Source organism: Pseudomonas sp. DVZ6 (assembly GCF_024259445.1).
Classification (GTDB): Bacteria; Pseudomonadota; Gammaproteobacteria; order Pseudomonadales; family Pseudomonadaceae; genus Aquipseudomonas; species Aquipseudomonas peradeniyensis.
In genome coordinates this window covers 1-56,849 of record NZ_JANCLM010000005.1, presented here as the reverse complement: position 1 = coordinate 56,849, position 56,849 = coordinate 1, and the positions used below count along the sequence as shown (strand labels likewise).

Sequence of the window (56,849 nt, the reverse complement as noted above, 5' to 3'; positions counted from 1 at the left end):
TCGGTGCGCGACGGCGAGCGGTTGATCGAAGGCGGGCGCATGGGACCTGGGGAGGTGCTGGGGCTGGAGGGGCTGGTGGACGACGAGGCGTCTCCGGTCGAGTTCCGCGCCCTGAGCAGCTGCATGCTCTATCGCATCGACAAGGAACAGGTACGCGGTTGCCTGACCGAGAGCGGGGATGTGAAGTCGGCGCTGACCAAGCTGCAGCGGTTCCGCCGACAGAAGCGCGAGTCACTGCTGCTGCAGAAGCCGGCGGTGGTGAAGAAAGGTGGGTTCCTGAGTTGGTTGCATAAATGAGCCTATCGCGGGGCAAGCCCGCTCCCACGTTCCTGGCTGCCCCAAGGGTTATCCAGCCTGTACAGCGTGGGAGCGGGCTTGCCCCGCGATAGCGATTACAACACCACCCGCAGACACTGCCCCGCGTGATACAGCGAGAACCCCGACTCGTAGAACGCCGTGCGCAGCGACGGCGCGCTCACCGGCCTCATCGGCGAGAACGGAATCGGCAGGCTGTCCGGATCATCCTTGAGCAGAAACTCGGCAAACGCCCGGCCGATCACCGTGCCGGTGGTGTTGCCGCGCCCGTTGTAGCCGGTCACCGCCACCAGCCCCGGCGCCGGTTCGAACAGGCGCATCAGGTGGTCCGGGGTGAAGTCGATGCAACCGGTCCAGTGCATCTCCCACTCGACCTTGCCCAGCGCCGGGTAGTAGTGGCTCTGGATACGGTCGGCCCAGCTGCGCACGAACCACGCCGGCTTGTTGTCGACCCGGCCGAGGCTGCCGAGCAGCAGGCGGCCCTGGTCGTCGCGGCGGATGCTGCTGAGCACGGTGCGGGTGTCCCACGAGCCCTGGCCATGGGGCAGGACCTTGTCGGCGGCGGCGCCGTGCAGGGGCTTGGAGGCGACCTGGTAGTAATAGCCGCGGAAGAAGTGCTTCTGCAGGTTGCTCCAGTCGCCTTCGGTGTAGGCGCCAGTGGAAATCACCACCTTGTCGGCGCGCACCGCGCCGCGCGCAGTCTTCACTCGCCAGGCATCGCCGTCGCGCTCCAGCCCTTCGACCGAGGACTGCTGGAACAGCTTGCCGCCCAGCCGGTTCACGGCGGCGGCCAGGCCTTGTGTATAGCCCATGGGGTTGATGGTGCCAGCGCGGCGGTCGAGCAGCGCGGCGGAAATCTTGTCGGTACCGCAGTATTCCTGGCATTGCGCGCCGGTCAGCAGCTCGACGTCGGCGCCGCGCCGGGTCCATTGCTGGTGGCGGGCCTCGAGGTCGGCGATGCCGGTGGCGTTGTGCGCCATGTGCAGGGTGCCCTGGTGCCGGGCCTGGCAGTCGATCCCCAACCGCTCGATCATGGCGAACACTTCACCCGGGGCCTCGCCGAGCACCTTGTTCAGGCGGCTGCCCTGCTTGTGGCCGAGGGTGGCCTCGACGTCGTCGGGGCGGATCCAGGTGCCGGCGTTGACCAGGCCGACGTTGCGCCCCGAGCCGCCGTGGCCGATCTTCCAGGCCTCCAGCAGGATCACCGACTTGCCCTGCTCCAGCAGGTGGATCGCCGCAGACAGGCCGGTGATGCCGCCGCCGATCACACAGACATCGGCCTTGTGCTCGCCGGCCAGGGCATGAGCGGCGACGGTCGGCTGGGTGACGTGTTCCCACAGGCATTCTTGACGCAGTTCGGACATGGCCCGGCTCCAGCGATATTATTCTTGTTGCAGTTGAAAGCAGCGTGAAGCGGCCTTCGTGGGAGCGGGCTTGCCCCGCGATGGCGTCGTCTGATCGTACGCTATCGCGGGGCAAGCCCGCTCCCACGAGGTTCAATCGAAGACGATGCCCTGCGCCAGCGGCAACTCACGCGAATAGTTCACGGTATTGGTCTGCCGGCGCATGTAACCCTTCCAGGCATCCGACCCGGACTCACGCCCGCCCCCGGTCTCTTTCTCACCCCCGAACGCCCCGCCGATCTCCGCCCCGCTGGTGCCAATGTTGACGTTGGCGATGCCGCAATCGCTGCCCGAAGCGCTCTGGAAGCGCTCGGCCTCGCGAATGTCGGTGGTGAAGATGCACGACGACAGGCCTTGCGGCACCTCGTTGTTCAGGCGCAGGGCCTCTTCGAAGTCGTCGTAGGCCAGCACGTAGAGGATCGGCGCGAAGGTCTCATGGCGCACCACGTCGCTCTGGGCCGGCATCTCGGCAATGGCCGGCGACACGTAGTAGGCGTTCGGATACTGCTCGGCCAGCTGGCGCTCGCCACCGAACACCTGGCCGCCCTCGTCGCGGGCCTTGGCCAGCGCGCCCTGCATGGCATCGAACGACTGCTTGTCGATCAGCGGGCCGACCAGGTTGTCCTTGCGCGGGTCGCCGATGCGCACCTTGCCGTAGGCGGCTTTGACCCGGGCGACCACTTCGTCCTTGATTGAACGGTGGACGATCAGGCGGCGCAGGGTGGTGCAGCGCTGGCCGGCGGTGCCGACCGCCGAGAACAGGATACCGCGCACGGCCAGGTCGAGGTCGGCGCTCGGGGCCAGGATCATGGCGTTGTTGCCGCCCAGCTCGAGGATGCTGCGCCCGAATCGCGCGGCGACCCGCGGGCCGACTTCACGGCCCATGCGGGTGCTGCCGGTGGCGCTGACCAGCGGCACACGTGGGTCGTCGACCAGGGCTTCGCCTGCTTCGCGGCCACCGATCACCAGTTGCGCCAGGCCAGCCGGCGCATCGCCGAAGGCTTTCACGGCCTTGTCGAACAGTGCCTGGCAGGCCAGGGCGGTCAGCGGAGTCTTCTCGGACGGTTTCCACACCACGGCGTTACCGGCCACCAGCGCCAGCGCGGTGTTCCACGCCCATACCGCCACCGGGAAGTTGAAGGCGCTGATCACCCCCACTACACCCAGCGGGTGCCAGGTTTCACGCATGTGGTGGCCCGGGCGCTCGGAGGCGATGGTCAGGCCGTACAGCTGGCGCGACAGGCCGACGGCGAAGTCGCAGATGTCGATCATTTCCTGCACTTCGCCCAGGCCTTCCTGGGTGATCTTGCCGGCTTCGATTGAGACCAATTCACCGAGGTCGGCCTTGTGCTCGCGCAGCACCTCGCCAAACAGGCGCACCAGTTCGCCGCGACGCGGGGCCGGCACGCTGCGCCAGGTTTCGAAGGCCTGTTGCGCCTGGTCGATGCGGGCAATGGTGTCGGCCTTGCCGAGCAGCTTCACCGAAGCGATGCGGCTGCCGTCGATCGGGGTATGAACAGGGTAGTCACCCTGGGTGTGAGCCGCGGCGGCAACGCCAAGACGCTCGAGCAGTGCAGCAACCATTGTGCTTCTCCTTTCATCGGGTGAAGGGGTGGAAAAGGATGTGGGTCAGTATTAATCCGATTACACAGGTGCAACAAACGACCTTTATTCCGCATATCATTCCGCCAGGTAATGATTTCAGCCGCCGAGACCGCTTATGTCCAAACGCCTGGTTCCGTCCATGACCGCCCTGCAGTGCTTCGAGGCCGCAGCCCGCCACCTGAGCTTCACCCGTGCCGCCGAGGAGCTGCACCTGACCCAGAGCGCGGTGAGCAAGCAGGTGGCGCAGCTCGAGGAGATGCTGCGCCACCACTTGTTCCTGCGCATCCGCCGACGCCTGCAACTGACCCCCGCCGGCAGCCTGTACCTGGCCGAGGTGAACAAGATCCTCACCCAGGTGGACATGTCCAGCCGCTATGTCCTGAGCTATGGCTCGCAGACCGAAGTATTGAAGGTAGCCACTCAACCGAGTTTCGGCGTGCGCTGGCTGATTCCGCACCTCAAGGGCTTCGGCAAGCGCCACCCGAATATCCACCTGGATATCCGCAACGAAATGGAGCCGTTCGCCCTGTTGCAGGGGTCGGCCGACGTGGTGTTCTTCTATGGCCAGGGTACCTGGCCCGGGGCGACCTGCGTCGAGCTGTTCGGCGAAGAGGTGGTGCCGGTGTGCGCGCCGGAGCTGTTGCAAGGGCGCACACTGCCTGACGCGGGTGCGGTGGCGGAGCTGGTATTGCTGCAGAGCACCTCGCGCCCGGAGGCCTGGCACGCGTGGTTCCTGGAGCAAGGGCTGCACACCGACAACAGCTACCACGGGCCGCGCTTCGACACCTTCTACATGGCCTTGAGCGCGGCGCAGGCTGGGTGCGGGGTGGCGCTGGTGCCGCGTTACCTGGTGGCCCGGGAGCTGGCCGAGGGCAGCCTGGTGCTGGCCTGGGACCATGCAATGAAGAGCAATGGCGCGCATTACCTGGCGTATGCCGAGCATGCGGCGGAGGTGCCGAAGGTGCGGGCGTTGGTGGAGTGGGTTCGGGAACAACTGCAGGCTTGAGATCGCCGGGGCCGCTTTGCGGCCCTTTCGCGGCACAAGGCCGCTCCTACATGGGAACGCGCTCGCCTGTAGGAGCGGCCTTGTGCCGCGAAAGGGCTGCAAAGCAGCCCCATGGCCCTCAAGGTCGATCAAAAAAGGAATGAAACCCGCACTTTTTTTCGCTTGTACGCCGGCTCCATTCCCAGTTTTCATGTAAGTGTCCTCCACTCACCCAGGAAGCTTGCGATGCCCGCCCATGATTTCGTCAGCCCCGACAGCATCCGCGCGCAGTTCTCTGCCGCCATGTCGCTCATGTACAAGCAGGAAGTCCCCCTGTACGGCACGCTGCTCGAGCTGGTGAGTGAGACCAACCAGCAGGTCATGGCCGCACAGCCCAAGGTGGCCGAGGCCTTGCGCTGGACCGGCGAGATCGAACGCCTCGACCAGGAGCGCCACGGCGCCATCCGCGTGGGCACCGCCGAGGAACTGGCCACCATCGCACGCCTGTTCGCGGTGATGGGCATGCAGCCGGTCGGCTACTACGACCTGAGCTCGGCTGGCGTACCGGTGCACTCCACCGCATTTCGCGCCGTGCACGAACAGTCGCTGCACATCAGCCCGTTCCGCGTGTTCACCTCGCTGCTGCGCCTGGAGCTGATCGACAACCCGCAACTGCGCGCACTGGCCCAGGGCATCCTGGAGAAACGGCAGATCTTCACCCCCCGCGTACTCGAACTGATCGCCCAATGCGAACGCGACGGCGGCCTGGGCGCGAGCGATGCCGAGACCTTCGTCCAGGAGGCGCTGCACACCTTCCGCTGGCACCAGGACGCCACGGTCAGCGCCGAGCAGTACCAACAGTTGCACGACCAGCACCGGCTGATTGCCGACGTAGTGGCATTCAAAGGCCCGCATATCAACCACCTGACCCCGCGCACCCTGGACATCGACGCGATCCAGCTCGGCATGCCGGCCAAGGGCATCCCGCCCAAAGCCGTGATCGAAGGGCCGCCCACCCGGCGCCAGCCGATCCTGCTGCGCCAGACCAGCTTCAAGGCCCTGCAGGAAAAGGTCGCCTTCAGCGATGCCCAGGGCAGCCACACGGCGCGCTTCGGCGAGATCGAACAGCGCGGCGCGGCGCTGACGCCCAAGGGGCGCCAGCTGTACGACCGTCTTCTGGATGCGACCCGCGCAGCCCTGGGCGGCGCGCCGGCGGAGGCCAATGCCGAGCGATATATGGCGCTGCTCGCGGAGCACTTCGCCGAGTTTCCGGATGACCTGGGGCAGATGCGCGAGCAGGGGCTGGCGTACTTCCGCTACTTCGCCACCGAGAAAGGCCTGGCCGAGCGTGGGCAACAGGATCGCCCGACCACCCTGCAGGGGTTGATCGACGCCGGGCACGTGCATTTCGAGGCGCTGGTGTACGAGGATTTCCTGCCGGTGAGCGCGGCGGGGATCTTCCAGTCCAACCTGGGGGATGATGGGCAGGCCGACTATGGCAGCAACGCCAACCGCGAAGCCTTCGAGCAGGCGCTGGGGTTGCAGGTGCAGGATGAGCTGGCGCTGTATGCGCAGAGCGAGCGCAGGTCGTTGCAGGCGTGTGCGCAGGCGTTGGGTCTGGGGACTCTGTAGGGTTTGAAACTGCTGGGGCCGCTTCGCGGCCCTTTCGCGGCACAAGGCCGCTCCTACATGGGAACGCGCTCGCCTGTAGGAGCGGCCTTGTGCCGCGAACGGGCTGCAAGGCAGCCCCAGTGCACTACCGGTGGGTACGGAACCGATCCACTTCCTGGCGCAACTGCCCCGCCAGCCCTTCCAGCTCGCGGGCCGTCATGGCCAGTTCATTGGCCACATCGCGCTGCTCGCTGTTGGCCTGGGCGATGCTCTGCAGGTTGCGGCTGAGCACCGTCGCGGTGCTGCTCTGCTCCTGGGTCGCGGTGCTGATCACGGCGAACTGCTCGCCCGCCACCCTGCTCTGCTCGTCGATCCGGGCCAGGGCCTCGGCCACTTTGTCATTGCGCGCCAGGCCTTCCTGCATCAGCTGGTTGCCCTGCTCCAGGGTGCTGATGGCATGGCCGGTCTGCTGCTGGATGCTGGCGATCATGCCCGAGATCTCGTCGGTGGCCTGGCGGGTACGCGCGGCCAGGCCACGGACCTCGTCGGCAACCACGGCGAATCCACGGCCCTGCTCGCCGGCACGCGCCGCCTCGATGGCAGCGTTCAGCGCCAGCAGGTTGGTCTGCTCGGCGATCGAGGTGATCACCCCGACAATCCCGCCGATCTCCTGCGAGCGGGCGCCCAGGGTGTCCATTACACTGGCGGTTCCGCCCAAGGCCTCGGCGATCTGCCGCAGGGAAACCGAGGCTTCGTCCATGGCACTGCGGCCGATACGGGTCTGCTGGGCATTGTCGCGGGCCATGCGCTCGGTGCCGGCCATGTTGTCGGCGATGTTCATCGAGGTGGCGCTGAACTCTTCCACCGCGCCGGCCATGCTGGTGATCTCGCCGGACTGCTGGTCCATGCCCTCGCAGGCGCCGGACGACAGGCCCGACAGCGAACGGGCGCGGCCACTGACCTGGTCTGAGGCGGTGCGGATATGCTCGACCATGGTCGCCAGCGCCTCGCCCATCTGGTTGAAACTGCGGGCCAGCTGGCCGATTTCATCCTGGCTGGTGACGCTCAGCCGGGCATTCAGGTCGCCGGCGCCGAGGGCTTCGGCCTGGCGCACCAGGTCGCCCAGCGGGCGCAGCTTGCGCCGCAGCAGCCAGAGGGTGGCGGCCACGGCCAGCAGCATCGCCAGCACGCTGCCGATGGCCAGGCGCAGGCCGACGCTCCAGGTCACTTCGCGGATCTCGCCCTCGGGCATGCTTGCCACCACGGTCCACGGGCCTTCGGCGAACGGCTCGGTGACGCTGAACAACGGCTCGCCGGCACCAGCCCAGAACTGCCCTACTCCCGGCTTGATCGGCTTGATCGCCTTGACCGCCTGGGCCGCCGCCTCGCCATCACGCACCTCGGCCGGCGGCACCAGCCACTTGCCCTGCTCGTCCAGCAACGCCAGCGAACCGGTCTGGCCGATGCGGAAGCGCTTGAGGTTGGCGAACTGGGCGTTCTGCGCGTCGGTGTAGTCGAAACCGACGAACAGCACCGCGATCACCCTGCCACCGCCGTCACGCACCGGCACATAGCGGGTCATGTAGTTGCGCTCGAACAGCACGGCGCGGCCGACGTAGGTCTGCCCGGCCATCAGCTTGGCGTAGGCCGGATGCTGGCGATCGAGCTGGGTGCCGATGGCGCGGCTGCCGTCCTGCTTGGTCAGGCTGGTGCTGATGCGCACGAAGTCGTCGCCGCTGCGCACGAACAGGGTCGCCACCCCGGCGGTCATCTGCTGGAACTCGTCGACCTGGCGGAAATCGTTGTTCAGCAGGTGGTCGCCCAGGTACAGCGCCGGTGTCGCGGCACCGGCGACGTTGACCGTCTCACCGGCGCGCAACGCCAGCCCCGAGGCGAATCGGCGCTCGAACAGGCCGCTCAGGCGCTGGGTGTTGTCCTTGAGCGAGCCGTGGAAGGTGTCGAGCTGGTCGGCCAGCAGGCGCGCCTCGCTGGCCAGGTGCGCCTGGCGGGTGGTGAGGTTGGCGTCGTCCAGCGAACGCAGGGCGAACAGGGTACTGCCGGTGATCACCAGCGCCAGCACGATGGCGAGGGCAATCCCGAGCTGCGAGGCGATTCGGGCACGCGGTTGAGACATGGCAAGGCTCCTGGCAAGAGGCCGGGATCGTCCTGATCACGCTGACCGCCCGCTGCATATCGACGGGGAATCGCGTCCTCTTCCGGGACGCTGGTGCAAGTTGATCGGCGTCTGTAGGAAATACTTGAGTGCCGGACCGGGATATTCGCAAACGTTTTCTTGCGACAGGGCCCTGTCGCTCTGCTTAGGTGATTACCCAGCGCTTTGGGTTGCACTGTCGCCCGGGGAACAGAGTTGCAGGCATCATCAGCGTGGGAGCGGGCTTGCCCCGCGATGGTCCTCAGCCTTGCGCCGACAGCACCTGCACCGCCGGCAGGTCCATCGCCGCCGCCTCCTCCTGCAGGAATACACTCAACCTGCGCAACCGCTCCCCGCCCGGCCGGGTCCGCGGCCACACCAGGTAGTAGTCCATGCCACTGGCCACCGCGGTCGGCCAGGGCAGGCTCAGCCGGCGCTGGGCCACGTCCTCGGCCACCATCAGCAGGTCGCCCATGGAGATCCCATAGCCCCGTGCCGCGGCGATCATGCCCAACTCCAGGGTGTCGAACACCTGCCCGCCCTTGAGCGAGACTTTGTCGGTCAGCCCCATGCGCGCCAGCCAGGCACGCCAGTCGCGCTTGTCCGGCGTGGGGTGCAGCAGTTCGATGCCCGCCAGGCGCCGCTCGTCCCAAGGCGCGTCGTCGAGCAGGTCCGGCGCGCCCACCGGGATCAGCAACTCGGAGAACAACCGGCGCACCTCCCAGTCCGCCGGGAAGCTGCCATCGCTGAGCAGCACCGCGCAGTCGAATGGCTCCTGGTTGAAGTCGACATGATCGACATCCATCCAGGCGCTGGTCAGCTGCACCTCGTTGCCCGGCTGCAGGTGGCGAAAACGGCTCAGGCGCGCCAGCAGCCAGCGCATGGTCAGGGTCGAGGGCGCCTTCATGCGCAGGATGTCGTCCTCGCCGCGCAAGGCGTCGCAGGCCCGCTCCAACGAGGCGAAGCCGTCGCGCACTCCCGGCAGCAGCATGCGTGCGGCCTCGGTCAGTTGCAGGCTGCGCCCGCTGCGCACGAACAGGCGGCAGGCGAAATGCTCCTCGAGGGTGCGGATATGCCGGCTGACCGCGCTCTGGGTGATCGACAGTTCTTCCCCGGCACGGGTAAAAGAGCTCAGCCGGGCGGCGGCTTCGAATGCGCGCAGCGCATAGAGCGGAGGCAGTTGGCGGGTCATGGCGCACCTGTCAGGCGGGGCGTAGGTCGGATGCACAGGATCATACATGCATGAGTCATACTCATGTCAGTGATCGCATTTATCCTTTTGTGCAAAGCTGACCGAGGCCTCAGAATCGACGGCTCGCTTCCCCGAATCATCCAGAAGGACCGCCCCCATGCATGTTGCGCCCACCACTGAACTCAAGGCTTTGCTGCGCCTGGCCGGGCCGCTGATCGCCTCGCAGTTGGCGCACATGCTGATGGTGCTCACCGACACCCTGATGATGGCCCGCATCAGTCCCCAGGCCCTGGCCGGTGGCGGCCTGGGCGCGGCGAGCTACTCGTTCGTGTCGATCTTCTGCCTGGGCGTGATCGCCGCGGTCGGCACGCTGGTGGCGATCCGCAAGGGCGCCAACGACACCGAGGGCGTCACCCGTTTGGCCCAGAGCGGCCTGTGGCTGGCCTGGGGCCTGGCGCTGGTCTCGGCGCTGGTGATGTGGAACCTCAAGCCGGTGCTGCTGCTGTTCGGCCAGAAGCCGGAGAACGTCGATTCTGCGATGCAGCTGCTCACCCTGCTGCCGCTCGCCCTCCCCGGCTACATGACCTTCATGGCCCTGCGCGGCTTCACCAGCGCCCTGGGCCACTCGACCCCGGTGATGGTCATCAGCCTGGTGGGCACGGTGGCCAACTACCTGCTCAACCATGCGCTGATCGAGGGCATGTTCGGCCTGCCCAAGCTCGGGCTGATGGGTATCGGCCTGGTCACCGCGGTGGTGACCCTGGGCATGGCCATCGCCCTCGCGCTTTATATTCGCTGGCACAAGGCCTATGCCGCCTACCCGCTGCGCAAGGGCCTGTCGCGCCCTTCCCTGCCGGCGCTGCGCGAGTTGTGGCGACTGGGGCTGCCGATCGGCGGCACCTATATGGTCGAAGTGGGCCTGTTCGCCTTCGCCGCCCTGTGCATGGGCGTGCTGGGCAGCACGGAACTGGCGGCGCACCAGATCGCCCTGCAGATCGTCTCGACCGCGTTCATGGTACCGACCGGCCTTTCTTATGCGGTGACCATGCGCGTCGGTCTCTACTATGGTGCCGGCAACCTGTTGGCGGCGCGCAGCGCCGGGCGCGTGGGGATCAGTTTCGGCGCCTCGCTGATGTTCGCCTTCGCCGCACTGTTCTGGTTGCTGCCGGACGCCCTGGTCGGGCTGTTCATCGACCGTAACGACCCGGCCTTCGCGGCGATCTTCATGCTGGCGGTACAGTTGGTGATGGTGGCGGCGTGGTTCGAGCTGTTCGACGGCGTGCAGACCATCGCCATGGGTTCTATCCGTGGCTTGAAGGACGCCAAGACCACGTTCCTGATCGGCCTGGTGTGCTACTGGCTGGTGGGCGCGCCGAGCGCGTGGCTGTTTGCTTTCAACCTCGGCGGCGGCGCGCAGGGTATCTGGTGGGGGCTGGCACTGGGCCTGGCCTGCGCGGCGGTGGCGCTGACGTTTGGCTTTGAGTGGCGGATGAAGCGGTTGCTGGGCAAGGCCGAGCGGGCGCGGGGGGCGGCGGTGTCGGCGTGAGGGGTTTGGGGATCGCGTAATGGCGGACAGGTGCCTGGCGATGGTCTTGCAGCGCCCTTGAGACCGAGCGCCGCCCGCGCGGCGCATCGCGGGACAAGCCCGCTCCTACATTTATTGCAACGTGCCTAACCTGTCAGGCCATGGTTGCCCGCCTTGGTGCATGTCTTGAGGCAGGTGAAGCGGCAGTGGTGTCCACATTGAAATTGCGTCGTAAAAACAAGGCGGACCAGGTAATGGCACAGGATTGACTGGCCCGAAACAGATGTAGGAGCGGCCTTGTGCCGCGATGCGCCGCGCGGGCGGCGCTCGATTTCATAGGCGCTGCAACTCTGTCGTCGAACACTTTCAAGCCAAAACATATCTAAAACTGTACTACTGTACCGCCAAAAACATCACTCCCTGCCTACCATTTCCCCACCAACACCACAAAATCGCACCAAACCAGTGCGCACCAGTACAGTTCCCTCAATAACCAGTGCAACAGTCCCTTCCAACAGTTAACTGCCCCCTCACAATACACCTGAACTGTACCTACTGTTCTGGACGAGAGAAGAGGAAGATGGGCACCAGTTAAATCACTCCCTAATGCCGCCACAAGCGGAAGGATGACACATCATGGAACGTACCCTCAGTTCCGGTCTGGTTTTCGAAAACGCCCAAGCTTCCAACGCCGCCCTGCCGCTGCGCGTCCTGTCCACCCTGGTACTGTGGCAGCGCCGCATGGCCAGCCGCCGCCAGCTGGCGCGCCTGGACTCCCGCCTGTTGGCCGACGCCGGCATCAGCGAGTCGCAGCGCTACGAAGAGCTGAGCAAGCCTTTCTGGCGCTAAGCGCCGGCCGCCGGCCCAGGCCGGCACCGCGAATTCACAAGAACCCGTTGCAGGAAACTGCGACGGTTTTTTTGTTTTAAGCCCGGGCTAGAGCGGCCGCACAACAGAACAACACAGTTTTAATAAATGACAAATGGACAGGTACAGTTACGATTTGTGATCTTTTCTCGAACCAAACGCCCGAACCAGCGCGTGTTACGCTTGTCCTACACGCCTGGCAGAGAAAAGTACCGTGACGAGCCAAGCGAGCGTCCGATAAGCAGAACTATCCAGACCCAGTGCAGGAGTCCCCGACCATGTCCCGTTATCACCTGTTTGGCGCCGCCTTGCTGCTGTCGCTCGCCGGCGCAGCCAATGCCACCAGCTTCGTCGTCACCACCGACGCCGTGGTGGGCGCGGTAGCCGCCTCCACCGACGCCACCTCCGACATCTCCTCCTCGTTCCGCGACGACAAGATCGTCAAGGCCGCCCGTGACGATGCCGCCAGCTTCGTCGGCAGCGACGGTGCCATCCGCGGCGCCAAGCTGGAGAGCGCGTTCGTGCACATTCGCCAGCAACTGCCGGAGCTGCAGGCCAGCGACGCGCAGCTGGCCCGCGCCATCCTCGCCATCTGAGCCCCGCACTGCCCGGATTCACTGGCCCGGCCAGTGGATCCGGGGTAGCCTTCGCAGCCCGAGACCATCGCCGCCAGACCGCCCATGCGTTACCTGTTGCCTTCACTGTTCGCCCTGGCCTGCATCAGCAGCGCCCAAGCCATGGATACCACTACCCAGAGCCTGGTCATCAGCGGCTACGTCACCAGCCAGGTCAGCGCCGCGCCGTTCGACCGCAAGCTGGTCGCCGCCGCCCGTGACGACGCCGCCGCGTTCGTCGCCAGCGACGGCCGGATCCGTGGCGCGCGCCTGCAGGCGGCGCTGGACATGCTGCACCAGAACGTCGCCCGGCACTCTGTCGGCGACCGTGAACTGGCCGAAGCGATTCTCGTCCAATAACTACATTCGACTCCCCTGTATTTCCGGAGATGCTCCATGCGTAAACCGCTGATCGCCGCCACCCTCGGCATGCTGCTGCTCGCCGACCTGGCCCAGGCCCACACCCTGGTGGCCACCAGCAACATCATCGTCCGCGCCTTCGGCCGTTCGATCGATTTCACCTCCGATACCACCACCTCGATCCGCGACTCGAAAGTGGTGCGTGAAGCCCACGACGACGCCGCCAGCTTCGTCGCCAGCAACGGCGACATCCGCGGCGCCCAGCTCGAAGCCGCCTTCGACACCCTGCGTGCCCGTGTTCCCGAGGCCCGTGACGCCAGCGACCAGGTGCTGGCCGAAGCCATCCTCGCCCTGTGAAACGCGTGCGTGCCTGGCTGCTGGGCTGCGCCCTGACGCTGCTCGGCACGCCCGCCCTGGCCGACCTGCAGCTGGTGCTGCAGCGCGACGGCCTCGACCCTGCGCAACAGCAGGCGACCCAGACGTTGCTCGACGAAGCCATGGCCAAGCTGCCACCGCGCTTCAAGCAACAACTGGACCGGCAGATCCTGGTCGGCTGGACCGAGCGCATGCCCGAGGACGCCTACGGCCAGGCCTCCCCGGTGGCCAGCCTGGACCTCAACCGGCGCCTGCTGCCGGGCCTGGTCGACGGCAGCGCCGCCCGCGAGAAGACCAACCGTCCCCACGGCACGGTCCGCGAAGAGCTGCTGGCCACCGTGCTCCACGAACTCACCCATATCTATGACCGCGCGCGTCTGTGGCCAGACGCCGAGCGCCAGCTGATCAGCCGCTGCAAGCGCCAGCAGGGCGCCCTGGGCAAAGTCGGGCTGCCGCAGGACTGCCGTGGCCAGGCCGAACGCCGCTTTACCCTGAGCGACGACCCGCGCCTGCTGGACCTGGCCGGCTGGCCGCAGTACGTCGGCCGGCGCGGCGAGCGCGAACAGCACAACGGCCAGCTGGTGCGCAGCCCGGATCCCTACGAGCTGAGCAGCCCGAAGGAGTTCATCGCGGTCAACATGGAGTACTTCCTCCTCGACCCGAGCTACGGCTGTCGCCGCCCGGCGCTGAACCAGTACCTGCGCGACCACTTCGGCTGGGCGCCACAACAGGACACCTGCGCCAGGGGCCTGCCATTCCTCAACGCTGGCAACGACTTCGCCCGCCAGCCATTGGGCGAGATCGACCCGGAACGGGTCTACGAGGTGGACTACCTGCTGGCCGAAGCCAACCAGAACTGGGTCAGCCGCTGGGGCCACAGCATGCTGCGCCTGGTGATCTGCGCCCCGGGTCGCCCGCGCGGGCCGGCCTGCCGCCTGGATCTGGACCAGAGCCTGGTGCTGTCGTACCGCGCCTTCGTCAACGACGTGCAGCTGTCCAGCTGGGACGGCCTGACCGGCGCCTATCCCTCGCGGCTGTTCGTGCTGCCGCTGGGGCAGGTGATCGACGAATACACCAAGACCGAGCTGCGCAGCCTGGCCTCGGTGCCGCTCAAGCTCAGCCGCGGCGAGATCGAGAACCTGGTGCGCCAGGCCGCCGAGATGCACTGGAGCTACGACGGCAACTACTACTTCCTGTCCAACAACTGCGCGGTGGAGTCGCTCAAGCTGCTGCGCAGCGGTACCGGCAACCCGCGCCTGAACGACCTCGACAGCATCATGCCCAACGGCTTGCTGGAGGTGCTGAAGGGTAGGGGACTGGCCGATACCCACGTGCTCGACGACCCCCGCGAGGCCCTGCGCCTGGGTTATCGCTTCGACTCTTATCGCGACCGCTACCAGGCGATGTTCGAGGTGCTGCGCAAGCAGTTGCCGATCAAGCAGACGAGCGTGGAAGACTGGCTGGCGTTGGACGCCGAGCAGCGCCGCCAATGGTTCGACCGCGCCGACCTGCGTACCAGCGCGGCCTTGCTACTGCTTGAGCAGGCCGGCCTGCGCCGCCAGCTGCTGCTGGCCCAGGACGAGGTCAAGCAGCGTTACCTGAACGGCCGGGCGCTCAAGGACGGCAGCTTCGACAAGGCCAACGAAACCTTGCAGGCGATGCTGGCCAACAGCGGCTTCTTAAGTCGCCCGGCGGAGTTGCTGGGGGCAGGGGGCTACGGCCTGCCGCAGCCCGCGGAGCGCAAGCAACTGGAACAGGTGAGCAGCGAGCGCCAGGCGCAGCTGTTGCGCCTGAGCACCGACCTGGACCAGCAGGTGAGGGCGCTGCTGGGGCCGGAGCGGGGCAGGGAGATCAAGGCCGTGGAGGCCAATATCAAGCAGGTGGGCGAGCATCTGCGGGCGTTGCACAAGGCGGCTGGGGGGTTGCAGCTGCCCTAGCGCATGGCAAGTCAGCCGCCATCGCGGGGCAAGCCCGCTCCCACGACAATTCATGATGGCCTTTGTGGGAGAGGGCCTTCCCGGCGATGGCTCATGGTTTCTTCGTGGGAGCGGGCTTGCCCCGCGATAAAGGCCTAGAGCCTTTCCTCGTCCTCCTCCGGCAACCCTTGATCCACCTGCAACCACGGCAGCCGACTCCCCACCCAGATATGCCGATTGGCCGGCACCCGCTCGGGATGATCCAGCGTCGCCACCGTCACATCGATCGTTTCAGGGCTATGCGCGGTCACCAGCGCCACATGCGCCCCACAGTTGCCACAGAAATACCGGCTGCAGCTCTGCGGCGCCATGTAGCGCTGGGGCGAGCCCGCCAGCCACTGGAAACCCGCGAGGGGCAGGGTGACCCAGGTCACCAGCGTGCCGCCGCTGACTCGCCGGCAGATCGAGCAATGGCAATGGGCGACATCGCCAGATCGGCCTGCAGCCGGTAGCGCAACGCCCCGCAATGACACCCGCCGTCCACGACATCCACCATCGAACGACCTCCCGTCGCCTGACTGCAGGCGAAAGCTGGCTGAAAGCTTGCCCACATAGGATAGCGCCACCACCGGCAGCAGACCGGTCAGCCAGGGCACCCGGAAACTTCCGCGCCCGGCCCAATCAACAACAACAATGGTGATTCTGATGTTTTCCTGTGCCCGCCTTTTCGCAGTACCCCTCCGCCTGCTCCCCGCGCAGCGCCTGACGCGCTGATCCGCCCGAATCGTCCTTCCTTTCGCCGCGCCACGCCTGGAGTACCGCCATGCTGACCTTCCTCGGCTTCGCCATGGTCATCACCTTCATGTACCTGATCATGACCAAGCGCCTGTCGGCCTTGATCGCGCTGATCCTGGTACCGATCCTGTTCGCCCTGTTCGGTGGGTTTTCCGCCAAGATTGGCCCGATGATGCTCGAAGGCATCAGCAAGCTCGCGCCCACCGGCGTGATGCTGATGTTCGCCATTCTCTACTTCGCCCTGATGATCGACTCCGGCCTGTTCGACCCGGCCGTGCGCAAGATCCTCAAGCTGGTCAAGGGCGACCCGCTGAAAGTCTCGGTCGGCACCGCGGTGCTGGCCCTGGTGGTGTCCCTCGACGGTGACGGCGCCACCACCTACATGATCTGCTGCGCCGCCATGCTGCCGCTATACAGCCGTCTGGGGATGAGCCCGCGAATCATGGCCGGCCTGATCATCCTCGCCGGCGGGGTGATGAACATGACCCCGTGGGGCGGCCCTACCGCCCGCGCCGCCAGCGCCCTGCACGTGGACCCGTCGGACATCTTCGTGCCGATGATCCCGGCCATGGCCTTCGGCGTGGCGGCGATCCTGGCCATCGCCTACTGGTACGGCAAGCGCGAGCGTGCCCGCCTGGGCGAGCTGCACCTGCCGACCGACGACATCGACCACAGCGAAATCAGCGTGTCGCAGTTCCCGGAGGCCCGACGCCCGAAACTGATCTGGTTCAACGGCGCCCTGACCGCGGCACTGATGGTCGCGCTGATTGCCGGCCTGCTGCCGCTGCCGGTGCTGTTCATGATCGCCTTCAGTATCGCCATGATCGTCAACTACCCGTGCCTGCAGCAGCAGAAGGACCGTATCGCCGCCCACGCCTCCAGCGTGCTGGCCGTGAGCGGGTTGATCTTCGCCGCGGGCATCTTCACCGGCATCCTGTCGGGCACCGGCATGGTCGACGCCATGTCCAAGAGCCTGCTGGCGGTGATCCCGGAGGCGTTCGGCCCGTACATGGCGGTGATTACCGCGATCGTCAGCATGCCATTCACCTTTTTCATGTCCAACGACGCCTTCTACTACGGCGTGCTGCCGGTGCTGTCGGAGTTCGCCAGCCACTACGGCGTCACCCCGGTGGAAATGGCCCGCGCGTCGATCGTCGGACAGCCGGTACACCTGCTCAGCCCGCTGGTACCCTCGACCTACCTGCTGGTGGCCCTGGCCGGCATCGAGTTCGGCGATCACCAGCGCTTCACCCTCAAGTGGGCAGTGCTGGTGTGCCTGTGCATAATGTTCGGCGCGCTGGCCCTGGGGACTTTCCCGCTGTTCAGCAGTCTGTAACACAAGCGCATCATCCAACCGCAAAGCGCCCACCATTTGGGCGCTTTGCCTTTACTGCTCGAAGGAATACACATGGAATGGCTGACCAGCCCGGAAATCTGGGTTGCCTTTTTAACCCTCACGGCCCTTGAGATCGTGCTCGGGATCGACAACATCATCATGATCTCGATCCTGGTCAGCCGCATGCCCAAGCACATGCAGCCGCGCACGCGGATCTTCGGCCTGGCCCTGGCCATGGTCACACGGATCATGCTGCTGCTGTCGATCACCTGGGTCATGCGCCTGACCGACGACCTGTTCCATGTGCTCGGCCAGGGTATCTCCGGGCGCGACCTGATCCTGTTCTTCGGTGGCCTGTTCCTGCTGTGGAAAAGCTCCCAGGAGATCTACCACGGCCTGGAAGGCGAGGACGAGAGCGCGGACGAGCCGAAAGGCGCGGGCGGCAAGTTCTTCTACACCATCATCCAGATCGCCATCATCGACATCGTGTTCTCCCTGGACTCGGTGATCACTGCCGTGGGCATGGTCTCCCACGTACCGGTGATGATCGCCGCGATCATCGTCGCGGTGCTGGTGATGATGCTCTGCGCCGGCACCATCAGCGACTTCATCGACAAGCACCCATCGCTGAAGATGCTCGCGCTTTCGTTCCTGATCGTCGTCGGTACCGTGCTGATCGCCGAATCTTTCGATGTTCACGTGCCGAAGGGCTACGTCTACTTCGCCATGGCCTTCTCGCTGGCGGTTGAAGCGATCAACATCCGCATGCGCACGGCGCTGGCGCGCAAGAAGGGCAAGGAGCACGATCCGGTGAAACTGCGCAAGGACATTCCGGGTCAGTAAGACCTGGAAGCGCAGAAAGACAAAGGGCCCTTCGGGGCCCTTTTTCGCATCCACGCCCCCTGTAGGAGCGGCCTTGTGTCGCGAAAGGACCGCAGAGCGGTCCCGACAATCTTGCATGATGCCAAGATCCTGGGGCCGCTGCGCGCCCCTTTCGCGACACAAGGCCGCTCCTACAGGCCACTCGTGTTTCAAATATATTTCAGCCATGCCAAGCTGGCGCCAGCCAGGCAAAACAACTAAAGCTTCAGTGAGCACTGAAAAAACCAGCCCACCCCCGGGCCAGGCTCACCGCCGCACCCATTGGCCCCGCCCAGGGGCATAGAAGAAAAGGGGGCCCGACCATGCTGACCCTGCTCAACCTGCTCTCCGCCGTGGCGCTGCTGGTGTGGGGCACCCATATCGTGCGTACCGGCATCCTGCGGGTGTACGGCTCGAACCTGCGTCGGGTGCTCGGCCAGAACATGAACAAGCGCCCGCTGGCGTTCATCGCCGGGATCCTGGTCACCGCCATGGTGCAGAGCAGCAACGCCACCGCCATGCTGGTCACCTCGTTCGTCGGCCAGGGCCTGATGGCCATGACCCCGGCCCTGGCGATCATGCTCGGTGCCGACGTGGGCACTGCGCTGATGGCGCGGGTGCTGACCTTCGACCTGTCCTGGCTGTCGCCGCTGCTGATCTTCCTCGGGGTGATCTTCTTCCTCTCGCGCAAGCAGACCCGCGCCGGCCAACTGGGCCGGGTGGGCATCGGCCTGGGCCTGATCATCCTGGCGCTGCAGTTGATCGTCCACGCCGCCGCGCCGATCACCCACGCCCAGGGGGTCAAGGTGCTGTTCGCCTCGCTGACCGGCGACATCCTGCTCGACGCCCTGATCGGCGCGCTGTTCGCCATGATTTCCTACTCCAGCCTGGCCGCCGTGCTGCTCACCGCCACCCTGGCCGGCGCCGAGGTGATCAGCCTGCCGGTGGCCATCGGCCTGGTGATCGGCGCCAACATCGGCAGCGGCCTGCTCGCCTTCCTCACCACCAGCCTGCAGAACAGCGCCGGACGCCGGGTGGCGCTGGGCAGCCTGCTGTACAAGATCGTCGGCCTGCTGCTGATCATCCCGGTGCTGCACCCTCTGGTGGAGTGGATGGACAGCCTGAGCTTCAGCCCGCAAGAGCTGGTGATCGGCTTCCACCTGCTCTACAACACCTTGCGCTGCCTGCTGATGCTGCCGACGGTCAAACCCATGGGCCGTGTGTGCAGCTACCTGTTGCCCGAACGTGACAACGGCAACGGCCATCACCAGCCGCGCCACCTGGACCCGACCGCGCTGAACACCCCCAGCCTGGCACTGGCCAACGCCGTGCGCGAAACCCTGCGCCTGGGCGATATCGTCGACAGCCTGCTCGAGGCCATGCTCGGCGCCCTGCGCGGCACCCAAACCGCGATGCCGCAGCAGGTGCGGGCCCTGGGCGAGGACGCCGAGGCCCTGTACAACGCCATCAAGCTGTACCTGGCGCAGATGCCCCGCGAGGATCTTGGCGAGCAGGACAATCGGCGCTGGGCGGAAATCATCGAGCTGGCGATCAACCTCAAGCTGGCCAGCGACCTGATCGAGCGCATGCTGCGCAAGGTCCAGCAGCAGAAGACCTCGCAGCGCCGGGAGTTTTCCCAGGTCGGCCTGGAGGAACTGACCGGCCTGCAGGAGCAGCTGCTGGCCAACCTGCGCCTGGGCCTGACGGTGTTCCTCAGCGCCGACCCGCAGAGCGCGCACCAGTTGCTGCGCGAGAAACGCCGCTTCCGCGCCCAGGAAAGGCGCCTGGCCCACGCCCATGTCAGCCGCCTGCAACGTAAAGTGGTGCAGAGTATCGAGACCAGTTCGCTACACTTGGAGCTGATTGCCGACATGAAGCGTTTGAACTCTTTGTTCTGCAGCAGTGCCTATGTGGTACTGGGCGGCACCGACACCGGCGGGCTGATGCTCGACAGCGTGCCGGACGAAGCCCGCCAGCCTTGAGCCCAGACACCCCGGAGACCGAAGCTCGCCTATGCGTTGCCTGTTGTTCGCCTGCCTGCTGACCCTCAGCCTGCCCACGCTCGCCCTCGATCGCTCACGGGTCGAGGGTTACCTGCTGCCCAACGGCCTGCAAGTGATCCTCAAGTCCGGCTACGAGCGCGACCATGTGTCGATCCGCCTGGTGGTCGGCGTGGGCCTGGACGACTTCGACTGCGACCAGCGCGAGCTGCCGCACCTGCTCGAGCACCTGCTGTTCAGCGGTATCGACGAGACGGGCGAGGGCGGCCTGGAGGAGCGCATGCAGGCCCTGGGCGGGGAGTGGAACGCCTTCACCAGCAGCGCCGACACCACCTTCGTCATCGAGGCCCCGGCGCGCAACCAGCGCAAAGTGCTCGACCTGCTGCTGGCAATCCTGCGCGACACCCGCATCGACGAAAAGGCGCTGGCCACCGCGAAGAAGATCATCGAACGCGAGGACGGCGGCCACTACGGCCGTCTGCAGCGCTGGCTCGACCGCCAGGACATCGGCCACCCGGCCAGCGACCAGCTGGCCACCGAGCTGGGCCTGAAGTGCCCCGAGCGCTCCAACCTCGACGACATGACCCTGGAGCAGGTCCGGCAACTGCGCGAACACTGGTACGCGGCCAACAACATGTCGCTGATCGTCGTCGGCGGCCTCGACCGCCTGCTGCCGGCCTACCTGGAACGCACCTTCGGCGAATTGCCGGCCACCGAGCCCGAGGAGCGCCGCAACCTGGAAAGTATCAGCCAGCAGGCCGAGCAGCGCCGCGACCTGACCCGCGGCTGGTTGGGCGACAACGTCAAGCTGCACTGGCTGTTCATCGAGCCAACGCTGGAGGAGGGCCACGACCAGACCCTCGAGCTGCTCTCGCGCTACCTCGACTGGGCGCTGTACGACCAGCTGCGCCTGCGTCACGGCCTGTCCTATGGCCCGTCGGTGCAACGCGAGAGCTTCGGCGACAGCGGGATGCTCAGCCTCAATGCCGACCTCGAGCGCCAGGACCTCGACGAGGCGCTGAAGGTGCTCGGGGAGCTGTTCGACCACCTGCGCAAACACGGCCTGGACCCGGACACCTTCGCCCGGATCAAGGAGGCGGCAATTGCCCGGGAAAGCTGGACCACCCAGGGCAACGCGGCGCTCGCCGACTATTACTGGGGGGCGCTCAACGCCTACGAGGACGGGCGTTTCACCGATCCGGTGCGGCAACTGCGCCAGGTCAGCCTCAAGCAGGCCGACGCGGCACTGCGCGAACTGCTCAATGAACCGGGGTACCTGCGCATCGAGAAGCCGTTGCTGGGGTATGACGAACTGTATGGGCTGGTGGCACTGGTGCTGGGGCTGACCCTGGCCGCGGGGCTGATCCGCCGGCGCCGCGTGGTGGCCAATCGCCCCAGTGGTGCTACACGGGAGCCGTGATTCGGCGGTATCCTGTCGGCCAACAGCGTCTGCGTGGGAGCGGGCTTGCCCCGCGATGATCTCATCGCGGGGCAAGCCCGCTCCCACGACGCCTCGAACACGCCTTTTCCTGTTGTAAACCCATGCCCCCGATCCCCAGCTTCATCCTGCGCATCATCGAGCTGCTCAAACGCTATCCTGGCATCATCGCGCTCTACGGTTTCCTCTCAGGGATCGGCAGCTTCATCCTGGTCGACCGCCAGGCCGGGCTGGCCAGCTGGATCGCCATCGTCATGCTGGTCAGCTGGATCTGGCTGATGCTGGAGAACACCCTCACCGAGCTGTTCGCCCGCACCTTCAAGCGCGAGATCCCGCAGCCGCTGCTGCGCTTCGCGACGCAGATGATCCACCAGGAAAGCCTGTTCTTCGTCCTGCCGTTCTTCTTCATCACCACCACCTGGAACAGCGGCCAGCTGATCTTCACCGGCCTGCTCGGCGCCGCCGGGCTGATCTCGATCGTCGACCCGCTGTACCACAAATGGCTGGCGCCGCGGCGCTGGCTGTTCCTGGCGCTGCACACCCTGACGCTGTTCGCCGCGATGCTCACGGCGCTGCCGATCATCCTGCACCTGACCACCGCGCAGAGCTTCAAGCTGGCGCTGATCGCCGCCATGGTGCTGTCGTTCCCAAGCCTGGCCAGCAGCTTCCCGATCAACAACTGGCGCCGCGGCGTGGCCCTGGTGCTGGTGACCCTGGCGGTCGGCGGCGGCGGCTGGCTGCTGCGTTCCTGGGTGCCACCGGCCACGCTGTGGATGACCGATGTGGCGATCAGCACAGAAGTGCTCAACCGCCAGCCGGGCGCCTCGCTGGACGAAGTGGCTGCCAGTCGCATCCGCAGTGGCGGACTGTACGCCTATACCGCCATCAACGCGCCCCGTGGCCTGAACGAACGCATCTACCATGTGTGGCAGCTGGACGGCAAAGAGGTCGACCGCATCGCCCTGGATATTCACGGTGGGCGCAAGGAAGGCTACCGGGCCTGGACCCACAAGCAGAACTTCCCGGCCAATCCGGTGGGCAAGTGGCAGGTGAGGGTGCTGACCGAGGACGGGCAGGTGATCGGGGTGTTGCGGTTCAAGGTTGTGGACGACACCGCCCGCTGAAAAAACCCTGTAGGAGCGGCCCGCTGCGCTATGATCAGCCTCTATGCCCTCAGTCAGACGCATGGAGCCTATGACCGTCCCGAGCGCCACCCTGGACACCACCGAGCAGCCCTCGCGCCTGCGCATCGTCGGCGACTGGACCCTGGCCCACTACGCCAGCCTCAAGCGCGAGTGCGAGCGTCTGGGCAGCCAGTACGGCGATGACACCCAGGTCGACCTCAGCCAGCTGGGCCGCCTGGACACCGCCGGCGCCTCGCTGCTGGCCGAGCTGCTGGGCTCCGAGCGCCTGTCGCGCTGCACCGACGAACTCCCCGACGCCAGCCGCGCGCTGCTGAAGAACGTCTACTGCTCGGTGCAGGACTACTGCATCCCGGTCAAGGAGCCTGAGCAACCGGTGCTGCTCCTGCTGCTGGCGCGCATCGGCCGCGCCGTCGACCAGCTGTGGCAGGACACCAACCAGGTGCTGGGCTTTATCGGCCTGATCCTGCAGACCCTGTTCCTGCGCCTGTTCCAGCCGCACCGCTGGCGTGTCACCCCGGTGGTCGCGCACCTCGAGCAGACCGGCCTGGACGCCGCGCCGATCGTCGCCTTGCTAACCTTCCTGGTGGGCGCGGTGGTGGCCTTCCTCGGCGCCACGGTGCTGGCCGACTTCGGTGCGACCATCTTCACCGTCGACCTGGTGGCGTTCTCCTTCCTGCGTGAATTCGCCGTGCTGCTGACCGCCATCCTCATGGCCGGTCGCACCGCCAGCGCGTTCACCGCGCAGATCGGTTCGATGAAGGCCAACGAAGAGATCGACGCCATCCGCACCCTGGGCCTGAACCCCATCGAACTGCTGGTGGTGCCGCGGGTACTGGCGCTGCTGATCGCGCTGCCCCTGCTTACCTTCGTCGCGATGCTCTGCGGCATGATCGGCGGCGCGGTGGTCTGTGCCCTGACCCTGGACATCTCACCGGCCATGTTCCTCTCACTGCTGCAGAGCGACATCGGCGTGCAGCACTTCCTGGTGGGCCTGGCCAAGGCGCCGTTCTTCGCCTTCCTGATCGCCGCCATCGGCTGCCTGGAAGGCTTCAAGGTCAGCGGCAGCGCCGAGTCGGTGGGCGCCCACACCACGTCTGCCGTGGTGCAGTCGATCTTCGTGGTGATCGTGCTGGATGCGGTGGCCGCGCTGTTCTTCATGGAGATGGGCTGGTGACTGAAGCCGTGATCGAAGCCCGGGGCCTGTGCAACCGCTTTGGCAGCCAGAGCGTGCACGAGAACCTCGACCTGGATCTGTACCGCGGCGAGATCCTCGCCGTGGTCGGTGGCTCGGGCAGCGGCAAGTCGGTGCTGTTGCGCAGCATCGTCGGCCTGCGCCGGCCCAACGAAGGCACGGTCAAGGTGTTCGGCCAGGACCTGGCCACCCTCGACGAAAGCCAGCGCTCGCTGGTCGAACGCCGCTTCGGCGTGCTGTTCCAGAAGGGCGCGCTGTTCTCCTCGCTGACCGTCACCGAGAACGTCGCCCTGCCACTGATCGAGCATGCCGGGCTGTCGCGGGCCGACGCCGAGCACCTGGCCGGGGTCAAGCTGGCCCTGGCCGGGCTGCCGATCAGCGCCGCCGACAAGTACCCGGCGTCGCTGTCCGGCGGCATGATCAAGCGCGCCGCCCTGGCCCGCGCCCTGGCCCTGGACCCGGACATCCTGTTCCTCGACGAGCCCACCGCCGGCCTCGACCCGATCGGCGCCGCCGCCTTCGACCAGTTGATCCTCACCTTGCGCGATGCCCTGGGGCTGTCGGTGTTCCTCATTACCCACGACCTGGACACCCTCTACACCATCACCGACCGGGTGGCGGTGCTGTCGCAGAAGAAGGTGCTGGTGGCAGGGCCCCTGGCCGAGGTCGAGCAGACCAACGACCCCTGGATTCACGAATACTTTCACGGCCCGCGTGGCCGGGCGGCCGAAGACGCCGCCCTGCGCGCCCGCCAGGAGCGCTGAACGATGGAAACCCGAGCTCATCATGTCCTGATCGGCCTGGTCACCGTGCTGGTGGTGGCCGGCGCCATGCTGTTCGGCCTGTGGCTGACCAAGTCCAGCGTCGACGACGCCTTCAAGGACTACGAAGTGGTGTTCAACGAGGCGGTCTCCGGCCTGTCCCGCGGCAGCCCGGTGCAGTACAACGGCATCAAGGTCGGCGACGTCAGCAGCCTACGCCTGGACCCGAAAGACCCGCGCCGGGTGCTGGCCCGAGTACGCCTGAGCGGCGATACGCCGGTCAAGGAGGACACCCAGGCCAAGCTGACCCTGGCCGGAGTGACCGGCAACTCATTCATCCAGCTCAGCGGCGGCACCCCGCAGAGCCCCGAACTCAAGGGCAGGGACGGCAAGCTGCCAGTGATCGTCGCCTCGCCCTCGCCGATCTCGCGCCTGCTCAACGACAGCAGCGACCTGGTGACCAACATCAACCTGCTGCTGCACAACGCCAACCTGATGTTCTCCGAAAGCAACATCGAACGCCTGAGCAACACCCTGGCCAATCTCGAGCAGACCACCGGCGCCTTCGCCAGCCAGAAGGGCGGCATCGCCGACGCCATCGAGCAACTGGCCCAGGTCGGCAAGCAGGCCAACGCCACCCTGGCCGAAACCCAGGCGTTGATGCGCAATGCCAACGGCCTGCTCGGCACCCAGGGCAAGCAGGCCATCGGCAGCGCCGAGCAGGCCATGCAGTCGCTGGCCGAAAGCACCGCCACCATCAACAGCCTGCTGCAGGACAACCGCCAGTCCCTGGACGACGGTGCCCAGGGCCTGAACCAGATCGCCCCGGCGATCCGCGAACTGCGTGAGACCCTCAATTCGCTCAAGGGCATCTCCCGGCGCCTGGAAGCCGACCCCAGCGGCTACCTGCTGGGCCGCGACAACAACAAGGAGTTCCAGCCATGATCCCGTCGCTGCGCCTGGCCTTCGCCGCCGCCACGCTGAGCCTGGTATCGGCCTGCTCGATCCTGCCACAGAGCGAGCCTGTGGATATCTACCGCCTGCCGGTGAACCAGTCGGCCCGCGCCGCCGCGCCGCTGGACTGGTCGCTGCGCCTGAACAAGCCGCTGGCCAGCGAAGCCCTGGCCGGGCCGCGTATCGCGGTGATCCCCCAAGGTGACGTGATCAGCAGCTACAAGGGCGCACGCTGGAGCGACCCGACACCGATGCTGGTGCGCAACCGCCTGCTCGACGGTTTCCAGCGCGATGGCCGGGTGCAGCGCCTGAGCGCCGATGACAGCAACCTGCAGGCCGACTACGAGCTGGGCGGCGAGCTACAGGCCTTCCAGAGCGAATACCGCCCAGGCGGTGCGGTGGAGGTGGTGATCCGCTACGACGCGCGGCTGGTGCAGGGCCGCAGCCAGCGCATCCTCGCGAGTAAACGCTTCGAGGTGCGCCAGGCGCTGGGTGAACAGCAGGTGTCAGCGGTGGTCGCCGGCTTCGGCGCGGCCAGCGACCAGCTGGCGCGCCAGGTGATCGACTGGACCGTCAGCCAGGCTCAGGCGAAGAACCAGTAGCAGACGAAGATCGCCGCGATCACCCCGGCCAGCTCGGCCAGCAGGGCGCAGCCGACGGCGTGGCGCACGCGCTGGATGCCGACCGCGCCGAAGTACACCGCCAGCACGTAGAAGGTGGTCTCGGTGCTGCCCTGGACGGTCGCCGCCACCAGCGCCGGGAAGCTGTCCACGCCTTGGGTCTGCATGGTCTCGATCAGCATGGCCCGCGCCGCGCTGCCGGAGAACGGCTTGACCAGCGCGGTGGGCAGGCCCTCGACGAAGCGGGTGTCCAGGCCCATCCAGGTCACCGCGTGACGGATGCCGTCCAGGGCCAGCTCCAGGGCGCCCGAGGCACGCAGCACGCCGACCGCCACCAGCATCGCCACCAGGTAGGGCAACAGGCTCTTGGCCACGTCGAAGCCCTCCTTGGCGCCCTCGACAAAGGCCTCGTACACCTGAACCCGCCTTAATGCGCCGATCACCAGGAACAGCATGATCACACCGAACAACGTCAGGTTGCCGAGGATCGACGACAGGCTGGCCAACGCGGCCGCCGACAGCGTGCCGAGGAAGGCCATGAAACCACCCAGCAACAGGGCGCCGGGAATCAGGTAGGCGAGCACAACCGGGTCCCACAGGCGCAGGCGCTGCATCACCGCCACCGACAGCAGGCCGACCAGGGTCGAGCAGCTGGTAGCCAGCAGGATCGGCAGGAACACCATGGTCGGATCGGGCGCGCCTTGCTGGGCGCGGTACATGAAGATGGTCACCGGCAGCAGGGTCAGCGACGAGGCGTTGAGCACCAGGAACAGGATCTGCGCATTGCTTGCCGTGGTGCTGCTGGGGTTGAGCTCCTGCAGCGAACGCATGGCCTTCAGGCCGATGGGCGTGGCGGCGTTGTCCAGGCCCAGGCCGTTGGCGGCGAAGTTCATGGTGATCAGGCCCAGGGCAGGGTGGCCGGGCGGCACTTCCGGCATCAACCGGGCGAACAGCGGGCCGAGGACCTTGGCCAGCCATTCGACGATGCCGGCCTTCTCGGCGATCTTGAGGAAGCCCAGCCACAGGGTCAGGGTGCCGAACAGCAGGACCATGACCTCCACCGACAGCTTGGCCATGGCAAAGATGCTCTCGACCATCGCGGCGAAGATGCCGGCGTTGCCGCCCACCAGCCATTGGGCCAGGGCGGAGATGGCCGCCACCAGGAAAAAGCCGAGCCAGAGGCCGTTGAGCATCCGTGTGTTCCCCCGTGAAAAATGCCCGAATGATAGCGCAATCGCCGCGCCCTCTGTGGGAGCGGGTTTACCCGCGAACACCGGCAAAGCCGGTGCCAGCCACCGAGTTGTCTGCTTCGCGGGTAAACCCGCCCCCACAGGACCCGATGCGCCACAAAAGAATGCAAAAAGCCCCGACAAGTCGGGGCTCTTCGCTCAGCTCAGTGGCTTACTGGTTGACGGTCTTGCCCGCCACCACAGCCTCTTTCTTGCCTTTTTCCAGCACCAGCGACTGGTAGTACGCCGCGCCTTTCTCGGCGTCGTACATGCCCTGCCACTTGGCGATGACCACCGCAGCCAGGGCGTTGCCCACCACGTTCAGCGCGGTACGGGCCATGTCCATGATGCGGTCGACACCGGCGATGAAGGCCAGGCCTTCCAGCGGAATACCCACGCTGCCCAGGGTGGCCAGCAGTACCACGAAGGACACGCCCGGCACGCCGGCGATACCCTTGGAGGTGACCATCAGGGTCAGCACCAGCAGCAGCTGCTGGCTCCAGGACAGGTCGATGCCGTACAGCTGGGCGATGAAGATCGCCGCAATGCTCTGGTACAGGGTCGAGCCGTCGAGGTTGAACGAGTAGCCGGTCGGTACCACGAACGAGCAGATCGACTTCGGCGCGCCGTACTTCTCCATCTTCTCGATCACGCGCGGCAGCACGGTCTCGGAGCTGGAGGTGGAGTAGGCGAGGATCAGCTCGTCCTTCATGATGCGCATGATCTTGATGATCGAGAAGCCGAACACGCGCGCCACCAGGCCCAGCACCATGAAGGCGAAGAAGGCGATGGCGAAGTACACCAGCAGCACCAGCTTGGCCAGTGGCAGCAGGGAGGCAAAGCCGAAGTTGGCGACGGTGGCTGCGATCAGGGCGAACACGCCGATCGGGGCGTAGTTCATGATCATGTGGGTGACCTTGAACATGGTCTCCGACACGCCCTGGAAGGTACGCACCAGCGGCTCGCGCAGGTCGGCGTTGAGGCTCGACAGGCCCATGCCGAACATCACCGAGAAGAAGATGATCGGCAGCATCTCGCCACGCATCAGCGCCGCGAAGATGTTCGACGGGATCAGGTTGAGCAGGGTCTCGATGAACGCGTGCTCATGCTGCACCTCGGCCGCGGTGGCCTGGTACTTGGAGATGTCGACGGTGCCCAGGGTGCTCATGTCGATGCCGGCGCCCGGGTGGAACACGTTGGCCAGGACCAGGCCGACGACGATGGCGATGGTGGTCACCACCTCGAAGTAGATGATGGTCTTCAGGCCGATGCTGCCCAGTTTCTTCGCGTCGCCAACCCCGGCGATGCCCACGATCAGCGACGAAATCACGATCGGGACGACGATCATCTTGATCAGGCGAATGAAGATGTCGCCGGCCGGCTGGAGGACGTTGCTGATCCACCATGCCTTTTCTGCACTGAAATGATTCAGTAGCGCGCCGACTGCAACGCCCAGCAACAGACCAATCACGATCTGCCAGGCGAGGCTCAGTTTTGCCTTCTTCATGTCATTACCCTTTGTTGTAGTGGTCACGGGCACCGGCCGAAAAGGCGCATGCCAGAGCGGCTAAAAGCCATTCCGGTTGCGCCGGGTCGGTCCGGCGTCCCACTGTAAGGACACCGCGAGCGAACATTGCTGGCGCTCGGGCCGAGGAAAAAGGCGGCAACTATTGCGACGTGGGGAGGGGCAGTCTAATGCCGGAAACGACTACCCTATGCCGAATCGGCATGAGACCGGAAGCCAAAATCGGGCATCGCCAAGCCCTTGATTTTCAACGTTCGGATTTCCGAACAAGACCAAAGCGCCATTTTTAGGCCGATTTGGCAGTAGGACAGAAAGGTGTGAAGTGGCGTGTTCGACAATCCGAATGGCTGAAATGCCACACGAGCTGACCTGTCGGACAACTGAAAATATTTCGATATACGGTAGCGACAAAATGTGTCTGAAGTAAAAAGTCGCTCGTATTAAAGGAAGAAGTCCTACAGGCGCTTCGGAAGCCAGATCGGTCACATCGTCCTGTTCGGACCCAACCGACCTGCAACTTCCGATGCCACCCTCTCCTGACCCGGCCCATGACGGAGGCACTCCCTGTACCCCTAGGCCACTGCGACCCTGAAACAGTCAGAGCGGCCCGGCCCCTTGGTCATGCGCCACCCCTCCTCGGGGCGGCGCATCATAGAAGCCTGAAAGATAAAAAGGTTCAGCTTCTATCTAGTGACACTATTTACAGTGCGCGACCGCTGGTCAGTACCAGTTCGGGTCACGCTTGAGCTGCTCCTGCAGCAAGGCCTTCATGCCCTCGTCCGGCTTGCCCAGCCAGCGGTAGTTGGCATGGCGGGTCGGCGACTTGTCGGCGGGCAGGCCTTCGGGCACTTCCACGAGCATGCCGTAGGCTTCTTCCTTGTCCCAGCTGAAGGCCACGATCATGCGCTTGTAGGTGCAGTTGCCTTCGGACTCGCACAACGGCCCGACCAGGTACTGGTCGCCGTCCTCGGTCACCGCCGACATCTGCTGCGCCGAACTGCCGCTCAGGTTGATCACCCACTCGGGCAGGCGCTCCTCGTTCTTGAGGGTCTTCTGCCAGGTTTTTTGGTATTCGGGGTCCGAGCCGAGCAACTGGTTGGCCCGGACCTGGCCGTCATTGGCCGCCAGCGCCGTCGCGCCGCTGCCCAGCAGCAGCGCGACAACCAGGGCCTTGGGGAGCATCCTGCTCATGGTCATCAACCTCTGCCGCGGCCGAAGAAGAAAGAGGCGACGAACAGCACCAGGAAGACAATGAACAGGATCTTCGCGATACCGGTCGCGGCGCCAGCGATGCCGCCAAAGCCCAGGACTGCGGCGATGATGGCGATGATCAGGAAGGTGATTGCCCAACTAAGCATGATGTTTCTCCTTTTCTTGTGCGAAATCGGTCGATGGCGTCAGAACACCCAACGCTCCTCGGGCTGGACGCGCTCGAGCACGGCAGGCGCGGTGTCGGCACTGGGCAGCGGCTCGGCGGCCTTGACCAGGGTGGTGGCATGGGTGGCCCGCATTTGCGTCAACAGCGCGGTCTGCACCGCCACCTGCTCGGCCAGCCGGGCGGTCTGCCAGCTGTGGTAGAACAGGCCTGCCGCCAAGGTGAGCAGCAGGGCCATGCCGAGGAACAACAGCTGGTGCAGGGGGACTACAGCGCTCTGCGTACGATTGTCTTGGGGGCGATTCATGCCGGCTCCTCCTGCTGTGCTTGTTATCCATTCTGCAAAGGTCATTGCAGCCTGCATGCCAGCCTTAACGCACAACAAAAAATCCTTTTAAATCAGGAAGATATGAAATTCACCCAACTTGATGAGGGACGTATCCTGCACGATGCACCGCAATCGGGCCGTGCGTTTTGCACGACTCGGCCTTCGGCCAGTTCATAGCGATGCCTCCACTCCAGGCCCTCAGATCGGGCTAGCAGCCGATTGCCCGTTATCAACTTCATATTTATCAGCCGCTTAGCCATCATGAAGGCATGCGGCTAGCATGCATGGAGTGGAATCAATCAGAATCGACCATGCAACTTGCCCGATTTTTCCGACACTAATTGAGATCAATCCCAAAGGAGCGCAGGAAATGGAATCAGCCCAGGACAACCAAGGCCGCATTCTGCTGGTGGACGACGAGTCCGCCATCCTGCGTACCTTCCGCTATTGCCTCGAGGACGAGGGCTACAGCGTGGCGACCGCCAACAGCGCCGCCCAGGCCGAGACCCTGTTGCAGCGCCAGGTGTTCGACCTGTGTTTCCTCGACCTGCGCCTGGGCGAGGACAACGGCCTGGACGTGCTGGCGCAGATGCGCATCCAGGCACCTTGGATGCGGGTGGTGATCGTCACCGCCCACTCGGCCATCGACACCGCGGTGGATGCCATCCAGGCCGGCGCCGCCGACTACCTGGTCAAGCCCTGCAGCCCCGACCAGCTGCGCCTGGCCACCGCCAAGCAGCTGGAGGTGCGACAACTGTCGGCGCGCCTGGAAGCCCTGGAAGGCGAGGTACGCAAACCCAAGGACGGCCTGGACTCCCACAGCCCGGCGATGATGGCGGTGCTGGAAACCGCGCGCCAGGTGGCGACCACCGACGCCAACATCCTCATCCTCGGCGAGTCGGGCACCGGCAAGGGCGAGCTGGCCCGTGCCATCCATGGCTGGAGCAAGCGGGCGCGCAAGGCCTGCGTGACCATCAACTGCCCCTCGCTGAATGCCGAGCTGATGGAGAGCGAGCTGTTCGGCCACACCCGTGGTGCCTTCACCGGTGCCAGCGAGAGCACCCTGGGGCGGGTCAGCCAGGCCGATGGTGGCACGCTGTTTCTCGACGAAATCGGCGATTTTCCCCTCACGCTGCAACCGAAACTGCTGCGTTTCATCCAGGACAAGGAATACGAGCGGGTCGGCGATCCGGTCACCCGTCGGGCGGACGTGCGGATTCTGGCGGCCACCAACCTCAATCTCGACGAGATGGTCCGCGAGAACCGCTTCCGTGAAGACCTGCTGTACCGGTTGAACGTCATCACCCTGCACCTGCCGCCGCTGCGCGAGCGCAGCGAGGACATCCTGACCCTGGCCGACCGTTTCCTGGCCCGCTTCGTCAAGGAATACTCGCGCCCGGCCCGCGGCTTCAGCGACGAAGCCCGGGCCGCGCTGCTCAACTACCGCTGGCCGGGCAATATTCGCGAACTGCGCAACGTGATCGAACGGGCCAGCATCATCTGCCCACAGGAATGGGTGGAGATCAGCCACCTGGGCATGGCCGAGCAGTCCGTCAGCAACGCACCCAGGGTCGGCGCGGCGCTGAGCCTGGATGAACTGGAACGCGCCCATATCGGCGCGGTGCTGGCCACCAGCGACACCCTCGACCAGGCGGCCAAGACCCTCGGCATCGACGCCTCCACCCTGTACCGCAAGCGCAAGCAGTACAACCTATGAAATGGCCGATGAAGCTGCGCACGCGGCTGTTCCTCAGCATTTCGGCGCTGGTCACGGTAGCCCTGCTGGGGCTGATGCTGGGGCTGTTCAGCGTGCTGCAGATGGCAGCCCTGCAGCAGCGCGTGGTGCAGGACACCACCCACACCCTGGAGCTGGGCCTGAAGCTGCGCCAGAACCTGGGTGAGCAACTGAACCTGATCCTCGACGAGGACACCGTTCCGACCAGCCTGGTGAACTTGCAGGAGCAGTTCCAGACGCTGCTCAAGCAAGGGCTGGAGCAAGGCGGCGAGCGCACCGGCTTCAGCAAGGCCGCCAGCAACTACCAGGCGTTCGTCCAGGCCTACCGGCAGAGCCCCGCACCCGCCCGCAGCATGGGCGTGGACCAACCCCTCGGCGCCACCTTCAACCAGGTCCGTACCGACCTGCTGGACTCTCACCGCCAGGCCCTGGAGCACATCGCCCGCAGCGAGGAGAAAGCACGCGACCGCGCCCTGCTGATCAGCGGCTTGCTGGGGCTGATGGGCCTCACCGTGCTGGTGCTCGGGTTCATCACCGCGCACAACATCGCCCGCCGCTTCGGCCAGCCGATCGAGGCGCTGGCCAAGGCCGCCGACCAGGTCGGCCAGGGCAATTTCGACGTCACCCTGCCGGTGACCCAGGCCACCGAGCTCAACCAGCTGACCCGTCGCTTCGGCCTGATGGCCGATGCCCTGCGCAAGCACCAGGCCACCAACATCGACGAACTGCAGGCCGGCCAGCAGCGCCTGCAGGCAGTGCTCGACAGCATCGACGACGGCCTGCTGATCATCGATCGCCAGGGCCGCCTGGAACACCTCAACCCGGTGGCCCAGCGCCAGCTCGGCTGGGACCCGAGCCGGCTCGGCGCAAGCCTGGCCGAGGCCCTGCAGCGCCCGGAGCTGGAGAAGCAGCTACGCCAGGTGCTGCGCGGCGGCAGCCTGGACCGCCCGCCGGACGACCTGAGCCTGGAGGTGGATGAGGAAACCCGCCTGCTGACCTACAGCCTGACCCCGGTCAGCCACCCCGAGGGACCGATCCTCGGCGCGGTGATGGTGCTGCACGATGTCACCGAACAGCGTGCCTTCGAGCGGGTACGCAGCGAGTTCGTGCTGCGCGCCTCCCACGAACTGCGCACGCCGGTCACCGGCATGCACATGGCGTTCGGCCTGCTGCGCGAGCGGGTCAGTTTCCCGCCCGAGGCGCGGGAAAACGACCTGCTCGAGACCATCGCCGAGGAGATGCAGCGCCTCACCCAACTGATCAACGACCTGCTCAACTTCTCTCGCTATCAAAGCGGCCTGCAGAAGCTGGAGCTGGCCCCCTGTGCCCTCGACGAACTGTTCGAGCGCGCCCAGGCACGCTTTGCCGAACAGGCTTCGGGCAAGCAGATCGAGCTGGTACGCGAGCTGGAACCGCCGCTGCCGCGTATCCAGGCCGACGTCGCGCAACTCGATCGGGTGCTCGACAACCTGCTGCACAACGCCATCCGCCACACCGGCAGCGGCGGGCGCATCCGCCTGCACGCGCGGCGCCACGCAGAGCGGGTGATCATCAGCGTCGAGGACAATGGCGAAGGTATCGCCTACGGCCAGCAAGGGCGGATCTTCGAGCCGTTCGTGCAGGTCGGGCGCAAAAAGGGCGGGGCCGGCCTGGGCCTGGCGCTGTGCAAGGAGATCGTCCAGCTGCATGGCGGGCGGATGGGGGTGTTCTCACGGCCAGGGCAGGGCACGCAGTTCTATATGGCCTTACCGGTCTGACAGACATTTTCGGTGGGAGCGGGTTTATCGGACCGCCGCACCGCCGCGAACACCGGCGAAGCCGGTGCCAGGCACCGCGCTGGATTCTTCGCGGGTAAACCCGCTCCCACAGGTATCGCGCCAGATTCTAAAAGTTGAGCAAGACAGTTGCTCCCACAGGGGCAAGCTAAATCACTGAGCTGTGTGTTGGGCTTGCGCAGCGATGAGGCTGGCGCAGGCAGTCCAGCCTCAAGGCTCATCATCGATCCGCCGCCCCGCCACCCGCCGCCCCCGGGTAATCAGCTCGGCAAACTGGCGCGCGTTCAGCGGATGGGCGAACAACCAGCCCTGGCCATAGTTGACCCCCTCGCTGTTGAGCAGCACCGCCTGGTCCTCGGACTCGATGCCCTCGGCGATCACCCGCAGGTGCAGGTCGTGGGCCATGCGGATGATGTGCGGCGCCACGCCGCTGCTGGCGGCGTCATGGCCGAGGGCGTCGATGAACGACTTGTCGATCTTCAGGCAGTCCACGGGCAATGTCTGCAAGTACGCCAGGCTGCAATAACCGGTGCCGAAGTCATCGATCAACACCTGGTGCCCCACGTCGCGCAGGGCCTGCAGGTTATCCCGCGCCACCACCACGTCGATCAGCCCGCGTTCGGTCACCTCGAAGGCAATCTGCCGGGGCGCCACCCGATGATGGGCCAACAGCCGCGCCGCCACCCGGCCGATACGCGGCGCCATGACATCGCAGGCCGCCAGGTTAACCGAGATGTACAGCTGGCGGTTGGCCCGCAACAACTGCCCCAGTTGCTCGAGCACCCGCTGCAGGACGAAATCGGTTATCTGGCGAATCTGCCCGGTGTTCTCCGCCAGGGGAATGAACAGCTCCGGGCTGGTCAGGCTGCCGTCCGGGCGGCGCCAGCGCACCAGCGCCTCGGCCCCGACGCAGCGGCGGCTGTCCAGCTCGAAGATCGGCTGGTACAGCACCTGCAGTTCGCCCCGGCGCAAGGCCTGCTGCAGCTCCGAGCTCATCGAGCGGCGCTGCAGGATCAGTTGCAGCACCAGCCAGCCGATGCACGCCGCCAGCACCAGGCTGCCGGGGAACAGCAACCAGAGCAGGCCGTTGAGCTTCAGGGGCAGGCTGGCACGAGGGGCGATCAGCACCAGCTGGTAGTCCGGCGACTTGGTGGACATGCGATAGACCAGGCGGTCGGGCAGTTCGATCAGCGACTTGCCCTGCGGCGGCGGCCAGTCGGCGATCGGTGGCCAGGGTTGCGCCGGCCCCAGCACCGGAATGGCCCGCGTGCCCCGGTCCAGCACCACCAGCAGGCTGCCGCCCGGGGGTAGGTCGACCACGTCGGTGAGATGGCCACGGGAGGTCGACACCACGAAGCGGCCCCGGCCCAGCATCAGCGCCGCGAGGTTCTCGTTGGGCTCGGTGGTGGTGTTGAGCCAGTAGCTGTAGGTCGGGCCCTGGATATCAGGGCTGCGCAAAGGTTCGATAGTCCGCTGGCCGCCGCGGTTCGAACAGGCCAGCGAGCCTTCCACATAGGACGCCTCGTAGATGAACCGCGACTTCAGCGCCACCTGCTGCAGTTGCGCCAGCATCTGCGGGTCACAGCCACGCAGGGGTTGCGCCTGAAGCTGGTCCACGCCCTCGCGCAACTGACCGAACACCTGCTCCAGGCGCTCCAGGAAACGCTCACCCTGGGCGTTCATCTGCGCGCTTTCACTCTGCTTCATCTGCTGCAAGGCGACGTTGACGCTGATCGCCAGCAACAGCACGGCACTGGCCAACGCCGCGAGCGCGGCCAACAGCCAGGGTCGGTGGAAAAATTGACGCACCGAAGCGAGGAGGTCAAACATGCGTGGCATCCAGTTGAATACCAAAGGTATAGCAACTGAATCGGAGCTTGGCGCGGCCGCTGGGCGAGTGGAGGAGCCCTATCGAAGATCGCCCAGCGATTTATGTTGCGCTGTTACACAGGAAGAAAAGGTGCAGGCACTACCAGCGTGGGAGCGGGCTTGCCCCGCGATCACCGGCGAAGCCGGTGCCATGCACCGCATCGCGGGGCAAGCCCGCTCCCACGCTGAACGTTCAAAAATCGTATTAGCGTTTGCGGTTGAGCACCTGCAACATCGCCGCAGTCTGCGCATCCGGCACACCGTCAAAGCGCTGCGGGCGGAAACGCATCTGGAAGGCGGCGATCACATGCCGGGTGGAAACATCCAGCTCGCCAGTCTGGTCGATGGCGTAGCCAAAGCGCGCCAGCTGCTGCTGGTACCAGGTGACACTCGGCGGATTGACCTCGAAATAGGCCTGTTGCCGTGCCACCGAGGCGGCATCCGGCCAGATGCCCAGTCCGGCGTCGGCCAGGCGCTTCCAGGGGAACAGCGGGCCCGGGTCGAGCTTGCGCAACGGCGCGATGTCGCTGTGGCCGATGATGTGGCGCGGATCGATGTTGTTGCGCTTGACGATATCCTTGAGCAGCGCGATCAGCGCCTGCACCTGCGCTTCGCTGTACGGATGCCAGACCCGCCCGGTCGGCGTGTCGGTATACCCCTCGTTGACGATCTCGATGCCAATGGAGCTGGAATTGAGCCAGGTGCGACCCTGCCACTGGCTGTCCCCGGCGTGCCAGGCGCGGCGGTTCTCGTCCACCAGCTGATACACCGTGGCCGGGCCGTCACCGATCAGGTAGTGGCTGCTGACTTCGCCATGGGTCAGCAGGGCAAGGGAACGCTCCAGCGAGGCATTGGTGTAATGCAGCACGACGAACTGGATACGGCTGTCCTGGTTGGCCGAGGGATGGCTGCGGTCGATGCGCAGGCCACTGGAACAACCTGTCAGGGCCAGCAGGAGCAGGGCAGTGAAGAGTCTTTTCATTGCGGGAATACGTCATCAGGTAAGCGGCAACAGCGCTATAGTATAACGTGCTGACCGCTTGGCGTCAGAGTGCGTTGCATCCGCTCAGCGAATGCACATGACCAGAAACTCCAGAGAGTTGTCGCCGCTGGCGCCTTTCATGTCCACCAACTGCGTCATCACCGTGGCATGCGTGACCTGCGGGTTGCCAATAACCTTGGCCTGACCATGCATCTGCCGATCATGGCTGCTGGCATCGATTGGCGACACCGAGCAGTAGCCTGGGTCTTGCTGAATGATGCGTGGATTGAACTTGAGCGTGTACTGGGTGAAGTAATTGGGCTGCGCCCGGCGCTCGACCTCACTGATCCATTGGGGCCACTGACGCAGCACCGTGCCATCGGCACCCACGCGTGCGGTAAAGAACTGATCCTTGGCCATTGCACTTGTCTGGAAAACCAGGCCCAGCAGCAGCGGCATGATCAATCGGGTCATTTTCATTCTTCAAACTCCAGTCGTCGGTCTGTTGGCGAGGCGCTGAACAGTCAGCGCTCACCCGTAGTCTCAACGGTCCGGGAGTCAGAGAAGCGGTACTTGTTTATGCCTGCTCAACCCGATTGCGGCCATTGTCCTTGGCCCGATACAACGCCTCGTCAGCGCGCTTGAGCACCTGGTCGCTGCGCTCGCCGGAGCGGAAGGCGCTGATGCCAATGGAAGTGGTGATGACTACCCGCTCGCCCTTGAAGTGGAACGGGCAGGCTTCGATGGCCGCACGCAGTGCTTCGGCCACCTGCGCCGCTGCCGGCGGTGAAGTCTGCGGCAACAGCAGGACGAACTCCTCGCCGCCGAAGCGGGCGATGAAGTCGCGCCCGCGCAGGCGCTTGCGCAACTGCTCGGCAACGATCTTCAGCACCTTGTCGCCCGCCAGGTGGCCATAACCGTCGTTGATGCGCTTGAAATGATCGAGGTCGAGGATGGCCATGGCCAGGTGACCGCCGTTCTCCTGCCAGTCGAGTACCTCGCGTTCGACCTGTTCACTCCAGGCCGCACGGTTGGGCAGGCCGGTAAGCGGATCAATCATGGCTTTCTGGCGCTGCTCCTCCAGGTGCTCGCGGTAACCGAGGGCCTCCTGCTCCATGCTCGCCACGCGCTCGGCCAGGCCTTGCAGGCGGCTGGCCAGCTCGTGTTCGCGGCGGTCGCGCTCATGCTGGTGATCGTCCATGGTCACCAGCAGGCCCTCGAGACGGTTCTCCAGGATGTGCTTGAGGCTGTCGACATCGACGGCGCCCTGCACGCTGCTTTGCAGGCCATCGACCTGCTCGCGCAACTGGCTGTCCAGCTCGCGGGCGGCGGAGCTGTTGTCGGCATGGCCGGCGCTGGCTTCGTGCAGATGGCTCTGGAAGGTCTCCAGGCGCTCGTTGAGCTGTTGCAGGTAGGCTTCGAACTCATGCTGGCCACTGTCGGTGATCGCCAGCATGAGCACGGCCAGGTCATCCAGGACCGGAATCAGCTCGTACCAGTTCAGCCCCCGTGAAACCCGCTCGCGCATCTCCAGGGCCTGGGCCTTGTGGCGCTCCGGCAGGCTGAGGTCATCGAGCAGGCCGATCAGGGTCTGCTCGATATGGGCGGCGACCTGGCTGTACGGTGGCTCGACCGCGTCGGGGAGAGCATAAGGGCCGTCTTCGCCGATAACCTCATCTGCCGCAGGTTCCAGCTCATCCGATACGGGTTGCACGTCCTCGACAAGCGCCACGGGCTCAGCAACCGCTACGTCAACGGGCTCCACCTCGGCTTGAGGTTCGGCTTTCGATTCGACAACGGGCACTGGCGTGGTTTCAACCAACGCTGGACCGGGCAGTTCAATTTCCGGCTCGGGTTCCGGTTCGGGCAATTCGGCAGACGCGGTGTGCTCCTGCGCAGGCTCAGGCGTGACAGGCGGCACAGGTGCAAGAGCATGCAGTTCATCGGCATCCCTGGCCTGCGCCTCAGGCGCGATGACGGGAGCCTCCTGCGCCGCAGGCACAGGTATTTCGACGGCCACAGGCGCAGGCACCAGCTCGCCCGGGGCCTCGTCACGGCCACCGAACAGGCGTTGCAGGAAACCCGGGCGGGCTTCGTCCTCGGGCTTTTGCACCGCGCTCAGGGCGCGCCCCTGCAAGCCGCTGAGCTCACCCAGCAAGGGCGGCAGTTCGCGGGACTGGCTGACCCCACCGTCGAGCTTCTTCGCCAGTTTTTTCAGCGGCCGCGACACCTCGCCCGGCAGCGGCAGGGTCTGCAGCTGGGTAACCAGTGCAGTCAGCGCCTCGCTGACCTGGTTCATGCGGGTCTCACGGCGCTGCTCGGAGTCGAGCACGGCTTTTTCCAGGCGTGGAATCAGCCCGGCGAGGCCGGCATCCATGTTGTCGCTGCGGATGACCTCGCGCATTTCCTTCATGCACTGGTCAACGGTCTTGTCGCTACCTTCAGCCGCCAGGGTGCTGCGCACCAGGCCACGGCGCAGCAGGTCGAGACGGGCTTCCCAGCGCCGCTCGAGCTTTTCCTGCTGCTCGATGCTCTTGAGGTATTTTTCTTTCCAGCGCTCGGCTTCTTCGGTCATGCCTGGATCCGCAACGGGTAGTGGCATCTAGTCCTGCAATCACTGGATTTCGGCGGAAAAGCCCAACACTTGAGTGCTGGATTCGCCCAGGCAGGACTAACTCAGGACCGGCAGCGTATCCACAGTCAGGGCATCAGGCAATCGGATCTCGACGGCAACCGGGAGGTGGTCGGAAATGGGCTGCGCCAACACCTCGACTCGCTCGAGTGTCAGGCTCGGGCTGAGCAGGATATGGTCCAGGCAACGCTGGGGGCGCCAACTGGGGAAGGTGGCCTCGACCTGGGGCGCGATCAGGCCCAGGTCACGCAGTGGCGAGTGCTCGATCAGGTCGTTGGCATGGGTGTTCATGTCACCCATGAGGATCTGGTGGCGATAGCCACCAATCAGCTCGCGGATGTAGGCCAGCTGACGGGCGCGGGTCTTGGCGCCAAGGGCCAGGTGCATCATCACCACGATCAGCGCATCCTCGCCCTCGCCGAAGCGCACCAGTATCGCCCCGCGGCCGGACGGGCCGGGCAAGGGGTGGTCTTCCAGGTGCTGGGGCTTGAGGCGGCTGAGCACGCCGTTGCTGTGCTGGGCGAAACGCCCGAGGTTGCGGTTGAGCTGCTGGTACCAGTAGGGGAAGGCGCCCAACTGGGCAAGGTGCTCGACCTGGTTGACAAAGCCGGAGCGCAGGCTGCCGCCGTCGGCTTCCTGCAGGGCCACCAGGTCGAAGTCACCGAGCAGGTCGCCGATCTTCTGCAGGTTGCCGGCGCGCCCGTTGTGCGGCAGCAGGTGCTGCCAGCTGCGGGTGACATAGTGCCGATAACGCTCAGTGCTGATGCCAACCTGGATGTTGAAGCTGAGCAGCCGCAGGCGACCATCTTCCGGCAGGCCGGTGGCCCGCAGGTGATGCTCGTTGACCTGCGGCTGGGGCAGGCCAATGCCTCGCGTGGCACGCAAGCGCATGGCGGTCGCCGCTTACTTAGCGGCGCGCTCCTTGGCGATCAGTTGGTCGGCGACGTTCAGCACGCCTTCCGGACCTTGGGCGGTGCCCAGGTCAAAGCGGTACTTGCCGTTGACGACCATGCTCGGGACGCCGGTGATCTCGTACTTCTTGGCCAGCTCCTTGGCCTGGTTGACCTGGCCCTTGATGGCAAAGGAGTTGAAGGTGGCGAGGAACTTATCCTTGTCCACGCCCTGGGTGGCCAGGAAATCGGCCATTTCCTCAGGCTTGGTCAGGCGCATGCGCTTGTTCTGGATGGCATCGAACACCGCGTTGTGGACATTGTGCTCCACACCCATGGCTTCCAGGGTCAGGAACATCTGGCCATGGGCATCCCATGGACCACCGAACATGGCCGGTACGCGCTTGAAGTTGACGTCCTTGGGCAGCTTGTCGACCCAAGGGTTGATGACCGGCTCGAAGTGGTAGCAGTGCGGGCAGCCATACCAGAACAGCTCGACGACTTCGATCTTGCCAGGCACCGACACCGGTACCGGGTTGCTCAGCTCGATATATTCCTTGCCAGCGGTTGCAGGCTCCGCGGCCTGCACGGCGGCCATACCGAATACGCTGGCGGCGACCAGCGCGGCGCTGAGAATCAGTTTACGCATGCTTTACTCCTGAGCAGTCTTTGGTCGCCTCGACGCGACCTGCGTATGACAGGTCGGGAAGGGCTCGAGTTCTGTAGTGTAACGGCTATGGACAGAAAAAAGGGCAGCCTTGGCTGCCCTTTTCATCTTTAGCGCTGATGCATTAACCGAGTGTTAACGCGGGGCTCACGCCCACCCGACCGGACCAAACTCAAGCCTTGAGCGATTCCTGTAGGAGCGGCCTTGTGCCGCGAAAGGGCTGCATAGCAGCCCAATATTCAGCATTTAGCAACGATCGCCGGGGCCGCTTTGCGGCCCTTTCGCGGCTCAAGACCGCTCCTACCCGGGCAAGGGTGAATCCCGAACACCCTGGAGGGCAGTTGCCCTCACTAAGGCAACTGGATCAGTGCAAGCCCTGAATGTAGCTGGACAGCGCTTCGATGTCCTTGTTGCTCAGCTTGCCGGCGATGGTGCGCATGGTCATGGCGTCGCCGTCGTTGGTGCGGTTGCCTTCGCGGAAGTCGGTCAGCTGCTTGCCGACGTACTGCGCGTGCTGGCCGCTCAGGTGCGGGAATTTCGCCAGGGCGATGCCCGCGCCGTTAGGCGAGTGACAACCGGTGCAGGCAGGCATGCCTTTCTCGAGGTTGCCGCCATTGAACAGGGCACGGCCGCGCTCGACCAGTTTCGGGTCGGCGGCGCCCACGCTGCCTTTCTGGCTGGCGAAGTAGGCGGCGATATCGGCCAGGTCCTGGTCGTTGAAGTTGGCCAGCATGCCGGTCATCTCCAGCACGGTACGCTTGCCGTCCTTGATGTCATGCAGCTGCTTGTTCAGGTAGGGCTCACCTTGGCCGGCGAGTTTCGGGAAGTTCGGTGCCAGGCTGTTGCCGTCAGGGTTGTGGCAGGCCCCACAGACAGCTGTTTTGGCCTGACCGGCAGCAGCATCGCCTTTGATGGGTCCCGCAGCAGTTGCCGCACCTGCGACCCCCATGGTCAACAGCAGACTCACGAATAGTTTGTTCATCAGCTAATCCAACACGGCTAAGGGTGAAATGTTATGTATCGGGACTGCCGCTCATCCAAAGGATGACCAAACGGTAGTCCTCGGCACTGCAGTCCATGCACAATCCACGCGGCGGCATAGCCTTGAAACCCTGTGTAACATGCACCACCAGTTGCTCCATGCCTCGCGCCAGCCTTGGCTCCCAGGCCGCCCGGTCACCGCTTTTGGGTGCCTGGGGCAGTTGTCCGGCGTGACAGGCCGCGCACGTGCGGTTGTACAACGCCTCGGGATCCTGTGTAGCCTGTGCGCTGAAAAACGGCAGGAACATACCGACAGCAAGCAGCCATTTCGCCATGCGAAACGACCTGACAGGGTTGGGGGCCGCGCTGCGTTCTGTTGCGCGAGCTATTGTTCGACACCCCATGCTCAATTGCCTTCGCTGGGCGAATGAGCACACAAAAACTGGGGCATTATATACTTCCGCCAGCCAAACGGAAACGACACCGCTTGCCAGGCCTGGTCCTACGCCTCCAGCGCTGGGCAACACCCACATCGGAAATCCCATGCAAGTCAAGAACCCCATCCTCGGCCTCTGCCAGAAAGCCAAATTCGCCCTCAGCGCCGCCAAGGTCGAACAATGCCCCGAAGACCAGGGTTACGAGGTGGCTTTCGCCGGCCGTTCCAACGCCGGTAAATCCAGCGCCCTCAACACCCTGACCCACGCCAGCCTGGCGCGCACCTCGAAGACCCCCGGGCGCACCCAGCTGCTGAATTTCTTCAGTCTGGACGATGAACGGCGTTTGGTCGACCTGCCGGGCTACGGTTATGCAAAAGTGCCGATCCCGCTCAAGCAGCACTGGCAGAAACACCTGGAAGCCTACCTGGGCAGCCGCGAGTGCCTGCGCGGGGTGATCCTGATGATGGACACCCGCCACCCGATGACCGACTTCGACAAGATGATGCTCGACTGGGCCAAGGCCAGCGGCATGCCCATGCACATCCTGCTGACCAAGGCCGACAAGCTCACCCACGGCGCCGGCAAGAACACCCTGCTCAAGGTGCAGGCGGAAATCCGCAAGGGCTGGGGCGATGCGGCGACCATCCAGCTGTTCTCGGCGCCCAAGCGCCTGGGGCTGGAGGAGGCCTACGGGGTGCTGGCGGACTGGATGGAGCTGGAAGACAAGCCGGTGGCTTGAAGGCTGGTACAACTTCTGTGGGAGCGGGTTTACCCGCGAATGCGATGCTGGGTTCACCGCCGCATTCGCGGGTAAACCCGCTCCCACAGGGTCTGCATCCAGCCAAAACGCCGAATTCCGGGCAAAAAAAACCCCGGACTTCGTATGGGGAGGGGGAAGTTCGGGGTCCAAGTCCGGACCGCTAGGGCGGGGTCCAGATATCTGCCAACACTTAACACAACATAGGAGCATCGAAAGGCTTCACCAGCCATTCAGTACCTCTGAGTGGCGGTTCACCGGTTTAGTTCCAAGCCCCTCGAAACTATTTGCGATAGTTTCATGAAACTCCCGATCTAAGGCCCGAGGCCAGCACCGGATCCGCGACACTACGCCGCAGATCCTACACAGCTTTCACGCAGCGTTTAGTGAGCTTCGTCCCAATTTGCGCCAACGCCTACTTCCACCAGCAGCGGTACATCCAGCTGCGCCGCACCACTCATGTGGACACGGATTTCATCTTTCACCCGTTCGACCAGGTCCTCGCGCACTTCGAGCACCAGTTCGTCGTGCACCTGCAGGATAACGCGCGCATCCAGCTTGCTGTCGGCCAGCCAGTTGTCCACCGCCACCATGGCGCGCTTGATGATGTCCGCCGCGGTCCCCTGCATCGGGGCGTTGATCGCGGTGCGCTCGGCGCCTTTGCGCAGGGCCGGGTTCTTGGCGTTGATGTCCGGCAGGTACAGGCGACGGCCGAACAGGGTTTCGACGAAGCCCTGCTCGGCGGCCTGGGCGCGGGTGCGCTCCATGTAGGCCAGCACGCCGGGGTAACGGGCGAAGTAGCGGTCGATGTAGTCCTGGGACTGCTTGCGGTCGACGCCGATCTGCTTGGCCAGGCCGAACGCGCTCATGCCGTAGATCAGGCCGAAGTTGATCGCCTTGGCGCTGCGGCGCTGGTCGTTGGTGACATTCTCGAGGGCGACGCCGAATACTTCGGCGGCGGTGGCGCGGTGCACATCCAGGTCATTGCGGAAGGCATGCAGCAGGCCTTCGTCCTTGGCCAGGTGGGCCATGATGCGCAACTCGATCTGCGAGTAGTCCGCCGCCAGCAGGCGGTAGCCGGGGCTGGCGACGAAAGCCTGGCGAATGCGCCGACCTTCGGCGGTACGGATCGGGATGTTCTGCAGGTTCGGGTCGTTGGACGACAGGCGCCCGGTGGCGGCCACGGCCTGCTGGTAGGAGGTGTGGATGCGTCCGGTGCGCGGGTTGATCTGCTCGGGCAGCTTGTCGGTGTAGGTGTTCTTGAGCTTGCTCAGGCTGCGATACTGCATCAGCACCTTGGGCAGCGGGTAGCCTTGCTCGGCCAGCTCATCGAGCACCGCCTCGGCGGTGGACGGCTGGCCCTTGGCGGTCTTGCTCAGCACCGGCATGCCCAGCTTGTCGTAGAGGATCCCCCCCAACTGCTTGGGCGAACCCAGGTTGAACGTCTCGCCCGCCAGCTCGAACGCCTCGCGTTCCAGCTCGACCATCTTTGTTCCCAGCTCGCCGCTCTGCACCTTGAGCAGCGCGGCATCCACCAGTGCGCCCTGGCGCTCGATGCGGGCCAGCACCGGTACCAGCGGCATCTCGATGTCCATCAACACCGGCTGCACGCTGGGTGTCTCGGCCAGGCGCGCCTGCAGCGCGTGGTGCAGGCGCAGGGTGATGTCGGCGTCCTCGGCGGCATAGGGGCCGGCCTTGTCCAGATGAATCTGGTTGAAGGTCAGCTGTTTGGCGCCCTTGCCGGCGATATCCTCGAAAGCGATGGTGGAGTGGTCCAGGTACTTCTGCGCCAGGCTGTCCATGTCGTGGCGAGTGGCGGTGGAGTTGAACACGTAGGACTCGAGCATGGTGTCGTAGGCCACGCCGCGCATCAGGATGGCCGGGCTGCCGTTGGCCAGGATATTGATGTCGTACTTGGCGTTCTGGCCGATCTTGCCCTTGGCCGGGTCTTCCAGCAGGGGCTTGAGGGCCAGCAGCACGGCGTCACGGTCGAGCTGGGCGGGGGCGCCTTCGTAATCGTGGGCCAGCGGCACATAGGCGGCCTCGTGGGGCTCGACGGCGAACGACAGGCCAACGAGTTGCGCCTGCTGCGCGTCGAGGCCGGTGGTCTCGGTGTCGAAGGCGAACAGCGGCGCCTGGCGCAGCTTCTCCAGCCAGGCGTCGAAACGCGCCTGGTCGAGGATGGTCTCGTACTTCGGCTCGACCTTCTCGGCCACAGGCTCAACGTCGGCAGCAACGCTGTCACCGGCCTGGGGCGCGCTGCGCTGGACCTCGGCCACCCAGCTCTTGAACTCCATCTCGGTGTACAGCGCCAGCAGCGCCTCGCGGTCCGGCTCGCCGCAGACCAGGGCGTCCACTTCGACATCCAGCTCGACATCGCACTTGATGGTCGCCAGCTCGTAGGACAGGAAGGCCGCGTCGCGGTGCTCCTCGAGCTTGGCCGGCAGGGTCTTGGCGCCACGGATGGCCAGGGCCGGCACCTTGTCGAGGTTGTCGTACAGGTCGCGCAGGCCGCCGCCGATACCGGTCAGCAGGCCGACCGCGGTCTTCTCGCCAACACCCGGCACGCCGGGGATGTTGTCGACCTTGTCGCCCATCAGGGCGAGGAAGTCGATGATGTGCTCGGGACCTACGCCGAACTTCTCGTGCACGCCGGCGATGTCCAGCACGCTGCCGGTCATGGTGTTGACCAGGGTGACGTGACCGTCCACCAACTGGGCCATGTCCTTGTCGCCGGTCGAGATGATCACCGGGCGGCCGGCGGCGGCGCTGCTGCGCGCCAGGGTGCCGATGACGTCGTCGGCCTCCACGCCTTCGACGCACAGCAGCGGGTAGCCGAGGGCGCGGACGCTGGCGTGCAGCGGCTCGACCTGCACCCGCAGGTCGTCGGGCATGCTCGGGCGGTTAGCCTTGTACTCGGCGAACATGGCGTCGCGGAAGGTCCCGCCCTTGGCGTCGAAAACCACCGCGAACAGGCTGTCCGGGTACTGCTTGCGCAGGCTCTTGAGCATGTTCAGCACGCCCTTGACCGCGCCGGTGGGCAGGCCCTTGGAGGTGGTCAGCGGCGGCAGCGCGTGAAAGGCGCGGTAGAGGTAGGACGAACCGTCCACCAGGACGAGGGGCGCTTGGCTCATGAGGAGAATCAACCTTTTCGACGGGTCCGGCGCTAGAATAGCCGGATCAATGACGACAAAAGGACTAGGTTATCATGCGCACACCCATTCGCCTGTTACTGCTCGGTCTGCTGGCCACCATGCCGGTCGTCACCCTGGCGGCGGACGAAGCCCCATCGGCCGATCCCGATGTAACCATTCGCACGGAAGGCGACAAGACCATCCAGGAGTACCGTCAAAACGGCTTCCTGTATGCGATCAAGGTCACGCCGAAGAACGGCAAGCCTTATTTCCTGGTACGCGCCGATGGCTCCGAAGGCAATTTCATTCGTTCCGACCAGCCGGACATGCTGATTCCGTCCTGGAAGATCTTCGAGTGGTAAGCTAGTAACGCGTATCGTTCTTATCAACCAGGCACTTCCGGCGGAAGTGCCCGCATGGGCAATTCTTCAACATGTCAGTCTTCACCCCTGTGTCCCGGCCTGAGCTGGAAACCTTTCTGGCGCCGTACGAGCTGGGTCGCCTGCTCGACTTCCAGGGCATCGCCGCCGGTACCGAGAACAGCAATTTCTTCGTCAGCCTGGAAAAGGGGGAGTTCGTCCTCACACTGATCGAGCGCGGGCCGGCTGAAGACATGCCGTTCTTCATCGAACTGCTCGACGTGCTGCACGCTGCCGACATGCCGGTGCCCTACGCCGTGCGCGACCGCGACGGCAACGGCCTGCGCGAACTGTGCGGCAAGCCGGCTCTTCTGCAGCCACGGCTTTCGGGCAAGCACATCAAGGCTCCGAACAACCAGCACTGCGCCCAGGTCGGCGAGCTGTTGGCGCATATCCACCTGGCCACCCGCGAGCACATCATCGAGCGCCGCACCGACCGTGGCCTGGACTGGATGCTGGAATCTGGCGCCCAGCTGCTGCCGGGCCTGAACCGGGAACAGACAGGGCTGTTGCAGCCGGCACTGGCGGAAATCACCGCGCACAAGGCGCAGATCCTCGCCCTGCCCAAGGCCAACCTGCACGCCGACCTGTTCCGAGACAACGTGATGTTCGAAGGCACCCACCTGACCGGGTTGATCGACTTCTACAACGCCTGTTCCGGGCCGATGCTGTACGACATCGCCATCACCGTGAACGACTGGTGCCTGGACGAGCAGGGCGGCATCGACCTGCCACGCGCCCAGGCCCTGTTGGGCGCCTATGCGGCGCTGCGGCCGTTCACTGCCGCCGAGGCCGAGCTGTGGCCGGTGATGCTGCGGGTGGCCTGCGTGCGCTTCTGGCTGTCGCGCCTGATCGCGGCGCAGGCGTTCGCCGGGATGGACGTGATGATCCATGACCCAAGCGAGTTCGAAGTGCGCCTGGCGCAGCGTCAGCAGGTGGCATTGCACCTGCCGTTTGCCTTGTAACCGCGTCCGCTTCTTCGCGGGTAAACCCGCTCCCACAGGAACCCCGCTGACTTCAACTTCGGCGCGAAGCCTGTGGGAGCGGGTTTACCCGCGAAAGGGCCAGCCCAGGCGTTAGAACTGTTCCAGGCAACCGGCCAGGTCGCTGCCCAGTTTCTCCAGCAAACGCTCATAGCCCCTGGCATCCACCGCATCGCTCCCACCCAGCGCATCCAGCTCCGCCAGGCGCACCGGCAACCCGGCCGTCAGCGTCTCGGCCAGGCGCGGGCGCAGCGGCGGCTCGCTGAACACACAGGTCTTGCCCACCGCCTGCAGGCGCTTGCGCATGGCGGCGACATGCTGTGCGCCCGGCTGCACTTCCGCGGCGACACTGAACACGCCGGCGTGCTTCAGGTCATAGGCGGCCTCGAAGTAATCGAAGGCTTCATGGAACACGAAGTACGGCTTGCCGGCGATCCCCGCCACCCGCTGCTTGATCCGCCCATCCAGGGCATCCATGCGCTCGATGAACAGCTTGAGGTTGGCCTGGTAGCGCGGCGCATTGGCCGGATCCGCTGTCGCCAGGTCACCGACCATCTTCGTCGCGATCACCCGGGCATTCACCGACGACAGCCACAGGTGCGCATCGAGGCTGCCCGGACGGTGGTCATGGTCGTGATCGTCGTGGTCTTCCTCGTCATGGGAGTGGCTGTCCTCGCCGAAGTGACGCAGTTGCAGGCCCGACAGCGACTGCACGGCCACGGTCGGCTTGGCGCGGCTCTTCAGCACGCGGGGCAGGAAGCCTTCCATGTCCGGGCCGATCCAGTACAGCAGGTCGGCATCGGCGACCTTGCGCACGTCGGAGGGGCGCAGCGCGTAGTTGTGCGGGGAGGCGCCCGGCGGCAGCAGCACGTCAGGGCTGCCGACACCGTCCTGAACGGCGGCGGCAATCTGCTGCAGGGGCTTGATGCTGGTCAGCACGCGCACGTCGGCGTGGGCCGAAAAAGAGATGAAAGCGACAAACAGGGCAAGGAATCGGGACACGGTGGATACTCGGGTCGTCAGAAACAGGTAACATAATAACGTCTCCATCCTGAACCGTCGCTGCCCATGTCCATCACGCCGCTGGCCCACCGTCCCCACGATCATTCCCACTGCGTCCACAGTGCGCTGGCCGAGGCCGACGCGCTGTGCAACCGTCAGGGCCTGCGCCTGACCGCCCTGCGCCGCCGCGTGCTGGAGCTGGTGTGGCAGAGCCACAAGCCGCTGGGTGCCTACGACATCCTCGCCGTGCTCAGCGAGCAGGACGGCCGCCGCGCCGCGCCACCGACCGTCTATCGGGCGCTGGACTTCCTGCTGGAGAACGGCCTGGTGCACCGCATCGCCTCGCTCAACGCCTTCATCGGCTGCAGCCATCCCGAGCATGCGCACCAGGGCCAGTTCCTGATCTGCCGCGCCTGCCATGTGGCCATCGAGCTGGAGCAACACAGCATCAGCGACGCCATCGTCAGCAGCGCCAAGGCCGTGGGCTTCGCCGTCGAGACGCAGACGGTCGAAGTGGTCGGCCTGTGTGGCAACTGCCGGGGCAAGGCATGAGCGACGCCCTGATCCGCCTCGAGCAGGTCGGCGTCAACTTCGGTGGCGAAGCGGTGCTCGACAGCATCGACCTGGCCGTCGCGCCGGGGCAGATCGTCACCCTGATCGGCCCCAACGGCGCCGGCAAGACCACCCTGGTACGCGCCGTGCTCGGCCTGCTCAAACCACACCGCGGCAAGGTGTGGCGCAAGCCGAAGCTGCGCATCGGCTACATGCCGCAGAAGATCCAGGTAGACGCCACGCTGCCGCTGTCGGTGCTGCGCTTTCTGCGCCTGGTGCCCGGGGTAGACCGCGCGGCAGCCTTGGCGGCGCTGCAGGAAGTCGGCGCCGAGCAGGTGATCGACAGCCCGATCCAGACCGTCTCCGGCGGCGAGATGCAGCGCGTGCTGCTGGCCCGCGCCCTGTTGCGCGAACCCGAGCTGCTGGTGCTGGACGAGCCGGTGCAGGGCGTCGACGTAGTCGGCCAGACCGAGCTGTACAACCTCATCACCCGCCTGCGCGACCGTCATGGCTGCGGCGTGCTGATGGTCTCCCACGACCTGCACCTGGTGATGAGCGCCACCGACCAGGTGGTCTGCCTCAACCGCCACGTCTGCTGTTCGGGCCATCCGGAGCAGGTCAGCAACGACCCGGCCTTCGTCGAGCTGTTCGGCCAGAATGCCAAGAGCCTGGCCGTCTACCACCACCATCACGATCACAGCCACGACCTGCACGGCTCGGTGATCGCCCCCGGCGCCCATGTCCACGGAGAGCACTGCAAGCATGGCTGATTTTCTTCTCTACGCCCTGCTTGCCGGCCTGTCGCTGGCACTTGTCGCCGGCCCCCTGGGCTCCTTCGTGGTCTGGCGGCGCATGGCCTACTTCGGCGACACCCTGTCCCACGCCGCGCTGCTCGGCGTGGCGCTGGGCTTTGCCCTGGACGTCAGCCCGGCGCTGGCGGTGACCGTCGGCTGCCTGTTGCTGGCGATCCTGCTGGTGACCCTGCAACAGCGCCAGCCACTGGCCTCGGACACCCTGCTCGGCATCCTCGCCCCCAGCACCCTGTCGCTGGGCCTGGTGGTGCTGAGCTTCATGCACGATGTGCGCATCGACCTGATGGCCTACCTGTTCGGCGACCTGCTGGCGATCAGCACCACCGACCTGGCCTGGATCCTCGGTGGCAGCGCGCTGGTGCTGGTACTGCTGGCGATGTTCTGGCGGCCGCTGCTGGCGGTCACCGTGCACGAGGAGCTGGCGAGGGTCGAGGGCCTTCCCGTGGCCGGCCTGCGCCTGGCGCTGATGCTGCTGATCGCCGTGGTGATCGCGGTGGCAATGAAGATCGTCGGCGTGCTGCTGATCACCTCGCTGCTGATCATCCCGGCCGCCGCGGCACAGCGTCACGCCCGCTCGCCAGAGCAGATGGCCGTGGGCGCCAGCCTGCTGGGGGTTACCGCGGTCTGTGGCGGCCTGGCGCTGTCCTGGTTCAAGGACACCCCGGCCGGGCCTTCGATCGTGGTCTGTGCGGCAGTGCTATTCTTGCTGAGCCTGGCGTTGCCGAAACGCTGAGATTCCAGGGCGCCTGCTGACGCGCCCTGCAACCTTTTCATCGCTTGCAGGTCTGACAAGACCAGTTTTCGAGCGTGCGCACCTGGGTGTAGACTTGCTCGCTTTTTGCGCAAATAGAGAGTCGCAGGAATGAAGCCGTTCGCCTCACGTTATCTGCTTGTTGCCGCGTTTTCCCTGTTCCTGGCCGCCTGCTCCAGCAAGCCGGCCGAGCAGCCGGTCGCGCCTGCCCAGCCGGATGCCTGGCAGCAGCTGGAACAGAGCATCGCCAGCAACGAACTGGCCACCGCCGAGGACCAGCTGGCCGCGCTGCAGGCCCAGGCACCAGGCGATGCGCGCCTCGAGCCGCACCAGCGCCAGCTGGCCGAGGCCTACCTGCAACGCAGCCGCATCGTCCTGCAAAAGGGCGATGTGAATGCCGCCGCCACCGCGCTGGCCCGCGCCCGGGCGCTGATGCCCCAGGCACCAGCCCTGACTGGCGGCGATGCCATGGCCCAGGCGCGCAAGGCCGAGCTGGAAAAGGCCGAGGCGGCGCTGAAGGCGGCCGAGTCCAAGCCCAAGGCCCGGGTCATCGACCCGACCGCGCCCAGCACCGTCGTGGCGTTGAAGACCACCGACAGCCGGGCGATGCGCCGCCAGTTGGATGACATCGCCGCCGATGTGGTGAACTACCAGTGCGAGGTGGTGTTCCAGGTGCCACGCACCCAGGACGCGCCGTGGCTCAAGACCCTGCTGGAGAAGCGCGTGCGCAAGCTCGACAGTGGTTTCGAGCTTGAGCAAAAACATGAGATCCAGCGTTCGCTGCCGGCGCAGGTGGTCTTGATCCCCCATCAGCAGTGAACAATCGCGGGGCAAGCCCGCTCCTACAGGGGTTATGCGATCCCTGTAGGAGCGGGCTTGCCCCGCGAAAGGGCTGCAAAGCAGCCCCGGCATTTCCAATGCCGAGCACCATATCGACACTGAAAGGGCTGATTCCTACGCTGGTATCGCCTCTGCAGCCGCCTCCCGCGCCCACACCCGGTGCCCTTCAAGCGCCTTGAAGAACCCATCGAACGCCTTCTGCCCATCCCCCAGCAACAGCCCCGCATCCTCCTTCAGCCCCAGCTTGTTCAGCAGCAGCTTGCCCTCGCTGGTCACCCCAATGGGCTTGAGGTGCTTGTAGGCCTCCAGCAGGAAATGCCTGGCCACGCCGCTTTTCTCCAGCGCCTCCAGCGAAGCCTTGCCCGCCGGCACCCACACGCCATCGAACATCACCGACGGCATGCCTTCCATGGAGGCATCCATCGGCAGTGGCGTGCCATCGGCAGCCTTGACCGGTGCCGAGGTCGGGCCCAACAGCACGGGGCGGGCGCTCTTGGCCTCCAGCGCCTTCACAACCTTGTCGACGCTGCCAGCATCCACGCCATCGGCAACCAGAATGGCGACCTTGCGCCCACTGATGCCGATCCCACCGGGATGGCTCATCTGGCTCAAGGCCTTTGACTGCGAGGGCTTGCTGCCTTTCACCTTGACCGTGCCGGCCTTGGGCGCCGGCAACCCGAGGTTGGCCGCCACCGCCGCCGCCAGCTTGAGGTCGATGTTGGCAAGGATCTCGTTCACTTCCCGGGCGCGAATCGCCTCGCGCTCGACCTTGCCCAGCTCGAAGCTGTAGGCCTTGATGATGTGCTGCTGCTCCGTCGGGCTCATGCTCTGGAAGAACAGCCGGGCCTGGGAAAAATGATCGCCGAACGACGCGCTGCGCTGGCGGATCTTGTGGGCATCGATACGCTCCTCATAGCTCTCGAAGCCACCGTCCCGCGCGGCGGGCGGCGTCTCCTGCGGCCAGCCGCCATCGATGGAGTTGGGCTCGTAGGCGGCGCGGCCCTTGTCGAGGGTCATTCGATGCATGGCATCGCGCTGGCTGCTGTGGTTGGGGGCGATGGGGCGGTTGATCGGGATCTCATGGAAGTTCGGCCCACCCAGGCGGCTGATCTGGGTGTCGGTGTAGGAGAACAGCCGGCCCTGCAGCAGCGGGTCGTTGCTGAAGTCGATGCCCGGCACGATATGCCCTGGGCAGAAGGCGATCTGTTCGACCTCGGCAAAGAAATTGTCGGGGTTGCGGTCGAGCACCATCCTGCCAAGCGGAGTCACCGGTACCAGCTCTTCGGGGATGAGCTTGGTCGGGTCGAGCAGGTCGAAGTCGAATGTGTGCTCATCGGCTTCAGGGATGATCTGCACACCCAACTCCCACTCCGGATAATGGCCGGTCTCGATGGCCTCCCACAGGTCGCGGCGGTGGTAGTCGGTATCCTTGCCCGCCAGCTTCTGCGCCTCGTCCCACAACACCGAGTGCACCCCCTGGCGCGGCTTCCAGTGGAACTTGACGAAGCTGGCCACGCCCTCGGCGTTGACCAGGCGGAAGGTATGCACGCCAAAGCCTTCCATCATCCGCAAGCTGCGCGGGATGGCGCGGTCGGACATGGCCCACATGACCATGTGCGCCGACTCCGGCACCAGCGAGACGAAGTCCCAGAAGGTGTCGTGGGCCGAGCCGCCGGTGGGCATCTCGTTGTGCGGCTCGGGTTTCACCGCGTGGACGAAGTCGGGAAACTTGATCGCGTCCTGGATGAAGAACACCGGCATGTTGTTGCCGACCAGGTCGAAGTTGCCCTCGTCGGTGTAGAACTTCACCGCGAAGCCCCGCACGTCACGCACCGTGTCGCCCGAGCCGCGTGGCCCCTGCACGGTGGAAAAACGCACGAACACCGGGGTGATCTTCTCGGGATCCTGCAGGAAACCGGCCTTGGTCAGTTCGCCATGGCAGCCGTAGCTCTGGAAATAGCCGTGGGCGCCACAGCCCCGGGCGTGGACGATGCGTTCCGGTATGCGCTCATGGTCGAAGTGGGTGATCTTCTCACGCATGATGAAGTCTTCGAGCAACGAAGGCCCACGGGCGCCGGCCTTGAGGCTGTTCTGGTTGTCGGCGATTCTCACGCCCTGGTTGGTGCGCAGCGCCTGGCCGCTGGCGTCGCTGCGAAAGGCTTCCAGGCTCTGCAACTTGGCGTTGGTGTTGGCCTTGTCGGGGGTTTCGGTGCCCGCGACCGGGCTCGGCTGCGGCGCCTGGGGCTTCTTGCTGGGCATCTTCGGCTCTCCTCATCAGTACTCGGGCTTGTTCAAGTAGATGACTGGGAGGCCGTCGGATGCGTTCAATCGGATTGCCGACCGTCGCGATATGCCGATTGGATTGGAGCATTGCGAAATTAATGCTAAGAACAGGCAGGGGAAAAGGCTAAAATGCGCGACCCCGGCTAACCGCTGACCCAAATTCCATGCGCCCCACAAGGTTCGCTCAGTGATCGAGTTTCAAAATGTCCACAAGACCTACCGCGTCGCCGGTAGGGATATCCCGGCCCTGAACCCGACCAGCCTGACCATCGAAGATGGCCAGGTGTTCGGCCTGATCGGCCACTCCGGTGCCGGCAAGAGCACCATGCTGCGTCTGATCAACCGCCTCGAGGAGCCGTCCGGCGGCAAGATCGTGGTCGACGGCGAGGACGTCACCGCCTTCGACGCCAACCAGCTGCGCCGCTTCCGCCAGCAGGTCGGGATGATCTTCCAGCACTTCAACCTGCTGGCGTCCAAGACCGTCGCCGACAACGTCGCCCTGCCGCTGGTGCTGGCCGGCGAGTTGCCGCGTGGCGAGATCGACAAGCGCGTCACCGAGCTGCTGGCCCGCGTCGGCCTGTCCGAGCACGCGAAGAAGTATCCGGCACAGCTGTCGGGCGGACAGAAGCAGCGCGTCGGCATCGCCCGCGCCTTGTCCACCAACCCGAAGATCCTGCTGTGCGACGAGGCCACCAGCGCCCTCGACCCGCAGACCACCGCCTCGGTGCTGCAACTGCTGGCCGAGATCAACCGCGAGCTGAAGCTGACCATCGTGCTGATCACCCACGAGATGGACGTGATCCGCCGGGTCTGCGACCGCGTGGCGGTGATGGACGCCGGGCAGATCGTCGAGGCCGGCCCGGTGGCCGACGTGTTCCTGCACCCGCAGCACGCCACCACCCGGCGCTTCGTCCAGGAGGACGAGCAGGTCGACGAGAACGAGCAACGCGACGACTTCGCCCATGTGCCGGGCCGCATCGTGCGCCTGACGTTCCAGGGCTGCGCCACCTACGCGCCGCTGCTGGGCACCGTGGCCCGCGAAACCGGTGTCGACTACAGCATTCTGGCCGGACGCATCGACCGCATCAAGGACATTCCCTATGGCCAGCTGACCCTCGCCCTGATCGGCGGAGACATGGACGCGGCATTCGCCCGCTTCACTGCAGCTGACGTACATATGGAGGTACTGCGTTGATGGACGCCCTGAATTTCTTCGCCAACGTCGACTGGGCCGAAATCTGGCTGGCCAGCATCGACACCATGATCATGCTGTTCGGCTCGCTGTTCTTCACCGTGCTGCTGGGCCTGCCGCTGGGCGTGCTGCTGTTCCTCTGCGGGCCGCGGCAGATGTTCGAGCAGAAGGGCGTCTACGCGCTGCTGTCGCTGGTGGTGAACATCCTGCGCTCGCTGCCGTTCATCATCCTGCTGATCGTGATGATCCCGATCACCGTGCTGATCACCGGCACCTCGCTGGGTGTTGCGGGGGCGATTCCTCCGCTGGTGGTGGGGGCCACGCCGTTCTTCGCGCGCCTGGTGGAAACCGCCCTGCGCGAGGTGGATCGCGGCATCATCGAAGCCACCCAGTCGATGGGCGCCACCACCCGCCAGATCATCACCAACGCCTTGCTGCCTGAGGCCCGTCCGGGCATCTTCGCGGCGATCACCGTCACCGCCATCACCCTGGTCTCGTACACCGCCATGGCCGGTGTGGTGGGCGCGGGCGGCCTGGGTGACCTGGCCATCCGCTTCGGCTACCAGCGTTTCCAGACCGACGTGATGGTGGTCACCGTGGTCCTGCTGCTGATCCTGGTGCAGGTGCTGCAGAGCGTCGGTGACAAGCTGGTCGTGCATTTTTCCCGTAAATAACCCCAATGGGGTCGGCCTGGCCGACCCGTTCGGGGGCCGTCGCGGCCCTCACAAGGAGTGATCAATGAAGAAGCTGCTTGCTGTTGTCGCCGCCGTCGCGGCCTTCTCGGCCCACGCCGAGACCCTGACCGTCGCCGCCACCCCGGTGCCGCACGCCGAGATCCTCAAGTTCGTCCAGCCGCAGCTGGCGAAGGAGGGCGTGGAGCTGAAGGTCAAGGAGTTCACCGACTACATCCAGCCGAACGTGCAGGTGGCCGAAAAACGCCTGGACGCCAACTTCTTCCAGCACCAGCCGTACCTGGATGAGTTCAACAAGGCCAAGGGCACCCAGCTGGTCAGCGTTGCCGGCGTGCACCTGGAGCCGCTGGGCGCCTACTCGAGCAAGTACAAGAAGCTCGACGAACTGCCATCCGGCGCCACCGTGGTCATCCCCAACGACGCCACCAACGGCGGCCGTGCCTTGTTGCTGCTGGACAAGGCTGGCGTGATCAAGCTCAAGGACAGCAACAACATCCTGTCGACCGTGAAGGACATCACCGGCAACGACAAGAAGCTGAAATTCCGCGAGCTGGAAGCGGCCACCATTCCACGCGTGCTGACCCAGGTCGACCTGGCGCTGATCAACACCAACTATGCGCTGGAAGCCAAGCTGAACCCGGAGAAGGACGCGCTGGTGATCGAAGGCAGCGATTCGCCCTACGTGAACATCCTGGTGGCGCGTCCGGACAACAAGGACGCCGATGCCATGAAGAAGCTGGCCGCGGCCCTGCACTCGCCTGAGGTGAAGCAGTTCATCACCGAGAAGTACAAGGGCGCGGTGATTCCGGCGTTCTGATCTGACATCCCTGGGGCCGCTCTGCGGCCCATCGCGGCACAAGGCCGCTCCTACAGAGGAATGCAATCTCCTGTAGGAGCGGCCTTGTGCCTGTCTCTTATACACATCTGACGCTGCCGACGAAACGCGGTAGGTGTAGATCTCGGTGGTCGCCGTATCATTAAAAAA

50 protein-coding genes and 1 pseudogene (1 of these 51 running past the window's edge) are annotated in these 56,849 nt (G+C 65.3%); 30 read left to right on the top strand and 21 right to left on the bottom strand.

Going from position 1 to position 56,849, the window contains the following annotated elements; all coding sequences use genetic code 11:
- Positions 1-297, top strand: the 3' portion of a protein-coding gene (locus tag NMG10_RS04425) for a mechanosensitive ion channel family protein (protein WP_232855490.1). Its footprint begins 1,131 nt before the window's first position; only the last 297 of its 1,428 coding nucleotides appear in the window; its start codon lies beyond the left edge, outside the window; it ends in the stop codon at positions 295-297.
- Positions 298-392: 95 nt separating this feature from the next.
- On the opposite strand, the gene NMG10_RS04420 is transcribed toward NMG10_RS04425, so the two are convergent.
- Positions 393-1,679 (bottom strand): FAD-binding oxidoreductase, encoded by a 1,287-nt coding sequence (locus NMG10_RS04420; protein ID WP_232855489.1) that lies wholly within the window; start codon positions 1,677-1,679, stop codon positions 393-395.
- 132 nt (positions 1,680-1,811) lie between these two features.
- Positions 1,812-3,302 carry an aldehyde dehydrogenase family protein gene (locus NMG10_RS04415; RefSeq protein WP_062359953.1) on the bottom strand — a complete coding sequence of 497 codons (1,491 nt, stop codon included), beginning with the start codon at positions 3,300-3,302 and terminating at the stop codon, positions 1,812-1,814.
- 136 nt (positions 3,303-3,438) lie between these two features.
- On the opposite strand from NMG10_RS04415, the gene NMG10_RS04410 reads away from it, so the two are divergent.
- The gene (locus NMG10_RS04410) at positions 3,439-4,329 is read left to right on the top strand and encodes a LysR family transcriptional regulator (protein WP_050703230.1); all 891 of its coding nucleotides are present in this window, start codon (positions 3,439-3,441) and stop codon (positions 4,327-4,329) included.
- A 225-nt stretch (positions 4,330-4,554) separates the two neighbouring features.
- A complete protein-coding gene (locus NMG10_RS04405) occupies positions 4,555-5,940 on the top strand; it encodes a VOC family protein (RefSeq protein WP_254463874.1) in 1,386 nt (461 codons plus the stop codon).
- Positions 5,941-6,064: 124 nt separating this feature from the next.
- On the opposite strand, the gene NMG10_RS04400 is transcribed toward NMG10_RS04405, so the two are convergent.
- Both NMG10_RS04400 and NMG10_RS04395 read right to left on the bottom strand, forming a co-directional pair.
- The gene (locus NMG10_RS04400) at positions 6,065-8,053 is read right to left on the bottom strand and encodes a methyl-accepting chemotaxis protein (protein ID WP_232855487.1); all 1,989 of its coding nucleotides are present in this window, start codon (positions 8,051-8,053) and stop codon (positions 6,065-6,067) included.
- Positions 8,054-8,333: 280 nt separating this feature from the next.
- Complete coding sequence (locus tag NMG10_RS04395) at positions 8,334-9,263, bottom strand: LysR substrate-binding domain-containing protein (RefSeq protein WP_232855486.1); 930 nt, start codon at positions 9,261-9,263, stop codon at positions 8,334-8,336.
- Positions 9,264-9,420: 157 nt separating this feature from the next.
- On the opposite strand from NMG10_RS04395, the gene NMG10_RS04390 reads away from it, so the two are divergent.
- The 6 genes from NMG10_RS04390 (at position 9,421) to NMG10_RS04365 (ending at position 14,941) form a co-directional block, all read left to right on the top strand.
- Positions 9,421-10,809 (top strand): NorM family multidrug efflux MATE transporter, encoded by a 1,389-nt coding sequence (locus NMG10_RS04390; protein WP_232855485.1) that lies wholly within the window; start codon positions 9,421-9,423, stop codon positions 10,807-10,809.
- 615 nt (positions 10,810-11,424) lie between these two features.
- Positions 11,425-11,637: a DUF1127 domain-containing protein gene (locus NMG10_RS04385; RefSeq protein ID WP_110735977.1), complete on the top strand. Its 213-nt coding sequence runs from the start codon at positions 11,425-11,427 to the stop codon at positions 11,635-11,637.
- Positions 11,638-11,933: 296 nt separating this feature from the next.
- Entirely contained in the window at positions 11,934-12,251 is a 318-nt protein-coding gene (locus NMG10_RS04380) for a DUF2388 domain-containing protein (RefSeq protein WP_203649074.1), read from the top strand.
- Positions 12,252-12,335: 84 nt separating this feature from the next.
- Positions 12,336-12,629 (top strand): DUF2388 domain-containing protein, encoded by a 294-nt coding sequence (locus NMG10_RS04375; protein ID WP_203649077.1) that lies wholly within the window; start codon positions 12,336-12,338, stop codon positions 12,627-12,629.
- A gap of 36 nt (positions 12,630-12,665) precedes the next feature.
- Positions 12,666-12,986, top strand: coding sequence for a DUF2388 domain-containing protein (locus NMG10_RS04370; RefSeq protein ID WP_011531558.1), 321 nt, complete (start codon positions 12,666-12,668; stop codon positions 12,984-12,986).
- Positions 12,983-14,941, top strand: coding sequence for a DUF4105 domain-containing protein (locus NMG10_RS04365; RefSeq protein WP_254463873.1), 1,959 nt, complete (start codon positions 12,983-12,985; stop codon positions 14,939-14,941). The genes NMG10_RS04370 and NMG10_RS04365 overlap by 4 nt, the downstream gene beginning before the upstream one ends.
- Before the next feature lie 134 nt (positions 14,942-15,075).
- Here the strand turns inward: NMG10_RS04365 and NMG10_RS04360 are convergent.
- Positions 15,076-15,476 (bottom strand): annotated as a pseudogene (locus tag NMG10_RS04360) (GFA family protein).
- 267 nt (positions 15,477-15,743) lie between these two features.
- On the opposite strand from NMG10_RS04360, the gene NMG10_RS04355 reads away from it, so the two are divergent.
- The 9 genes from NMG10_RS04355 to NMG10_RS04315 all read left to right on the top strand — a co-directional run bounded on the left by NMG10_RS04355 (position 15,744) and on the right by NMG10_RS04315 (position 26,004).
- Positions 15,744-17,051 carry a CitMHS family transporter gene (locus tag NMG10_RS04355; protein WP_203649083.1) on the top strand — a complete coding sequence of 436 codons (1,308 nt, stop codon included), beginning with the start codon at positions 15,744-15,746 and terminating at the stop codon, positions 17,049-17,051.
- Between the two features lie 72 nt (positions 17,052-17,123).
- Positions 17,124-17,894, top strand: a complete 771-nt coding sequence (locus NMG10_RS04350; protein ID WP_186712185.1) for a TerC family protein — start codon at positions 17,124-17,126, stop codon at positions 17,892-17,894.
- A gap of 341 nt (positions 17,895-18,235) precedes the next feature.
- On the top strand, positions 18,236-19,894 hold the full coding sequence (locus NMG10_RS04345) for a Na/Pi cotransporter family protein (RefSeq protein ID WP_203649085.1): 1,659 nt from the start codon (positions 18,236-18,238) through the stop codon (positions 19,892-19,894).
- Between the two features lie 31 nt (positions 19,895-19,925).
- The gene (locus NMG10_RS04340) at positions 19,926-21,332 is read left to right on the top strand and encodes a pitrilysin family protein (protein WP_254463872.1); all 1,407 of its coding nucleotides are present in this window, start codon (positions 19,926-19,928) and stop codon (positions 21,330-21,332) included.
- A gap of 122 nt (positions 21,333-21,454) precedes the next feature.
- Complete coding sequence (locus tag NMG10_RS04335) at positions 21,455-22,474, top strand: DUF5924 family protein (RefSeq protein WP_110735988.1); 1,020 nt, start codon at positions 21,455-21,457, stop codon at positions 22,472-22,474.
- Between the two features lie 61 nt (positions 22,475-22,535).
- Positions 22,536-23,669, top strand: coding sequence for an ABC transporter permease (locus NMG10_RS04330; RefSeq protein ID WP_050703217.1), 1,134 nt, complete (start codon positions 22,536-22,538; stop codon positions 23,667-23,669).
- Positions 23,666-24,451, top strand: a complete 786-nt coding sequence (locus NMG10_RS04325) for an ABC transporter ATP-binding protein (RefSeq protein ID WP_232855481.1) — start codon at positions 23,666-23,668, stop codon at positions 24,449-24,451. The genes NMG10_RS04330 and NMG10_RS04325 overlap by 4 nt, the downstream gene beginning before the upstream one ends.
- Positions 24,452-24,454: 3 nt before the next feature.
- Positions 24,455-25,393: an MlaD family protein gene (locus NMG10_RS04320; RefSeq protein ID WP_050703215.1), complete on the top strand. Its 939-nt coding sequence runs from the start codon at positions 24,455-24,457 to the stop codon at positions 25,391-25,393.
- The gene (locus tag NMG10_RS04315) at positions 25,390-26,004 is read left to right on the top strand and encodes an ABC-type transport auxiliary lipoprotein family protein (protein ID WP_254463871.1); all 615 of its coding nucleotides are present in this window, start codon (positions 25,390-25,392) and stop codon (positions 26,002-26,004) included. The genes NMG10_RS04320 and NMG10_RS04315 overlap by 4 nt, the downstream gene beginning before the upstream one ends.
- Here NMG10_RS04315 and NMG10_RS04310 read toward each other — a convergent pair.
- From NMG10_RS04310 to NMG10_RS04290, 5 genes are all read right to left on the bottom strand, one after another.
- Positions 25,986-27,215: a nucleoside recognition domain-containing protein gene (locus NMG10_RS04310; RefSeq protein ID WP_203649090.1), complete on the bottom strand. Its 1,230-nt coding sequence runs from the start codon at positions 27,213-27,215 to the stop codon at positions 25,986-25,988. The two genes, NMG10_RS04315 and NMG10_RS04310, sit on opposite strands and share 19 nt — an antisense overlap.
- Positions 27,216-27,423: 208 nt before the next feature.
- Positions 27,424-28,758: a glutamate/aspartate:proton symporter GltP gene (gene gltP, locus NMG10_RS04305; RefSeq protein WP_050703212.1), complete on the bottom strand. Its 1,335-nt coding sequence runs from the start codon at positions 28,756-28,758 to the stop codon at positions 27,424-27,426.
- A gap of 738 nt (positions 28,759-29,496) precedes the next feature.
- Positions 29,497-29,967, bottom strand: coding sequence for an inhibitor of vertebrate lysozyme family protein (locus NMG10_RS04300; protein WP_203649092.1), 471 nt, complete (start codon positions 29,965-29,967; stop codon positions 29,497-29,499).
- A 5-nt stretch (positions 29,968-29,972) separates the two neighbouring features.
- Positions 29,973-30,134, bottom strand: a complete 162-nt coding sequence (locus NMG10_RS04295) for a DUF1328 domain-containing protein (protein ID WP_008092060.1) — start codon at positions 30,132-30,134, stop codon at positions 29,973-29,975.
- A gap of 39 nt (positions 30,135-30,173) precedes the next feature.
- Positions 30,174-30,458: a hypothetical protein gene (locus NMG10_RS04290; protein ID WP_186712192.1), complete on the bottom strand. Its 285-nt coding sequence runs from the start codon at positions 30,456-30,458 to the stop codon at positions 30,174-30,176.
- 391 nt (positions 30,459-30,849) lie between these two features.
- Between NMG10_RS04290 and algB the strand changes: the two genes are divergently transcribed.
- Together algB and NMG10_RS04280 are read left to right on the top strand one after the other, a co-directional pair.
- Positions 30,850-32,196, top strand: coding sequence for a sigma-54-dependent response regulator transcription factor AlgB (algB, locus tag NMG10_RS04285; protein ID WP_254463870.1), 1,347 nt, complete (start codon positions 30,850-30,852; stop codon positions 32,194-32,196).
- Positions 32,193-33,971, top strand: coding sequence for a KinB sensor domain-containing domain (locus NMG10_RS04280; RefSeq protein WP_254463869.1), 1,779 nt, complete (start codon positions 32,193-32,195; stop codon positions 33,969-33,971). Before algB ends, NMG10_RS04280 begins: the two co-directional genes overlap by 4 nt.
- 228 nt (positions 33,972-34,199) lie before the next feature.
- Here the strand turns inward: NMG10_RS04280 and NMG10_RS04275 are convergent, their stop codons facing one another.
- The 8 genes from NMG10_RS04275 to NMG10_RS04240 form a co-directional block, all read right to left on the bottom strand.
- Positions 34,200-35,819, bottom strand: a complete 1,620-nt coding sequence (locus tag NMG10_RS04275; protein ID WP_232855477.1) for an EAL domain-containing protein — start codon at positions 35,817-35,819, stop codon at positions 34,200-34,202.
- A 244-nt stretch (positions 35,820-36,063) separates the two neighbouring features.
- A complete protein-coding gene (locus NMG10_RS04270; RefSeq protein ID WP_232855476.1) occupies positions 36,064-36,840 on the bottom strand; it encodes an N-acetylmuramoyl-L-alanine amidase in 777 nt (258 codons plus the stop codon).
- A gap of 84 nt (positions 36,841-36,924) precedes the next feature.
- The gene (locus NMG10_RS04265) at positions 36,925-37,320 is read right to left on the bottom strand and encodes a hypothetical protein (RefSeq protein ID WP_254463868.1); all 396 of its coding nucleotides are present in this window, start codon (positions 37,318-37,320) and stop codon (positions 36,925-36,927) included.
- Positions 37,321-37,417: 97 nt separating this feature from the next.
- Positions 37,418-39,415 carry a GGDEF domain-containing protein gene (locus NMG10_RS04260; RefSeq protein ID WP_254463867.1) on the bottom strand — a complete coding sequence of 666 codons (1,998 nt, stop codon included), beginning with the start codon at positions 39,413-39,415 and terminating at the stop codon, positions 37,418-37,420.
- Positions 39,416-39,511: 96 nt separating this feature from the next.
- Positions 39,512-40,363, bottom strand: coding sequence for an endonuclease/exonuclease/phosphatase family protein (locus NMG10_RS04255; RefSeq protein ID WP_110736018.1), 852 nt, complete (start codon positions 40,361-40,363; stop codon positions 39,512-39,514).
- A gap of 12 nt (positions 40,364-40,375) precedes the next feature.
- Entirely contained in the window at positions 40,376-41,011 is a 636-nt protein-coding gene (gene dsbA, locus NMG10_RS04250) for a thiol:disulfide interchange protein DsbA (protein ID WP_050703203.1), read from the bottom strand.
- Between the two features lie 382 nt (positions 41,012-41,393).
- Positions 41,394-42,011, bottom strand: a complete 618-nt coding sequence (locus tag NMG10_RS04245) for a cytochrome c (RefSeq protein WP_186712198.1) — start codon at positions 42,009-42,011, stop codon at positions 41,394-41,396.
- A 31-nt stretch (positions 42,012-42,042) separates the two neighbouring features.
- Positions 42,043-42,345 (bottom strand): cytochrome c5 family protein, encoded by a 303-nt coding sequence (locus NMG10_RS04240; RefSeq protein ID WP_050703202.1) that lies wholly within the window; start codon positions 42,343-42,345, stop codon positions 42,043-42,045.
- Between the two features lie 208 nt (positions 42,346-42,553).
- Between NMG10_RS04240 and yihA the strand changes: the two genes are divergently transcribed.
- Positions 42,554-43,186, top strand: coding sequence for a ribosome biogenesis GTP-binding protein YihA/YsxC (gene yihA / locus NMG10_RS04235; protein WP_203649117.1), 633 nt, complete (start codon positions 42,554-42,556; stop codon positions 43,184-43,186).
- A gap of 401 nt (positions 43,187-43,587) precedes the next feature.
- Here the strand turns inward: yihA and polA are convergent, their stop codons facing one another.
- Entirely contained in the window at positions 43,588-46,338 is a 2,751-nt protein-coding gene (polA, locus tag NMG10_RS04230; protein ID WP_254463866.1) for a DNA polymerase I, read from the bottom strand.
- Positions 46,339-46,412: 74 nt separating this feature from the next.
- On the opposite strand from polA, the gene NMG10_RS04225 reads away from it, so the two are divergent.
- A complete protein-coding gene (locus NMG10_RS04225; RefSeq protein WP_050703199.1) occupies positions 46,413-46,700 on the top strand; it encodes a DUF2782 domain-containing protein in 288 nt (95 codons plus the stop codon).
- A gap of 71 nt (positions 46,701-46,771) precedes the next feature.
- On the top strand, positions 46,772-47,722 hold the full coding sequence (locus NMG10_RS04220) for a homoserine kinase (RefSeq protein WP_254463865.1): 951 nt from the start codon (positions 46,772-46,774) through the stop codon (positions 47,720-47,722).
- Positions 47,723-47,833: 111 nt separating this feature from the next.
- On the opposite strand, the gene NMG10_RS04215 is transcribed toward NMG10_RS04220, so the two are convergent.
- A complete protein-coding gene (locus tag NMG10_RS04215; protein WP_254463864.1) occupies positions 47,834-48,790 on the bottom strand; it encodes a zinc ABC transporter substrate-binding protein in 957 nt (318 codons plus the stop codon).
- A gap of 18 nt (positions 48,791-48,808) precedes the next feature.
- On the opposite strand from NMG10_RS04215, the gene zur reads away from it, so the two are divergent.
- The 4 genes from zur (at position 48,809) to NMG10_RS04195 (ending at position 51,676) form a co-directional block, all read left to right on the top strand.
- Positions 48,809-49,294, top strand: coding sequence for a Fur family transcriptional regulator (gene zur / locus NMG10_RS04210; protein WP_203649138.1), 486 nt, complete (start codon positions 48,809-48,811; stop codon positions 49,292-49,294).
- Entirely contained in the window at positions 49,291-50,064 is a 774-nt protein-coding gene (gene znuC, locus NMG10_RS04205; protein ID WP_203649140.1) for a zinc ABC transporter ATP-binding protein ZnuC, read from the top strand. The genes zur and znuC overlap by 4 nt, the downstream gene beginning before the upstream one ends.
- Positions 50,057-50,839 carry a zinc ABC transporter permease subunit ZnuB gene (gene znuB, locus NMG10_RS04200; RefSeq protein ID WP_203649142.1) on the top strand — a complete coding sequence of 261 codons (783 nt, stop codon included), beginning with the start codon at positions 50,057-50,059 and terminating at the stop codon, positions 50,837-50,839. Before znuC ends, znuB begins: the two co-directional genes overlap by 8 nt.
- 129 nt (positions 50,840-50,968) lie before the next feature.
- Entirely contained in the window at positions 50,969-51,676 is a 708-nt protein-coding gene (locus NMG10_RS04195) for a PA5502 family lipoprotein (protein ID WP_203649144.1), read from the top strand.
- Positions 51,677-51,811: 135 nt separating this feature from the next.
- On the opposite strand, the gene katE is transcribed toward NMG10_RS04195, so the two are convergent.
- Positions 51,812-53,956 carry a catalase HPII gene (gene katE, locus NMG10_RS04190; protein ID WP_254463863.1) on the bottom strand — a complete coding sequence of 715 codons (2,145 nt, stop codon included), beginning with the start codon at positions 53,954-53,956 and terminating at the stop codon, positions 51,812-51,814.
- Positions 53,957-54,167: 211 nt separating this feature from the next.
- Here katE and NMG10_RS04185 point away from each other — a divergent pair, with 211 nt between their 5' ends.
- The 3 genes from NMG10_RS04185 to NMG10_RS04175 all read left to right on the top strand — a co-directional run bounded on the left by NMG10_RS04185 (position 54,168) and on the right by NMG10_RS04175 (position 56,681).
- Positions 54,168-55,175, top strand: a complete 1,008-nt coding sequence (locus tag NMG10_RS04185; protein WP_203649148.1) for a methionine ABC transporter ATP-binding protein — start codon at positions 54,168-54,170, stop codon at positions 55,173-55,175.
- Positions 55,175-55,846, top strand: coding sequence for a methionine ABC transporter permease (locus tag NMG10_RS04180; RefSeq protein WP_050703190.1), 672 nt, complete (start codon positions 55,175-55,177; stop codon positions 55,844-55,846). The genes NMG10_RS04185 and NMG10_RS04180 overlap by 1 nt, the downstream gene beginning before the upstream one ends.
- A gap of 64 nt (positions 55,847-55,910) precedes the next feature.
- Complete coding sequence (locus NMG10_RS04175; RefSeq protein WP_232855468.1) at positions 55,911-56,681, top strand: MetQ/NlpA family ABC transporter substrate-binding protein; 771 nt, start codon at positions 55,911-55,913, stop codon at positions 56,679-56,681.
- Positions 56,682-56,849 lie beyond the last annotated feature (168 nt).

Bases quoted from the DNA above. Each gene is read 5' to 3' on its own strand.
- NMG10_RS04420 (WP_232855489.1), bottom strand. From the start codon at position 1,679: ATGTCCGAACTGCGTCAAGAATGCCTGTGGGAACACGTCACCCAGCCG.
- NMG10_RS04415 (WP_062359953.1), bottom strand. From the start codon at position 3,302: ATGGTTGCTGCACTGCTCGAGCGTCTTGGCGTTGCCGCCGCGGCTCAC.
- NMG10_RS04410 (WP_050703230.1), top strand. From the start codon at position 3,439: ATGTCCAAACGCCTGGTTCCGTCCATGACCGCCCTGCAGTGCTTCGAG.
- NMG10_RS04405 (WP_254463874.1), top strand. From the start codon at position 4,555: ATGCCCGCCCATGATTTCGTCAGCCCCGACAGCATCCGCGCGCAGTTC.
- NMG10_RS04400 (WP_232855487.1), bottom strand. From the start codon at position 8,053: ATGTCTCAACCGCGTGCCCGAATCGCCTCGCAGCTCGGGATTGCCCTC.
- NMG10_RS04395 (WP_232855486.1), bottom strand. From the start codon at position 9,263: ATGACCCGCCAACTGCCTCCGCTCTATGCGCTGCGCGCATTCGAAGCC.
- NMG10_RS04390 (WP_232855485.1), top strand. From the start codon at position 9,421: ATGCATGTTGCGCCCACCACTGAACTCAAGGCTTTGCTGCGCCTGGCC.
- NMG10_RS04385 (WP_110735977.1), top strand. From the start codon at position 11,425: ATGGAACGTACCCTCAGTTCCGGTCTGGTTTTCGAAAACGCCCAAGCT.
- NMG10_RS04380 (WP_203649074.1), top strand. From the start codon at position 11,934: ATGTCCCGTTATCACCTGTTTGGCGCCGCCTTGCTGCTGTCGCTCGCC.
- NMG10_RS04375 (WP_203649077.1), top strand. From the start codon at position 12,336: ATGCGTTACCTGTTGCCTTCACTGTTCGCCCTGGCCTGCATCAGCAGC.
- NMG10_RS04370 (WP_011531558.1), top strand. From the start codon at position 12,666: ATGCGTAAACCGCTGATCGCCGCCACCCTCGGCATGCTGCTGCTCGCC.
- NMG10_RS04355 (WP_203649083.1), top strand. From the start codon at position 15,744: ATGCTGACCTTCCTCGGCTTCGCCATGGTCATCACCTTCATGTACCTG.
- NMG10_RS04350 (WP_186712185.1), top strand. From the start codon at position 17,124: ATGGAATGGCTGACCAGCCCGGAAATCTGGGTTGCCTTTTTAACCCTC.
- NMG10_RS04345 (WP_203649085.1), top strand. From the start codon at position 18,236: ATGCTGACCCTGCTCAACCTGCTCTCCGCCGTGGCGCTGCTGGTGTGG.
- NMG10_RS04340 (WP_254463872.1), top strand. From the start codon at position 19,926: ATGCGTTGCCTGTTGTTCGCCTGCCTGCTGACCCTCAGCCTGCCCACG.
- NMG10_RS04335 (WP_110735988.1), top strand. From the start codon at position 21,455: ATGCCCCCGATCCCCAGCTTCATCCTGCGCATCATCGAGCTGCTCAAA.
- NMG10_RS04330 (WP_050703217.1), top strand. From the start codon at position 22,536: ATGGAGCCTATGACCGTCCCGAGCGCCACCCTGGACACCACCGAGCAG.
- NMG10_RS04320 (WP_050703215.1), top strand. From the start codon at position 24,455: ATGGAAACCCGAGCTCATCATGTCCTGATCGGCCTGGTCACCGTGCTG.
- NMG10_RS04315 (WP_254463871.1), top strand. From the start codon at position 25,390: ATGATCCCGTCGCTGCGCCTGGCCTTCGCCGCCGCCACGCTGAGCCTG.
- NMG10_RS04310 (WP_203649090.1), bottom strand. From the start codon at position 27,215: ATGCTCAACGGCCTCTGGCTCGGCTTTTTCCTGGTGGCGGCCATCTCC.
- gltP (WP_050703212.1), bottom strand. From the start codon at position 28,758: ATGAAGAAGGCAAAACTGAGCCTCGCCTGGCAGATCGTGATTGGTCTG.
- NMG10_RS04300 (WP_203649092.1), bottom strand. From the start codon at position 29,967: ATGAGCAGGATGCTCCCCAAGGCCCTGGTTGTCGCGCTGCTGCTGGGC.
- NMG10_RS04295 (WP_008092060.1), bottom strand. From the start codon at position 30,134: ATGCTTAGTTGGGCAATCACCTTCCTGATCATCGCCATCATCGCCGCA.
- NMG10_RS04290 (WP_186712192.1), bottom strand. From the start codon at position 30,458: ATGAATCGCCCCCAAGACAATCGTACGCAGAGCGCTGTAGTCCCCCTG.
- algB (WP_254463870.1), top strand. From the start codon at position 30,850: ATGGAATCAGCCCAGGACAACCAAGGCCGCATTCTGCTGGTGGACGAC.
- NMG10_RS04280 (WP_254463869.1), top strand. From the start codon at position 32,193: ATGAAATGGCCGATGAAGCTGCGCACGCGGCTGTTCCTCAGCATTTCG.
- NMG10_RS04275 (WP_232855477.1), bottom strand. From the start codon at position 35,819: ATGTTTGACCTCCTCGCTTCGGTGCGTCAATTTTTCCACCGACCCTGG.
- NMG10_RS04270 (WP_232855476.1), bottom strand. From the start codon at position 36,840: ATGAAAAGACTCTTCACTGCCCTGCTCCTGCTGGCCCTGACAGGTTGT.
- NMG10_RS04265 (WP_254463868.1), bottom strand. From the start codon at position 37,320: ATGAAAATGACCCGATTGATCATGCCGCTGCTGCTGGGCCTGGTTTTC.
- NMG10_RS04260 (WP_254463867.1), bottom strand. From the start codon at position 39,415: ATGACCGAAGAAGCCGAGCGCTGGAAAGAAAAATACCTCAAGAGCATC.
- NMG10_RS04255 (WP_110736018.1), bottom strand. From the start codon at position 40,363: ATGCGCTTGCGTGCCACGCGAGGCATTGGCCTGCCCCAGCCGCAGGTC.
- dsbA (WP_050703203.1), bottom strand. From the start codon at position 41,011: ATGCGTAAACTGATTCTCAGCGCCGCGCTGGTCGCCGCCAGCGTATTC.
- NMG10_RS04245 (WP_186712198.1), bottom strand. From the start codon at position 42,011: ATGAACAAACTATTCGTGAGTCTGCTGTTGACCATGGGGGTCGCAGGT.
- NMG10_RS04240 (WP_050703202.1), bottom strand. From the start codon at position 42,345: ATGGCGAAATGGCTGCTTGCTGTCGGTATGTTCCTGCCGTTTTTCAGC.
- yihA (WP_203649117.1), top strand. From the start codon at position 42,554: ATGCAAGTCAAGAACCCCATCCTCGGCCTCTGCCAGAAAGCCAAATTC.
- polA (WP_254463866.1), bottom strand. From the start codon at position 46,338: ATGAGCCAAGCGCCCCTCGTCCTGGTGGACGGTTCGTCCTACCTCTAC.
- NMG10_RS04225 (WP_050703199.1), top strand. From the start codon at position 46,413: ATGCGCACACCCATTCGCCTGTTACTGCTCGGTCTGCTGGCCACCATG.
- NMG10_RS04220 (WP_254463865.1), top strand. From the start codon at position 46,772: ATGTCAGTCTTCACCCCTGTGTCCCGGCCTGAGCTGGAAACCTTTCTG.
- NMG10_RS04215 (WP_254463864.1), bottom strand. From the start codon at position 48,790: ATGGAGACGTTATTATGTTACCTGTTTCTGACGACCCGAGTATCCACC.
- zur (WP_203649138.1), top strand. From the start codon at position 48,809: ATGTCCATCACGCCGCTGGCCCACCGTCCCCACGATCATTCCCACTGC.
- znuC (WP_203649140.1), top strand. From the start codon at position 49,291: ATGAGCGACGCCCTGATCCGCCTCGAGCAGGTCGGCGTCAACTTCGGT.
- znuB (WP_203649142.1), top strand. From the start codon at position 50,057: ATGGCTGATTTTCTTCTCTACGCCCTGCTTGCCGGCCTGTCGCTGGCA.
- NMG10_RS04195 (WP_203649144.1), top strand. From the start codon at position 50,969: ATGAAGCCGTTCGCCTCACGTTATCTGCTTGTTGCCGCGTTTTCCCTG.
- katE (WP_254463863.1), bottom strand. From the start codon at position 53,956: ATGCCCAGCAAGAAGCCCCAGGCGCCGCAGCCGAGCCCGGTCGCGGGC.
- NMG10_RS04180 (WP_050703190.1), top strand. From the start codon at position 55,175: ATGGACGCCCTGAATTTCTTCGCCAACGTCGACTGGGCCGAAATCTGG.
- NMG10_RS04175 (WP_232855468.1), top strand. From the start codon at position 55,911: ATGAAGAAGCTGCTTGCTGTTGTCGCCGCCGTCGCGGCCTTCTCGGCC.